General features: G+C 49.3%; 61 protein-coding genes, 2 riboswitches and 1 other annotated feature (2 of these 64 cut by a window edge). Of the genes, 40 read left to right on the forward strand and 21 right to left on the reverse strand.

From position 1 onward, the window contains the following. A protein-coding gene (gene queF / locus G3255_RS01470) for a preQ(1) synthase (protein WP_058382035.1) crosses the window boundary here: on the reverse strand, positions 1-358 show its 5' portion. It extends 137 nt beyond the left edge of the window; only the first 358 of its 495 coding nucleotides appear in the window; the start codon lies at positions 356-358; its stop codon lies off the left edge, out of view. Positions 359-454: 96 nt separating this feature from the next. Then, positions 455-502, reverse strand: a riboswitch (PreQ1 riboswitch). 974 nt (positions 503-1,476) lie between these two features. After that, positions 1,477-2,805: a cytochrome P450 gene (locus G3255_RS01475; protein WP_211652965.1), complete on the reverse strand. Its 1,329-nt coding sequence runs from the start codon at positions 2,803-2,805 to the stop codon at positions 1,477-1,479. Positions 2,806-3,001: 196 nt separating this feature from the next. Between G3255_RS01475 and G3255_RS01480 the strand changes: the two genes are divergently transcribed. The 4 genes from G3255_RS01480 to G3255_RS01495 all read left to right on the forward strand — a co-directional run bounded on the left by G3255_RS01480 (position 3,002) and on the right by G3255_RS01495 (position 5,434). Continuing rightward, positions 3,002-3,931, forward strand: a complete 930-nt coding sequence (locus G3255_RS01480) for a phosphotransferase family protein (protein ID WP_211652966.1) — start codon at positions 3,002-3,004, stop codon at positions 3,929-3,931. 77 nt (positions 3,932-4,008) lie between these two features. Continuing rightward, complete coding sequence (locus G3255_RS01485) at positions 4,009-4,560, forward strand: TraR/DksA C4-type zinc finger protein (RefSeq protein ID WP_211652967.1); 552 nt, start codon at positions 4,009-4,011, stop codon at positions 4,558-4,560. Between the two features lie 66 nt (positions 4,561-4,626). Further along, positions 4,627-4,992, forward strand: a complete 366-nt coding sequence (locus tag G3255_RS01490) for a nuclear transport factor 2 family protein (protein ID WP_211652968.1) — start codon at positions 4,627-4,629, stop codon at positions 4,990-4,992. Positions 4,993-5,032: 40 nt separating this feature from the next. After that, positions 5,033-5,434 (forward strand): thiol-disulfide oxidoreductase DCC family protein, encoded by a 402-nt coding sequence (locus G3255_RS01495; protein ID WP_058382030.1) that lies wholly within the window; start codon positions 5,033-5,035, stop codon positions 5,432-5,434. 70 nt (positions 5,435-5,504) lie between these two features. On the opposite strand, the gene G3255_RS01500 is transcribed toward G3255_RS01495, so the two are convergent. Then, complete coding sequence (locus G3255_RS01500; protein ID WP_211652969.1) at positions 5,505-6,698, reverse strand: hypothetical protein; 1,194 nt, start codon at positions 6,696-6,698, stop codon at positions 5,505-5,507. 187 nt (positions 6,699-6,885) lie between these two features. On the opposite strand from G3255_RS01500, the gene G3255_RS01505 reads away from it, so the two are divergent. Then, positions 6,886-7,737 carry an STAS domain-containing protein gene (locus G3255_RS01505; protein WP_249222037.1) on the forward strand — a complete coding sequence of 284 codons (852 nt, stop codon included), beginning with the start codon at positions 6,886-6,888 and terminating at the stop codon, positions 7,735-7,737. An 80-nt stretch (positions 7,738-7,817) separates the two neighbouring features. Here the strand turns inward: G3255_RS01505 and G3255_RS01510 are convergent, their stop codons facing one another. Next, complete coding sequence (locus G3255_RS01510; protein ID WP_211652970.1) at positions 7,818-8,318, reverse strand: metallophosphoesterase family protein; 501 nt, start codon at positions 8,316-8,318, stop codon at positions 7,818-7,820. A gap of 127 nt (positions 8,319-8,445) precedes the next feature. On the opposite strand from G3255_RS01510, the gene G3255_RS01515 reads away from it, so the two are divergent. The 3 genes from G3255_RS01515 (at position 8,446) to G3255_RS01525 (ending at position 10,167) form a co-directional block, all read left to right on the forward strand. Beyond that, entirely contained in the window at positions 8,446-8,721 is a 276-nt protein-coding gene (locus G3255_RS01515) for a hypothetical protein (protein WP_249222038.1), read from the forward strand. 55 nt (positions 8,722-8,776) lie between these two features. Next, positions 8,777-9,310 (forward strand): dihydrofolate reductase family protein, encoded by a 534-nt coding sequence (locus G3255_RS01520; RefSeq protein ID WP_211652971.1) that lies wholly within the window; start codon positions 8,777-8,779, stop codon positions 9,308-9,310. Between the two features lie 233 nt (positions 9,311-9,543). Next, complete coding sequence (locus tag G3255_RS01525) at positions 9,544-10,167, forward strand: cell wall hydrolase (RefSeq protein WP_211652972.1); 624 nt, start codon at positions 9,544-9,546, stop codon at positions 10,165-10,167. Between the two features lie 37 nt (positions 10,168-10,204). Here G3255_RS01525 and G3255_RS01530 read toward each other — a convergent pair whose 3' ends face one another. The 3 genes from G3255_RS01530 to G3255_RS01540 are packed head-to-tail and all read right to left on the reverse strand — an operon-like array spanning position 10,205 to position 13,173. Beyond that, positions 10,205-11,014, reverse strand: a complete 810-nt coding sequence (locus tag G3255_RS01530) for a carbohydrate ABC transporter permease (protein ID WP_211652973.1) — start codon at positions 11,012-11,014, stop codon at positions 10,205-10,207. 16 nt (positions 11,015-11,030) lie between these two features. After that, positions 11,031-11,906, reverse strand: coding sequence for a carbohydrate ABC transporter permease (locus tag G3255_RS01535; RefSeq protein ID WP_211652974.1), 876 nt, complete (start codon positions 11,904-11,906; stop codon positions 11,031-11,033). Positions 11,907-11,913: 7 nt separating this feature from the next. Next, entirely contained in the window at positions 11,914-13,173 is a 1,260-nt protein-coding gene (locus G3255_RS01540; protein WP_211652975.1) for an ABC transporter substrate-binding protein, read from the reverse strand. Between the two features lie 190 nt (positions 13,174-13,363). Next, positions 13,364-13,566: a binding site (T-box leader), on the forward strand. 78 nt (positions 13,567-13,644) lie between these two features. Between G3255_RS01540 and trpE the strand changes: the two genes are divergently transcribed. Together trpE and G3255_RS01550 are read left to right on the forward strand one after the other, a co-directional pair. Then, on the forward strand, positions 13,645-14,997 hold the full coding sequence (gene trpE, locus G3255_RS01545; protein ID WP_211652976.1) for an anthranilate synthase component I: 1,353 nt from the start codon (positions 13,645-13,647) through the stop codon (positions 14,995-14,997). Beyond that, positions 14,994-15,602, forward strand: coding sequence for an anthranilate synthase component II (locus tag G3255_RS01550; RefSeq protein WP_211652977.1), 609 nt, complete (start codon positions 14,994-14,996; stop codon positions 15,600-15,602). The genes trpE and G3255_RS01550 overlap by 4 nt, the downstream gene beginning before the upstream one ends. A gap of 50 nt (positions 15,603-15,652) precedes the next feature. Here the strand turns inward: G3255_RS01550 and G3255_RS01555 are convergent, their stop codons facing one another. The 3 genes from G3255_RS01555 to G3255_RS01565 form a co-directional block, all read right to left on the reverse strand. Continuing rightward, positions 15,653-16,507 carry a dimethylarginine dimethylaminohydrolase family protein gene (locus tag G3255_RS01555; RefSeq protein ID WP_211652978.1) on the reverse strand — a complete coding sequence of 285 codons (855 nt, stop codon included), beginning with the start codon at positions 16,505-16,507 and terminating at the stop codon, positions 15,653-15,655. 176 nt (positions 16,508-16,683) lie between these two features. After that, the gene (locus G3255_RS01560) at positions 16,684-17,061 is read right to left on the reverse strand and encodes a nucleotide excision repair endonuclease (RefSeq protein ID WP_211652979.1); all 378 of its coding nucleotides are present in this window, start codon (positions 17,059-17,061) and stop codon (positions 16,684-16,686) included. Between the two features lie 70 nt (positions 17,062-17,131). Continuing rightward, positions 17,132-17,779, reverse strand: coding sequence for an SDR family oxidoreductase (locus G3255_RS01565; protein ID WP_211652980.1), 648 nt, complete (start codon positions 17,777-17,779; stop codon positions 17,132-17,134). A 131-nt stretch (positions 17,780-17,910) separates the two neighbouring features. Here G3255_RS01565 and G3255_RS01570 point away from each other — a divergent pair, with 131 nt between their 5' ends. Further along, positions 17,911-18,195, forward strand: coding sequence for a DUF6509 family protein (locus G3255_RS01570; protein ID WP_211652981.1), 285 nt, complete (start codon positions 17,911-17,913; stop codon positions 18,193-18,195). A gap of 55 nt (positions 18,196-18,250) precedes the next feature. On the opposite strand, the gene G3255_RS01575 is transcribed toward G3255_RS01570, so the two are convergent. Next, entirely contained in the window at positions 18,251-19,012 is a 762-nt protein-coding gene (locus G3255_RS01575) for a SurA N-terminal domain-containing protein (protein WP_211652982.1), read from the reverse strand. Between the two features lie 229 nt (positions 19,013-19,241). Between G3255_RS01575 and hisC the strand changes: the two genes are divergently transcribed. The 7 genes from hisC (at position 19,242) to G3255_RS01610 (ending at position 24,123) form a co-directional block, all read left to right on the forward strand. Further along, a complete protein-coding gene (gene hisC / locus G3255_RS01580; protein WP_211652983.1) occupies positions 19,242-20,345 on the forward strand; it encodes a histidinol-phosphate transaminase in 1,104 nt (367 codons plus the stop codon). Between the two features lie 140 nt (positions 20,346-20,485). Further along, positions 20,486-21,394, forward strand: a complete 909-nt coding sequence (locus tag G3255_RS01585) for an NAD(P)/FAD-dependent oxidoreductase (protein ID WP_211652984.1) — start codon at positions 20,486-20,488, stop codon at positions 21,392-21,394. 70 nt (positions 21,395-21,464) lie between these two features. Further along, entirely contained in the window at positions 21,465-21,764 is a 300-nt protein-coding gene (locus tag G3255_RS01590) for a hypothetical protein (protein WP_211652985.1), read from the forward strand. A 61-nt stretch (positions 21,765-21,825) separates the two neighbouring features. Next, on the forward strand, positions 21,826-22,005 hold the full coding sequence (locus G3255_RS01595; RefSeq protein WP_211652986.1) for a hypothetical protein: 180 nt from the start codon (positions 21,826-21,828) through the stop codon (positions 22,003-22,005). Beyond that, on the forward strand, positions 21,995-22,366 hold the full coding sequence (locus G3255_RS01600) for a nuclear transport factor 2-like protein (protein ID WP_211652987.1): 372 nt from the start codon (positions 21,995-21,997) through the stop codon (positions 22,364-22,366). Before G3255_RS01595 ends, G3255_RS01600 begins: the two co-directional genes overlap by 11 nt. Before the next feature lie 279 nt (positions 22,367-22,645). Further along, a complete protein-coding gene (locus tag G3255_RS01605; RefSeq protein WP_211652988.1) occupies positions 22,646-23,377 on the forward strand; it encodes an ABC transporter ATP-binding protein in 732 nt (243 codons plus the stop codon). Then, on the forward strand, positions 23,374-24,123 hold the full coding sequence (locus G3255_RS01610) for an ABC transporter permease (protein WP_211652989.1): 750 nt from the start codon (positions 23,374-23,376) through the stop codon (positions 24,121-24,123). The genes G3255_RS01605 and G3255_RS01610 overlap by 4 nt, the downstream gene beginning before the upstream one ends. Before the next feature lie 31 nt (positions 24,124-24,154). Here G3255_RS01610 and G3255_RS01615 read toward each other — a convergent pair whose 3' ends face one another. Further along, positions 24,155-25,225 (reverse strand): saccharopine dehydrogenase family protein, encoded by a 1,071-nt coding sequence (locus G3255_RS01615; protein ID WP_211652990.1) that lies wholly within the window; start codon positions 25,223-25,225, stop codon positions 24,155-24,157. Between the two features lie 176 nt (positions 25,226-25,401). On the opposite strand from G3255_RS01615, the gene G3255_RS01620 reads away from it, so the two are divergent. After that, entirely contained in the window at positions 25,402-26,391 is a 990-nt protein-coding gene (locus G3255_RS01620; RefSeq protein WP_211652991.1) for a S8 family peptidase, read from the forward strand. A 50-nt stretch (positions 26,392-26,441) separates the two neighbouring features. Here the strand turns inward: G3255_RS01620 and G3255_RS01625 are convergent, their stop codons facing one another. After that, positions 26,442-26,648 carry a hypothetical protein gene (locus tag G3255_RS01625; RefSeq protein ID WP_211652992.1) on the reverse strand — a complete coding sequence of 69 codons (207 nt, stop codon included), beginning with the start codon at positions 26,646-26,648 and terminating at the stop codon, positions 26,442-26,444. Between the two features lie 250 nt (positions 26,649-26,898). Here G3255_RS01625 and coaW point away from each other — a divergent pair, with 250 nt between their 5' ends. After that, a complete protein-coding gene (coaW, locus tag G3255_RS01630) occupies positions 26,899-27,702 on the forward strand; it encodes a type II pantothenate kinase (protein ID WP_211652993.1) in 804 nt (267 codons plus the stop codon). Between the two features lie 34 nt (positions 27,703-27,736). Here the strand turns inward: coaW and G3255_RS01635 are convergent, their stop codons facing one another. Beyond that, positions 27,737-28,294 carry a nitroreductase family protein gene (locus tag G3255_RS01635; protein WP_211655724.1) on the reverse strand — a complete coding sequence of 186 codons (558 nt, stop codon included), beginning with the start codon at positions 28,292-28,294 and terminating at the stop codon, positions 27,737-27,739. 204 nt (positions 28,295-28,498) lie between these two features. Here G3255_RS01635 and G3255_RS01640 point away from each other — a divergent pair, with 204 nt between their 5' ends. Next, on the forward strand, positions 28,499-29,893 hold the full coding sequence (locus G3255_RS01640) for a protoporphyrinogen oxidase (RefSeq protein WP_211652994.1): 1,395 nt from the start codon (positions 28,499-28,501) through the stop codon (positions 29,891-29,893). Between the two features lie 65 nt (positions 29,894-29,958). Here the strand turns inward: G3255_RS01640 and G3255_RS01645 are convergent, their stop codons facing one another. Further along, the gene (locus G3255_RS01645) at positions 29,959-30,987 is read right to left on the reverse strand and encodes a C40 family peptidase (RefSeq protein WP_211652995.1); all 1,029 of its coding nucleotides are present in this window, start codon (positions 30,985-30,987) and stop codon (positions 29,959-29,961) included. Between the two features lie 298 nt (positions 30,988-31,285). On the opposite strand from G3255_RS01645, the gene G3255_RS01650 reads away from it, so the two are divergent. From G3255_RS01650 to G3255_RS01660, 3 genes are all read left to right on the forward strand, one after another. Beyond that, on the forward strand, positions 31,286-32,833 hold the full coding sequence (locus tag G3255_RS01650) for a fatty acid--CoA ligase (RefSeq protein WP_211652996.1): 1,548 nt from the start codon (positions 31,286-31,288) through the stop codon (positions 32,831-32,833). Positions 32,834-32,872: 39 nt separating this feature from the next. Further along, complete coding sequence (locus G3255_RS01655) at positions 32,873-33,271, forward strand: hotdog fold thioesterase (RefSeq protein ID WP_211655725.1); 399 nt, start codon at positions 32,873-32,875, stop codon at positions 33,269-33,271. A 142-nt stretch (positions 33,272-33,413) separates the two neighbouring features. After that, on the forward strand, positions 33,414-33,977 hold the full coding sequence (locus tag G3255_RS01660; RefSeq protein ID WP_249222040.1) for a TetR/AcrR family transcriptional regulator: 564 nt from the start codon (positions 33,414-33,416) through the stop codon (positions 33,975-33,977). A 31-nt stretch (positions 33,978-34,008) separates the two neighbouring features. Here G3255_RS01660 and G3255_RS01665 read toward each other — a convergent pair whose 3' ends face one another. After that, complete coding sequence (locus G3255_RS01665) at positions 34,009-34,512, reverse strand: methylated-DNA--[protein]-cysteine S-methyltransferase (protein ID WP_249222041.1); 504 nt, start codon at positions 34,510-34,512, stop codon at positions 34,009-34,011. A 126-nt stretch (positions 34,513-34,638) separates the two neighbouring features. On the opposite strand from G3255_RS01665, the gene G3255_RS01670 reads away from it, so the two are divergent. The 10 genes from G3255_RS01670 to G3255_RS01715 all read left to right on the forward strand — a co-directional run bounded on the left by G3255_RS01670 (position 34,639) and on the right by G3255_RS01715 (position 43,660). Further along, positions 34,639-34,782 (forward strand): hypothetical protein, encoded by a 144-nt coding sequence (locus tag G3255_RS01670; RefSeq protein WP_211652999.1) that lies wholly within the window; start codon positions 34,639-34,641, stop codon positions 34,780-34,782. Between the two features lie 114 nt (positions 34,783-34,896). After that, complete coding sequence (locus G3255_RS01675) at positions 34,897-35,838, forward strand: hypothetical protein (RefSeq protein ID WP_211653000.1); 942 nt, start codon at positions 34,897-34,899, stop codon at positions 35,836-35,838. 124 nt (positions 35,839-35,962) lie between these two features. Next, entirely contained in the window at positions 35,963-37,627 is a 1,665-nt protein-coding gene (locus G3255_RS01680) for a formate--tetrahydrofolate ligase (protein WP_211653001.1), read from the forward strand. Further along, entirely contained in the window at positions 37,627-37,848 is a 222-nt protein-coding gene (locus G3255_RS01685; protein ID WP_211653002.1) for a hypothetical protein, read from the forward strand. Before G3255_RS01680 ends, G3255_RS01685 begins: the two co-directional genes overlap by 1 nt. 134 nt (positions 37,849-37,982) lie before the next feature. Next, positions 37,983-39,275, forward strand: coding sequence for a DUF4139 domain-containing protein (locus tag G3255_RS01690; protein WP_211653003.1), 1,293 nt, complete (start codon positions 37,983-37,985; stop codon positions 39,273-39,275). 18 nt (positions 39,276-39,293) lie between these two features. Next, entirely contained in the window at positions 39,294-39,791 is a 498-nt protein-coding gene (locus G3255_RS01695) for a TspO/MBR family protein (RefSeq protein ID WP_211653004.1), read from the forward strand. A 216-nt stretch (positions 39,792-40,007) separates the two neighbouring features. Beyond that, positions 40,008-40,979 (forward strand): proline dehydrogenase family protein, encoded by a 972-nt coding sequence (locus G3255_RS01700; protein ID WP_211653005.1) that lies wholly within the window; start codon positions 40,008-40,010, stop codon positions 40,977-40,979. Between the two features lie 60 nt (positions 40,980-41,039). Next, positions 41,040-41,456 (forward strand): acyl-CoA thioesterase, encoded by a 417-nt coding sequence (locus G3255_RS01705; protein WP_211653006.1) that lies wholly within the window; start codon positions 41,040-41,042, stop codon positions 41,454-41,456. A gap of 56 nt (positions 41,457-41,512) precedes the next feature. Beyond that, a riboswitch (purine riboswitch) is annotated at positions 41,513-41,614 on the forward strand. 142 nt (positions 41,615-41,756) lie between these two features. Then, positions 41,757-42,341 carry a xanthine phosphoribosyltransferase gene (locus G3255_RS01710; RefSeq protein WP_211653007.1) on the forward strand — a complete coding sequence of 195 codons (585 nt, stop codon included), beginning with the start codon at positions 41,757-41,759 and terminating at the stop codon, positions 42,339-42,341. Continuing rightward, positions 42,341-43,660 carry a nucleobase:cation symporter-2 family protein gene (locus G3255_RS01715; RefSeq protein WP_211653008.1) on the forward strand — a complete coding sequence of 440 codons (1,320 nt, stop codon included), beginning with the start codon at positions 42,341-42,343 and terminating at the stop codon, positions 43,658-43,660. Before G3255_RS01710 ends, G3255_RS01715 begins: the two co-directional genes overlap by 1 nt. Positions 43,661-43,706: 46 nt before the next feature. Here G3255_RS01715 and G3255_RS01720 read toward each other — a convergent pair whose 3' ends face one another. Further along, positions 43,707-44,699: an alpha/beta hydrolase gene (locus tag G3255_RS01720; RefSeq protein ID WP_211653009.1), complete on the reverse strand. Its 993-nt coding sequence runs from the start codon at positions 44,697-44,699 to the stop codon at positions 43,707-43,709. Between the two features lie 203 nt (positions 44,700-44,902). On the opposite strand from G3255_RS01720, the gene G3255_RS01725 reads away from it, so the two are divergent. Further along, the gene (locus tag G3255_RS01725) at positions 44,903-45,640 is read left to right on the forward strand and encodes a hypothetical protein (protein WP_211653010.1); all 738 of its coding nucleotides are present in this window, start codon (positions 44,903-44,905) and stop codon (positions 45,638-45,640) included. A 65-nt stretch (positions 45,641-45,705) separates the two neighbouring features. Then, positions 45,706-46,644, forward strand: coding sequence for a ring-cleaving dioxygenase (locus G3255_RS01730; RefSeq protein ID WP_211653011.1), 939 nt, complete (start codon positions 45,706-45,708; stop codon positions 46,642-46,644). A gap of 45 nt (positions 46,645-46,689) precedes the next feature. Here G3255_RS01730 and G3255_RS01735 read toward each other — a convergent pair whose 3' ends face one another. Further along, positions 46,690-47,601 carry a proline dehydrogenase family protein gene (locus tag G3255_RS01735; RefSeq protein WP_211653012.1) on the reverse strand — a complete coding sequence of 304 codons (912 nt, stop codon included), beginning with the start codon at positions 47,599-47,601 and terminating at the stop codon, positions 46,690-46,692. A 371-nt stretch (positions 47,602-47,972) separates the two neighbouring features. Between G3255_RS01735 and G3255_RS01740 the strand changes: the two genes are divergently transcribed. After that, complete coding sequence (locus tag G3255_RS01740; protein WP_211653013.1) at positions 47,973-49,388, forward strand: hypothetical protein; 1,416 nt, start codon at positions 47,973-47,975, stop codon at positions 49,386-49,388. Positions 49,389-49,701: 313 nt separating this feature from the next. On the opposite strand, the gene G3255_RS01745 is transcribed toward G3255_RS01740, so the two are convergent. Next, positions 49,702-50,259: a shikimate kinase gene (locus tag G3255_RS01745; RefSeq protein WP_349291401.1), complete on the reverse strand. Its 558-nt coding sequence runs from the start codon at positions 50,257-50,259 to the stop codon at positions 49,702-49,704. 167 nt (positions 50,260-50,426) lie between these two features. Between G3255_RS01745 and G3255_RS01750 the strand changes: the two genes are divergently transcribed. Further along, the gene (locus G3255_RS01750; protein WP_211653014.1) at positions 50,427-51,461 is read left to right on the forward strand and encodes a lactonase family protein; all 1,035 of its coding nucleotides are present in this window, start codon (positions 50,427-50,429) and stop codon (positions 51,459-51,461) included. A gap of 28 nt (positions 51,462-51,489) precedes the next feature. On the opposite strand, the gene G3255_RS01755 is transcribed toward G3255_RS01750, so the two are convergent. Both G3255_RS01755 and G3255_RS01760 read right to left on the reverse strand, forming a co-directional pair. Then, on the reverse strand, positions 51,490-51,819 hold the full coding sequence (locus G3255_RS01755; RefSeq protein WP_211653015.1) for a hypothetical protein: 330 nt from the start codon (positions 51,817-51,819) through the stop codon (positions 51,490-51,492). Next, a complete protein-coding gene (locus G3255_RS01760) occupies positions 51,816-52,403 on the reverse strand; it encodes an SCO family protein (protein WP_249222042.1) in 588 nt (195 codons plus the stop codon). Before G3255_RS01760 ends, G3255_RS01755 begins: the two co-directional genes overlap by 4 nt. A 216-nt stretch (positions 52,404-52,619) precedes the next feature. Between G3255_RS01760 and glgB the strand changes: the two genes are divergently transcribed. Together glgB and G3255_RS01770 are read left to right on the forward strand one after the other, a co-directional pair. Continuing rightward, positions 52,620-54,503, forward strand: a complete 1,884-nt coding sequence (glgB, locus tag G3255_RS01765; protein WP_211653017.1) for a 1,4-alpha-glucan branching protein GlgB — start codon at positions 52,620-52,622, stop codon at positions 54,501-54,503. After that, positions 54,500-55,603, forward strand: partial view of a glucose-1-phosphate adenylyltransferase gene (locus tag G3255_RS01770; protein ID WP_211653018.1) — the 5' portion only. The gene runs 45 nt beyond the window's last position; the window shows 1,104 of its 1,149 coding nt (coding positions 1-1,104); its start codon is at positions 54,500-54,502; its stop codon lies beyond the right edge, outside the window. The genes glgB and G3255_RS01770 overlap by 4 nt, the downstream gene beginning before the upstream one ends.

The raw sequence follows: 55,603 nt of genomic DNA on the forward strand, positions 1-55,603 counted from the left end.
CCCATACTTCGATATAGCGCGGGTCGAGCAGCTCGATTAAGTCATTCATGATGATGTTGACGACATCTTCATGGAAATCGCCGTGGTTGCGGAAGCTGAACAAATACAGCTTCAATGCTTTGCTTTCGACGAGTTTCTTGTCGGGAATGAAGCTCAAGTAAATCGTCGCGAAATCCGGCTGGCCGGTTTGCGGGCACAGCGAAGTGAACTCCGGGCAATTGAATTTGACGAAGTAATCGCGCGTGTGGAGATTGTCGATCGCTTCTAGAATGCCTGGGTCGTATTCAAATTTGTAGCGCGTGTTCTGGTTGCCGAGCAAAGACAAATGCTCGAGTGTCTCTTCGTTTCTTCCTGCCATGTGTGTGGCCTCCTTATAATGGGCCGGCTGGGGGAGAGCTATAAAAAATTCGGACAAACGAAAAGCCGAATCGCATGTGGATTCGGCTTGATTTCAAAATCCATAGTTTTTTATAGAGGGTGGAATGCTATGAACCTCTCCCGTTGCCGGGTTATTTAATTTCCTGCCTTATCGTATAAGATAGGGGCGGTTCTGTCAATTGTTGGTTTGGGAATGAAAGGGGGTAGGCTTTTAATCTATAATTTGCGGTCGAACATTTAGACACATAGTAGAGAAGTGAGTAGAAAAGCTTCCGCCTTTCGACTGCGTTGCAGGGGCACGCTTGCCGGGGGGCGGGTGTTGAGCCAATGTGCCAAAGAGCGCGGCACAATTGTCTCGCCAGCCCGCTCAGTCCCCCAGGCGTCGGCCCCTTCCACTTCGTCTCTGTGTTTAGAGTGGAAGATCGTTTATTAAAACTAGTCGATAAAAAGTGTGGAAATGTGTCGGGCTTTGTAGCTCAAGTCATCTTGATCAATAAAGATGTAATTGTAAATTTTGTTCCAATTAAAAATTTTCTATTCAAGTATCTTAAACCTAGACACCAAGTCCCAGGAAGCGATTTCCCCACTAGCCGGTAACTGATTATAGAAGCAGATCTATTTAGTCATGCTCCACACATTGAAATCTCTAAGCCGCCAAGCGCCAAGGGTGAGCCGACGCAATAAGACAGGTGTTCTTCCTGGCTTATGGCAAGAGGCCAACCCGAAGCAGGGCGGCGACTACTAAACTGAAGCGCAAATAGAATTACGGGACAATGAGACAAGCAACCCCTCGCTATCTTCTCACACGCTTGATCTGGGAAGCGATTCCCCCACTAGCCGGCAACTTTGCAGAGAAGCAGATCAATTTAAACAGTCAATATACAATGAAATCTCTTAGCCGCCCAGCGCCACGGGTGAGCCGATGCCGTAAGACAGGCGTACTTCCTGGCTTATGGCAAGAGGCCAACCCAAAGCAGGGAGGCGACTACTAACATGAAGCTCAACTAATGAACGGGAATGATTCCACAAACAAACCCTCGCTATCTTCTTTTCCAGCAAATAAAAAAAGCTAGAGACAGAATCTCTAGCTTTTCATTATTAATGGAATGGGCACCCTGATTGCACAGTTGTGTTCTTCTGTTCGTGATAGAACACATTGTCTGGGCGGTTTTTCAGTTTTTGCACGTCTTTTAAGATTAAGCGGCTTTTTGGCATAGTTGGCATGCGGGACATGTCGTAGGACAAGTCTTGTTCAGGCACGCTGTATTTCAAGTTCTCCGCAAAATATTTGAAGATTGATTGCATATACATGACCGTCATCCATTCGCCTGCGCAGCGGTGTCCGGTATGGTGGTCGCCGCCGCCTTGAGGGACGAAGGAGAACGGGCTGCCGTTCCATGTACTGAAACGTTCTGGAATGAATTCATCGGCGTTGTCCCAAGAGTCCGGGTGATGGTTCGTGCCGTAAAGGTCCAGGATGACGCGCATGTCTTTTTTGAAATGGACGCCGTTCCAGTTGAAATCTTTTTTGGAGATCGCTGCCATAACCGGTGCGAACGGATAATAACGGCGCACTTCCTGGGCGAAATTGTGGCTGTAATTGTTTTCGTCTGCCTGCAGTTTGCCGCGCGTGACCGGATTTTCGTGCATCGCCATGACGCCGAAGACGATAAAATAAGCTGTAGCGATCATCGGGCGGTAGGCATTATTCAAATCGACAGCTGCCGTCTCGAGGTCGAGCAGCTTGCCGTTCGGTGACCGGTGATGGGCGACGATATACGCTGCCGTATAGGCCGGCGGATTGTATTCGCCTTTACGGATTTGCTTGATGATTTTTTTCAGCCAGTCTTCGTGCGCATTGCGCGCTTTCATGCCTTCAAGGTAGCGCCCTTCAGTGAGGCCGAATGAATCGACCATCGTCACGAGTTCCCATGTGCGCTGCTTGACTTCACTTTCTTTCATCGGAAGCCCTGCCCAGTGGATCATGGAGCGCGTGAAGATTTCTTCGATTTCATCCAATAGGACGACTTCGTCCATCTGCTCCCATTGTTCGGCCTTGGCATCGAGTTCTTGGATCATCATGCGTTTGGCATCTTCCAAACGCTCAGGTGTCATCATCGACAGGAACATGCGCTTTTGCTGGTGATGGTCTTCGCCGTCGCGGCCGTGGACCGCACCTCGTCCGAATAGCGTTTGCTCAAGCGGAAGCGGCGCTGCGCCGCTGCGTTTGAAATAATCATTATTGTAGAACAGTTCAGCCGCTTCTTCGCCGGCCATGCACACTACCTTTTTCCCCATCAAGCGGGTTTCGAAAATATCCGAGCCAAGTTCTTTGCGGCGGCCGGGCAGGAAATCGAATCCTTCGCCGAGAAGGGATAAGGTATTGTCCAATTCTTTTGCTTTCGGGATCGGGTGCTTCACTTTCATGTAACGTCAGCTCCTTCAGTATGTTCAATGCGGGGGATTCACCTGTTAAGTTGAATAGTCATTGTAGGAAACCATACCCTTCTGGCGCTTGGGTAAACGCCTCTCGAATTTCCGGATGGTGCATATCAAAAAGCTGGAGTAGGCGTTTTTTCATGGTACACTTAAAGCAAAAGATAGGCTGAAAGGAGCGGCAAGGATGACAAATGGATTCGGCGGCTTATCCCGCCAAGCACTCGAATGGGTCGAGTCGAAATGGCCGGGAGCAGTGCTAGAAGAAGCTGTTCCCTTGGAAGGCGGGACTTCTTCACTGCTTTATGAAATTCGCGCTAGCAAAGATGGAGAACAGCAAAGCGTCGTATTGCGGCTTCACCATAAAGGGGAGTGGCTCGACCAGGAACCTGATTTGGCAAAGCATGAAGCGATGAGCCTGGAGCTTGCAGAAAAAGCGGACATTCCGGCTCCGCATATTTTAGCGTTCGATGAAAGCGGCGAAGCATGCGGCATGCCAGCCGTATTGATGACGAAAGTTCCAGGAGCGGTCATCTTGCCGCCCGCCTACGATTCAGCCTGGCTTGATGGGCTTGCTGAAACGCTTGCTGAAATCCATCGCCATAAAGCGGAAAGCTTTCCTTATGAATATTTCGCCTATAATGATGCACGGCGCCTCGAGCGGCCGAAGTGGTCGCGTGTAGAAGGCGATTGGATGCGCGCATTTTATATCGTAGCCGCGGGTGGTCCGCCGGTTGAGTATTGCTTGATCCATCGCGATTATCACCCGGGAAATATTCTGTGGGAAGAGGGGCGCGTCAGCAGCGTTGTCGATTGGGTCAATACGTGCCGCGGGCCGGCGGGGGTCGATGTCGGGCATTGCCGCGTCAACTTGGCCCAGCTTTACGGCACACGGGTCGCAAATGAATTTTTGGATGCTTACGAACGCCATGCCGGTGAATCGTTTGCTTACGATCCGTATTGGGATTTGCTGTCGCTGATCGATACCTTGGATGGCAGCCCGGCAGTCTACCCTGGATGGAAGACGTTCGGCATGACCGGTTTGTCCGATGAATTGGTTCGTTACCGCTTGGATGAGTATTTGATGAGCTTGATGGACCGCTTCGATGATTTCTGAGCTGTGGGCCTGAGGTTTGATTTCTCCGAGAAAGGCAATATATATAGCACAAGCAAGTATTTGGAGGAGGAGTCATAATGACGGACGAACAGCAAAAGAACTTGAAGCAAGAACTCGAAGCGCAATTGAAATCGCTCGAGCAACGAATGGAACATACAGAGGAATTCGAAACTAGCGAATTATCCAATTACGATAATCACCCAGGCGATAACGCCACTGATTTGTATGACCAGGAACGCGGAATGGCGATGGAGCAGTTCAAGGAAGAAGAGCATGATGATGTAGTGGCTGCGCTTAAAGCCATTGAGGACGGTACGTATGGAAAATGTGCAGTATGCGGTAAAGACATTCCGTATGAGCGGCTTGAAGCCATTCCTACTGCACTGACTTGCATCGACCACGCCGACCATAGCTTGGATTTGGAAAGCCGCCCATCAGAAGAAGATGTCATCGGATCGTCAACAGACCGCCCGGCCAAAACGGAAGACAGTCGAATCCGTGATTACGACAACAGCTTTGAAGATGTCGAGAATTTCGGTTCCTCGGACGGCCCTCAAGACCAGCCAGGTGAAGACCAGGAAGATTTCTATAAAGACAACGAGGCAGAAGAAGACGAACAATTTAAATAAGCTAGTCCCGGCGCTTGCCGGGGCTTTTTTTCTTCCAAAAAAAAAATACAGGAAAGAGGCGTCTGGATGGAACACTTGCAGAAACAATTCTTGGCGTTGGAGAACAGCCATCTGGCACCGGTGGCCAGAGGATTGAACCGGAATATGGCCGACATCCTGGATGCTGAGTTTTTCGAATTTGGCATGTCGGGAGGAACTTGCCAGCGTTCCGACTTTAATGGGGACTATGATTTGCAAAAAGATGACTATCGCATTTCCCGCTTTGAAGCAAAGTCTCTCGGCCCGGAGTCGGTCCTGACAATATATGTATTGGAGAACCGGACGACAGGGATATGGAGCCACCGCAGCTCAGTATGGAAAAAACGCCAGGACGGCTGGAAGCTGTTCTTCCATCAAGGAACGAAGACAGATGGTTTCAAGAAATGGGAATAGGGAAAATGAAAGACAGGCATTAGTTAAAGGAGGATAATCTATGGAGCATGCGATTGTGTTATTCGATGGAGATTGCAATTTCTGCGATTCCAGTGTGCAGTTCATCATCAATCATGACCCGGCAGGTTATTTTCAATTCGCTTCCCTGCAAAGCGAAATCGGACAAGAGCTTTCCAAAAAGCACAATGTCCCGGACGACGTTGACAGCCTGGTGTTGATTGAAGGAGGCGAAGCGTACGTGAAGTCAGAAGGTGCGCTCAAGATTTCACACCATTTGACGGGCCTTTGGAAACTGGCGTATCATCTTCAGCCATTCCCGCGCGTACTTCGCGACGGCGCATACGACGTCATCGCAAAAAACCGCTATAAAGTATTCGGCAAGCTCGACAGCTGCATGCTGCCGCCTCCGCATATCCGCAAGCGTTTTTTGGATCAATTTTAAATACAGAAAGGGCGGTTCCAGTTTTTCTGGAACCGCCCTTTTTTATATGAAACTGTCTTATAGTTGTTCATTATAGGAAATTCGAAAAGCGCCAATAATGGGCCGCGATTGGATCGGCCATCCAGGCAAGCCCTTCGCTTTCGGTCTGGTGAAGCGGCTGCCATGTCCCACCGTCCCCAAGTTTCAAGTAAATCTCGTGATTCGGCGACTGGTCATGGACCCCGATGAAATCATATACGCCGTTTCGGTAAAATGTTGCCGATAGTTCATAATCGATATTCGGCGATGTCGTCAGCGGGTTTCCGACGCTGTGGGTGAGTAGGATTTCGGTTTTCAGTGGTGTTTCTTCCGATATTTTTGCATCGACGCCTTCACTCGAAGCGACATCCGCTTTACGGAATTTCTGGCGCCAATTATAAGCGATGCTGGTACCGATATCTTTGTCGAAATCGAATGTGCTGTGTTGTTGTGCCAGGTTGACGATGGAATTGGTGAGTGAGCGATAATGTTTGGATTCAGGGTCGAATGTGCGGTTATCGCCCTGGAAATAAGGGTTCGGTGATGTCAGGTTGGGATTTTTCAAAACATCATCGGGCAAAAAGGTTAGATAACGCAAATGCCATTTTAGCTCGGGAGGCTTGCCTTGGCCCTCCTTGAGCAATTGATTGAGCGGGGCGATTTTTTTCGACAGCCAGAATTTTTCTACGGCCGCCTGTTCTTGCGACGAACCCAGGTTCAATGCCCCGAATATATTAGCGGCGAGCGATTTGATTTTGCGTAATGGGCTTTCGGCCCGTTCGACTGGGCGCCTTGCGCGTACCCAATATATCACTTCACGGTCTTCCGGCACATTCCGGTCGGTGAATTGGGTCTTGTCGATTTTCGCTACTTGCTCGCCGTCGCGATAAATTTCGTATTCGTCGATGCCGTCGATTGCGCCCCAAGCGAGTGAGATCCGCTCACGTGAAACGATGGTCGATAAGACGATCTGTTCCAATTGATTGATGCAATCGGGATCGCGCTTTTCGGTGCCGGTCAAAAGTTTCAAGGCTGTAACCCAGCTGCCTTGTGCGGTTTGGCGTTCTATCGTGTAACAGAACAACTCGCCGGCACTCAAACCTTCATCGCGAAATGATGATTGTGTGCCTGTATAGACGATTTCTCCGTCTTTTTTGATCTGTGAAACTTCATCCGTCGGTGTCCAGGAAAAAGCAATCATGCTATCGGTTTGTTCCAATAATTCGATGTCCCATTCTTTGTTCATTGATGAGCCTCCTTTTCGCTTGTGATAAGGTATACCCGTTATTTGGAAATGATGAACATGTCAAAAAAACTCATTTTGTTACACAATTTAAACATTTCAGATAATAAAGAGCGTTATAATGAAGGTAGATGAAAGAGCTAGCGGAGTTTCGGTTTAAGACAAGTTGTTGGAGAGGGGAGATGGCTGAATGGTGAGGATGAATCTGGAAAAAATAAGGGATTTTAGTAATTTCGACGAAGCGGCTTCGTATATTCTCCAAATTCTCAGCAAACAAGCAGGCATGAATAGCTTCTATATTGCGAAGCAAGAGGCTGGCGTTTCAAAAATCATCAGGGTACATAACACGAAACATCATTTAATTGAAGAGGGGGCAGCATCCCCCCTGCCAAGCATGTTGTCGGCTTTGAGCGTCGAGCATGGGGCGCAGGCATTGATTATCGAACATATTGGAGAACATGAATTGACACGTTCTCTGGGAATTGCGGATGGATTCGAAACAGGGTGTTTTATCGGTGTGCCGATTTTTTATGAAGACGGTTCAAGCTATGGCACTGTCTGCGGCCTTGACGATGGGCCATGCGAGCTGCCGGCGGATTTGCCGTTCATCTTTGAAACGCTCGCCACTTTATTGACGTATGTCTTAGAGCTCGAACGGGCATACGGGGAAATTGAATCGCTGGCTGCGCCGCTGGTTCCCATTGTCGGGAAAGTAGCGATTTTGCCGATCATCGGCGAAGTCAGGGCATTGAGGGCACAGGCCATCATCGACCATGTCATGCATGGTTGTGCAGAAAAAGGCATCGAAGTGCTGGTGATCGATGTCTCCGGTGTATCACAGATCAATTCACAGGTCGGTGAATATTTATTGAAACTTGTGAAGGTTTTAAGGTTGATCGGCGTCCGACCAGTAGTGACAGGCATTCAGCCTTATATGGCGATGAAAGTCCCTCATTTCGCCGAGGCATTAAAAGGGACGATAATCGAGGCGAATCTCGAGACAGCGCTCAAGCGACTCGGTTTCAGCTTTCAAATAGATTAAAACACGTCGATTTTGCCGATGCGGCTTATCTTCGGTCTGTTCAAAAGGCCATTTCCTTTAAAATAGGAAATGGCCTTTTGTTAATCTTCTTTATCGAAAAAAATGTGTTTGAGCTCCCAACTATCATTAATTTCAAGCAGCCCGAATGAGTATTGCGGTTCGCGACGTTTATCGGTCGGTGAGCCGGGATTGAATAAAGTCAGGCCGTCCGTTTCACGCATGAGCGGCTGATGGGAATGGCCAAAAACAATGATGTCGACTTTTTCGCCTTCAAAACTATCCAGAGCCCGCTGTTCGGTCGTTTTGCGTATGCCGTCTCCGTGGACAACGCCGATTTTCAAGTCGCCGAACGTGAAAATCTTTTTGCGTCCGAAACGGTCCACGATGTCCCAAGGGTCGACATTGCCTGCCACGCCGTCCGTTTCAGCATAAGCTGATAATTCGTGGTAAACATCGAGTACCTGCCAGTCGCCGGCATGGATGATGAAGTCGGCTCCATCACAGGCGTCGACAAGCGGCTGAGGGAGTTTTTTTCCGCGGTTCGGAATATGCGTATCAGATACGATAACTATTTTCTTCATCAAATCGCCTCCAGAATCATTTTGTTCCACTTTACCAAACTCTGGGGCATACGTCTAAAAGTGGCAAAGGTTAAGGCTGTTGAAAAAGGGGAAGATAAGGTAGAAAGAATAAGTTGGAGGGATCGTTATGGGCATCGACATGAAAAAATTCATCGCATCAGGCGCGGCACTCGGCGCAGGATTGGTCTTGCTAAAGGCTTATAATGGGAAAAAGCGCAATATTTGGGTATACGAAGACAGCGATATGCACAATAGCTACGAAATCGACCATGAGGAAAGTGTTAACGCTCCTTATGACCGTGCGGAAGAGGGGCTAACCCAATTGGATTCGGCTTATCGTTCGGAATGGCAAGCGAATGCTTTCCCGCAAACAAAGAAGCAATTGGAAGAACTCGAATCCTGATTGGGTGAACGACGAAGAAAGCGGCAATAACCAAGGGCTGAAGGAGGCAATTGCGATGGCTGAACGGAAAGTCATTTGTTATATCGCACAAAGTTTGGACGGTTATATCGCCGATCCCGAAGAGACACTGGACTGGCTATTGGATGTGGAAATGGATGGGGATGCGGGGTATCAGCAATTCATCGAAACGGTCGATACCATTTTGCTCGGCAGGCGCACCTATGAATGGGTGGTCTCCCAGGAAAGCGGAGAATTTCCTTATGTCGATCAGCGCTCCTATGTATTCACAAGCCATCCGAAAGAGGACGAAGGCCAGATCAGCTTTACATCGGAAGACCCCGCCAGCATCGTGAGAAAGTTGAAGCAGCAACCCGGGGGCACCATCTGGCCAGTCGGCGGCAGCTTATTGCTGGAGAGTTTATTGCAAGAAGACCTGGTCGATGAATTTATCATTTCCATCGCGCCGGTAACGCTTGGGGACGGCATCCCATTATTTCAAAAAGCGCAGCGGCAATTTGATTTCACATTGAAAAGCGTGGGCCAAGATGGTCAAATCGCACAATTGCATTATACAAGACGAAGAAAGTGAATCGATATATTTTGAGAGAAGGCGGGCGCATAGCTCGTCTTTTTTCGGTTCTGCGCTGGTGGAAGCGAAGTTTTGTAGGTCTAAAGAATCCACTGAACATAGAAAGGCCTACGAGTAGATAGAAAAATTCGAAAACAAAGTAACTCCGTCATATTGTGTTTAATATTTGCCAAAGATATACTTTAAAAGGAATCAATTGTCGATTCTTGTCAAAAAGGAAAAGGAGAGGAAGCATGAAAACACTTAAAGTGCTCTTATTCAGTTTAGCAGCAATTTTCTTTCTAACATTTTCACATTCTGCAGTTTCCGCTCATGCGCCCGATTTACACGAAGGCGTTTCCGGAAGCGAAGTTACAGAGCTCCAAGCCAAACTTCAAAAACTCGGCTATTTTCACGTTGCGCCGACTGGGTATTACGGATCGATCACGAAAGATGCCGTAGTCCAATTCCAACGCGATTTCGGCGTGAAAGCAACCGGCTTTACCGGACCGATGACACGCGAAAAGATGAAGCAAGTCGACATGATGGCACGCACTGTTCACGGTGAAGCCCGCGGGGAAATCTTTGAAGGAAAAGTTGCGGTAGCGGCAGTCATTATGAACCGTGTGCAATCCGGCGCCTTCCCAAGCAGCACATATGGCGTCATTTTCCAGCGCAACGCTTTTACGGCAGTGAATGATGGGCAGTATTGGCTGACGCCAAACGCTTCCGCTTACCGTGCTGTACGGGAAGCGGCGATAGGCTGGGATCCATCTTCCGGCGCGACATACTATTACAACCCGGTCACGGCAACTGATCAGTGGATCTTCACTCGTTCGACCATCAAGAAAATCGGCAAGCATGTCTTTGCCAGATAATAAGAAAAGCCTCCGGAAAAATTCCGGAGGCTTTTTGTTATCCTTTGACCGCACCGGCTGTGATGCCTGCGACGAAGTAGCGCTGCAGGAAGACATAGGCGATGACCATCGGTGCTGAGGCGATGATAACGCCAGTGAACAGCATCGGATAATTGGTGGAATATTGTCCTTGAAACTCAAGTAGTGCGAGCGGCAAGGTTTTGTAGGCGTTGTCCGTGATGAACAGAAGCGGGTACAAAAGGTCATTCCAGTGCATGACGAACAGGAAAATTGCTGTAGCCGAGATGGAGGGCAAGGATAACGGAATCGCCACTTTCGTGAACATCTTCCAATTGCCGGCCCCGTCGATGGTGGACGCTTCGAACAATTCTTTCGGTAAAGTTTTCATAAAGCCGGTCAAGATGAAAACGGCTATCGGCAAAGTCGAGGAAATGTTGACGAGAATCAGCCCAATGAGACTATTCGTCAGCCCCAAATCCAGCATGAGCGAATACAGCGGCACCATGATGACTTGTGCCGGTACCATCATGCCGAGCGTGAACACAGCGAACAGCACATTGCCGATCCAATTATTCATGCGCGTAATGCCGAATGCGACCATCGCGGCGAGCAGCAGAGTGAACGACACCGAGAACAAGGTAACGATGGTGCTATTGAGAAAATAGCCCGCCATCGTTTGTTCCTGGAAAATCGCGACATAATTATCGAACTTAAAGCCGCCGTCAGGCAAGCCGAGCGGGTCGCGGAATGTTTCCTGAAGTGTTTTAACGGACGTCAACAGGACGACCACTAATGGAATCAGGATCAGCAGCGCATAGATGAGCAGTGAGAATTTCCTGAACAGCAAAGTTGCCGCCCCCTTTCTAGTAAGATACGCGGTCTGAGCGCAAGGCTTTGAACTGTAGATACGTAATCAACGCAATGATAACCATGAAAATGATGGAAATCGCAGAAGCGTAGCCGAATTGATAGCTCTTGAATGCAACGTCGTAAATATAAGTCGCGATGATTTCAGTGGAGTTGTTCGGCCCGCCGCCGGTCATGGCGAACACCAAATCGAATGCTTTAAACGATTGGATGGTCGTGTAGGCGACGACGATGGTGGCGGACGGTGCAAGCAGCGGCCAAGTGACGCTTTTGAATGTCTGCCACTTGCTGGCGCCTTCGATTTTTGCCACTTCATACAGTTCCTCTGGAATGGCTTGAAGCCCCGCGACAAAGATGATCAGCATCTGTCCCGCATGGAACCACACTTGCGTGATGGCCAGCGAGTAAATCGCGATATTGGAATTACCGAGCCAGTTTTGTGCAAGGAAATCAAGGCCGATGAGCTCGAGCATTTGATTCAGGATGCCCATCGACGGATCGTAGATGAACGCCCAGATGAACGCGACCGATACCGAAGAAAGGATGGTCGGGAAAAAGTAAAGCGCACGGAGAAATACGTTCGTTTTCGTATTCTTGATGACGATTAGCGCAAAAGCAAGCGCGACAAGCGTCTGGAACACGACGACCGTCAGCATGAACTTCAAGTTATTGCCGATCGTTTTCTGGAAAATCGAATCGCCCGTAAATGCGCGGGTGTAATTGTCGATGCCGACAAACTGGAAGGCGGTACTTAAGCCATCCCAGTCAGTAAAGGAATAAAACAGGGCGCTGATGGTTGGATACAAAAAGAACAAGCTGTAAAGGACAAGCCCCGGAAGAAAGAACAGGTAGATGGATTTGGAGATTCTCATGGACTGGTTATTCCCTGTTTTCTTCTACAATTTGCTGGGCTGCTTCAGCCGCCGCCATTGGATCTTCGCCCCCAAGAACATTTTCAATTGAACTGAGGACTGCATCTTCAATTTGGGCGTTAGTGATCAAAAAGCGCGGCTGGAAGCGCGTATTGCGCTCGTCGATCCAATACGAGGTGTTCTGTAAGGCTTCGGACTCGTATTCGACGTCGTTGACAGTCAAATGCTGCCCCGTTTCATTGGCGTATTTGGAAGCCACTTCCGGCTGGCTCAAATAGTCGATGAACGCTTTTGCCTGGTCTTTCTTATCGGAATTGCTGTTGACGGCCAGCATGAACGTAGCCGTATTGATGCCTTCGTAAGTGGCTTCGCTTTCTTCCACTGTAATTGGCGCGAGCAAGTCGAGTTCAAGGTCCGGGTTCAAGTCGAGCAGGGAATTCATATGGTAAGAACCGGTCGCAAGCATGGCTGCTTCCTCGTTTGCTACCATCGCCATGGCGGAATCCTGGTTGGTGCCGAGGGCATCGTCCTGGATATAGCCTTTGTCCGCGAGAAGTTTAAAGTCTTCCAGCGTCTTGACCCACCATTCATTCGTCAAGGACTCTTCGCCGTTCTGAAGTTTTTGGAAAACCTCTTCATCCGGCGCATTGTTCATCATCATGCTGTTCATAAATTGGTTCGGCCCGATGTCAGCGCCTGGGAAAGCGATCGGCGTGATGTCGTTTTCAAGTAGGGTATCGGCCATTTCCTGGAATTCTGTCCAGCTTTTCGGCACTTCTAGCCCAAGTTCGTCAAACATGCCTTTGTTATAGACGGGCATATTGAAGACCAATTGATAAGGCAAGGCATACTGCGCGTCGTCTTTCTGGCCGACAGCGATCAGGCTTTCGTCAAAATTCGAGACGAATTCTTCTCCGCTCAAGTCTTCAAAAAAGCCGGCGCTTTGGATCGATTCAAATTGTGCGCCTGGGAAAGAAGTGAAAACGTCTCCTGTCGAACCTTCCTGCAGCATGCGTTGTGCCGTTGCCTGGTATTGGTCGGACGGATAGATGTTCTGCTCTACGCGAATATCAGGGTTCGCTTCTTCGAAATCGGCAATGATTTCATCGAGCACGGCTTTGTCTTCTCCGCGCCAGTGCATAAAGCTGATCTGTGTCGCGTCGCCGCTCTCAGAAGAAGTGTCCTCGCCTCCGCTTTCGCCTGCACAAGCGCCGAGTATAAGCCCGAGTCCTACTGTTCCTGTTGCCAGCCAAAGTTTGTTTTTCATTTTCTGATACCCCCTTCGATTTTAAAAACATTCTTCTACTATATTTATAACCCAAATCTTCTTATAAATACAGAATTATCTAAATTAAGCGTTTGCTTTCAGTTGACAGACGGCTCCGAATTCCATAAGATGGTCACAAGCTTTTAATTGCGCGGCAACTTTACAGGACTGCGGAAACAAAGCGCCACATAACAAAACGTTGAATAAGAAAAGTAGCGCATGGATAACTTCTGACAGAGAGCCGGGGACAGCTGGAAACCGGTGGGGCACATGCGTGAATGGACTTATGAGTGGCCATCTGAAAAGAAGGCCCGTCTGCCCCGCGTTACTGGGGTTCAAGTGGAAGCTGAGAGCTTCAAGATGAGGTGGCACCGCGGTCGATCCGTCCTCTGTACGAAATGATCATATTTCGTGCAGGGGGCTTTTTGTATTGAACCGGCGGTGCCCGAAAGAAAGAGGAGTTGAGCCGAGATGAGAAGAGATGTACAGATCAAGAGAGTAGAAGGAGACAGCTTGACGCCGATTATGGTGTTCAACCGCTTGCAAGGGCCATACAAATGCCTGCTGGAAAGCTCGCTGAAAACAAGCGCAAGCGGCCGCTATTCATTTATTGCGGCGGATCCGTCAAAAGCATTTATCGGATTGAAGGACCAGTTGGAAGTGGTCGATTACCGCAGCGGCGAGCGTTCAACAGAACAAGGGCGCCCGCTCGAGCGGATCAAGGAATTGATGCCGAAAGACGATCGCGATATCGAAGGCTTGCCGTTTACCGGTGGAGCAATCGGCTATATCGGCTATGATGCCATCGCGGCGTATGAACCCGTTGAGAGCGCCCGTAAAGATAGCCTGAACATGCCGGATATCCATTTGCAGCTATACGAAACAATCGTCGTGTTCGACCATGTCCGCCATGATGTGACGGTCATCTCGTTTGAAGGGCGTGCAAATGAGATCGCAGAACAGCTTGAGCGGACAGCGGAGAAAGAAATGGGCGACCAGTCGGAAACCTTAAATTTTCATTCTACAACGACGGCTGAACGGTTCCGCGAACAAGTCGAACTGGCCAAACAGGAAATCCGTAAAGGGGAAGTGTTCCAGTTGGTATTGTCGCAGCGTTTGTCTGCGGATTACCAGGGTGATGCTTTCACCTTATATCGGAAACTGCGCAAGCAAAATCCGTCGCCTTACCAATTTTATATCGACTTTGGCGACTATGCCGTCGTTGGCGCTTCGCCTGAAAGCCTATTGACGATCCGTGGCGGCGAGATGGTTACCAATCCCATCGCCGGCACAAGAAAACGTGGCAAGACCGAAGCGGAAGATACAGCGCTTGAGAATGAATTGCTGGGGGATGAAAAAGAGCGCGCAGAGCACCAAATGCTCGTTGACCTCAGCCGCAATGACGTCGGCCGCGTCGCAAAAGTCGGTACGGTCGCGATCCCGAAATACATGGTCATCGAGAAATACCAGCACGTCATGCACATCGTGTCGGAAGTGACCGGTGAACTAGAAGGCGCGATGCACCCGTTAGATGCGCTTGTTTCCTGCCTGCCGGCTGGCACGGTATCCGGCGCCCCGAAAGTGCGTGCGCTGCAGCTCATTCAACAGTTTGAAGAAGAGCGGCGCGGTGTCTACGGCGGCGCTGTCGGTTACCTCGGCTTCAACGGCAATCTCGATGTGGCGCTCGCCATCCGGACATTCGTTGTCAAAGACGGCACTGTCCACGTCCAGGCGGGAGCGGGCATCGTCTTCGATTCCGAACCGCAAGCCGAATATGAGGAAACGCTCCATAAAGCGCGTTCGTTGACGGAGGTGTTCGGATGATTCTATTAATCGATCATTACGATTCATTCACATATAATATCTATCAAGCGATTGCAGGTCTCGGTGAAGAAGTGGAAGTCGTGCGTTACGGTCAGTTGAGCCTGGATGAAATCCGCGGCAAACAAGCGCAAGCAATCGTTCTGTCTCCAGGGCCCGGCCATCCGAGAGATGTACCCGAATCGATCGAGTTGATCCGAGCGCTTCACCGCGATGTGCCGATCCTAGGCATCTGCCTCGGCCAGCAATTGCTCGGGGAAGCATTCGGAGGGCGTGTGACCGAAGCTCCGGTCATTCGTCACGGCAAAGTTTCCGAGCTGTCCCATAGCGGAACGGATTTGTTCGACGGCATGGAAGAGCACGTCCCGGTCATGCGCTATCATTCGCTGGCCATCGAAAAAGCATCCATGCCGGATTGTTTTGACGTGCAGGCGGAAGCGCTGGATGACGGCACCGTCATGGCAATCAAACTTAAAGAGTATCCGGTCTACGGACTGCAGTTCCATCCGGAATCGATCGGGACGCCGGAAGGCACCGATATGATGGCAAGATTTGTGGAACTTGCACGTGAAAGCCGGCTGCACACGCAACAAGCCGATCGTGATTAAACATATGGACATAATAACAGCTGCCCGCTAATGCGGGCAGCTGTTTCTGTTTAGCCTCTAGCAACAGGCATCGTGCAGCAGCGGAAAGCGCCGCCGGATTTGATGATTTCTGAAAAATCGCTTTCGATCACGCGGAAGCCGTGGTCGCGCAGCTGCCGATTGACCTTGGTGTTTTGCGGCTGGCTGAAGACGCGGCGGTCGCCGATTGACAGCACATTCGTGCCGAGTTTGAATTGTTCGTCGGTTTCGACAGCAATCAGCGTATAACGTTCACTTAGCATGTCAATGGACGCTTGCTCCAGCGCTTCCGGATAAATAAGCGCTTCGGTCGGCGATAAAATATTGAAAACGCAATCGAGGTGCAAGTATTTTTCGTTGAGCTGGATAGGGACGATGCGGAAATCGGGCATATGCCGCTGCAATTCTTCAATCGCTTGTTCGGAAGTCCGGCTGCTGATGCCGATAAATACTGTATCCTGATCGACCATGACATCCCCGCCTTCGATGCGGTGGCCTGGCAAATGCTTGAAGCGGACGCCTTTTTCAGCGAGCCAGTTCTGCAGCACCTGTTCTTCTCCTTGGCGGACATTCGCGGCCATCTCGCTGATGAAGACCGTGTCGCCGATCGTAAAGCCAATATCACGTGTAAATACCTGCTCCGGATATTCTTCAGAGGCTTCCAAAAAAGCAGTGTCGACGCCTTCTGCAGCTAGTGCGTCGACAAAGGCAGTATGCTGTCGTAAGGCTTCCGTTACGTCAATGTTTTCATCTTTGTATCGCTTCTGTACATCATTAATAACGTCGCGAATTTCCATGAAACGTGGTGGGCATAGGAGCACGTGGCGCAATGTGTCATATTCGCTGCGGCAATCGGCCGCTGGGACTGGCTTGGCATGTGTAGACATAGTGAGTTCCTCCAAAGAACGTGATTTTACAGTACTATTCCTTTTTCAGACTCTCATAAAACCTGGAAAAAAATTTATTTGAATGTCACTGCAGCCAGTTTTCAGGGAAGTGCTGTTTTTAAAATAGAAAGATCCCCAATAAAAAACGGGCGCTCTATTCAGAGCGCCCGTTAGTCTTAGTCGCGATAAAATACTTTATCAACGTTGTATTTCGCTTTTCCTGTATTGATCAGGTAAGTCTCATAAATTTCGCGTTCCATCGGGTCTTCCACGATGGAAACCGCAATGCGATGGACTTCATCGCGATGGTTTTTCAATGGCGAGACATTATCTTCAAAATGCTTTTTCACGCGCTGGCGCAATTTGCGGGCTTTGCCGACAAACAGCAACTCGCCGCTGTGGTTGAAGAATTGGATAATGCCGCCTTTGTCGCGCGGGATTTCATGCAAGTCAATAAACCCGTATAGCGGTTTAATGACTGCTTCATCGTCTTGAATCTCTTGTTTGCGCTGAGTGATGGTAATGTCAGCTTTCGGTGCTTGAATATTAATCATGTTATCACGTCCTCTATTATCGTAAAGCTAGTCTACCATAGAAATGCCGTGAACGCCATCCGCCTAAGGCTTACAGGCGGTCGAGTTCCTGGGCGATTTCAGCTTCGCCTTGAAGGATCTCAAAGACTTTTCCGTAGGTATTTTTACGATCAACCACTTCAGCGAGTGTGCGTGCTACATCTGCGCGTGGAATCGAGCGGCCTTCAAAGGATTTAAAGCCTTCAGAAGAAGCTTCGATATGATTTGTCTTATCTTCATCAGATAATGGGCCTGGGCGTACAATGGTATAGTCAAGACCGCTCTGTTCAAGAAGGTCGTCCGCTGTGCGCTTAGCTACCAGGTAAGGTTTCATTTCCTCGCCGCCAGCATCCGGGTCATCAGATCCGACTGAGCCGAGCTGAACGAAGCGTTTGACGCCTTTTTGCTTCGCATAGTCAGCTGCTTTGACAGAGCCCCACAGATCGATAGTCAATGTTTTGTCAGCACCTGTTTTCGGGCCTGAACCTGCTGCGAAAATGACTGCATCGACATCATCGAATGCATGGCTGAAGTCTTTTTCCAAGTCGCCAAGGACGATTTTCTTCGCGCCGCGTTTTTCCATTTCTTCGCGCTGCTCTTCTTTGCGAATCATCGCGACCGCGTCATGGCCTTTTTCATTTAGTTCTTCTACAATATTGCGGCCCACTTGGCCATTTGCTCCGATAACTAATACGTTCATCAAAATCCACTCCTAATTTTTTATGTCTGTTCCGTGTTTTCCCGTATCTAGTGCACTTAAACGCCAAAGCTTCCCGCCAAGCTATTCAAATGGCCAGATGAAAGCTAAAATAGAGCAATGGAGGTGCAATAATGGAAATCATTAATTACGAAGTGGAAAAATTGCAAGACCCGACCGGCATCCTAAAAGGTGAACGTTATGAGTATACGATGGCGATCAAAGTGGACGAGGAAGACGAACTATATCGCCCGGGCGGACTTGATTTGCGCCTGATCCTGGCGGTAGAAGACGGCAATGCGCGCATCGCTGATTATCATTTTATCGATAATGACAGTGAGAAGCCGCTTGATTTTGCGTTGGATGAAGAGGAAGAACAGGAAGTTTTGGCTTTTTGCAAAGAGCGTCTCGCTGAATAGATAACGGCTGTAAGACCGAAAAACCCCTACCGATTATGGTAGGGGTTTTTGAAAATTAAAGTTTTACTTCGACTTCAGCTTCTTCACGCAATTCCTCTACACGCGCGAAAGTAGCTTCCTGGTCTTTTTGCTCTTGCAATGATTGGCGGATGGTCGGTTCCATCTCTTCAAAAGCCGGTGCTTCTTCTTCCGAGCTTTCAACGAATTGGTCATAAGCCGCCTGGACTTCTTCATCCGTTACTTCAGGTGAATCGATTTCTTCTTCCATATAGCTTTCGTAGACAAGCTGTTCACGCAATTGCTCTTCCATTTCTTCAAGAGTAAAGCCCGTTTCAGCGAGTGCCTCGTTCATGGCTTCTTCATCCTCGAAGTTAGCTTTCAATTCTTCCATGCGTTCTTCTACGACAGCATCATCGGCTTCGTGGCCTTTTTCCTTGGCATCCTGCAATAGAACAGCGTTTCCAATGACGACAGACATCGCTTCGTCTTCGATCAATTGAAGGTTCTCTTCAGTTGACGGATCCTGTCCTTGTGAAGCCAATGTCGATTCGAACTGGCGGGCGACGCTATTGTACACTTTGCCTTGGATTTCTTCGCCGTTGACAACTGCTACGACGGCGTCTTCTTCAGGAAGGTCAAGTGCCGATTCAGCAGGTGCTGCTTCCTCGGTTCCCGCTGCTTCCTCAGTGCCTTCAGCCTGTTCGGTCTCTGGAGCCGCTGCTTCTTCGTTTGCGGTAGATTCTTCATTATCAGAACATGCGCCGAGCACTAAAGCGAGGGCGAATGGGGCAAAAACAAATGTCATTTTTTTAATCATGTGAAAACTCCTCTTTCGTCAGTCTCGTTAAAGTAAACCACATTTAGGTGAGGGTTTCAAATTGTAGGCCGTGCCCCTTTCAGGAAACGGATTTTTCTGCAATAATAGAGACTATTATTTTGCTTTAACTAAGGTGGATATGCAGGAAATCCAGCTTTAATGGTATCATTATTGATGGCAATACATATTCATTCATTACTATTAAAAATAGATGACGGAGGCGTACATAATGGCGAATTTGGAGAATATCAAAGCACGCAAAACCTTGGATCAAATCCAGCCTTACTCACCAGGCAAGCCGATTTGGGAAGTGCAGGAAGAACTGGGCTTGGAGCGCGTCATTAAGTTGGCGTCCAATGAAAACCCGCTTGGCCCGTCGAAAAAAGCTGTCGCGGCCATCGAACAAGGCGTTCTTGGCTTGAACCGCTACCCGGATGCGGATGCCAGTGATCTGAAAATGGCAATCGCCGAAGAACATGGCGTCGAAAAGAACCAAGTCATTCCGACAAACGGTGCGGACGAGTTGATCACGCTCATCTCGGAAGCGTTTCTCGAACAGGGCGATGAAATCATCGTACCGGATCCATCATTCAGCGAATACGATTTTGGCGCGCATATCATGGGCGCGAAAGTCGTAAAAGTGCCGTTTGCACAAGGCTTCTCATTTGATGTCGATGCCATGATCGCGGCAGTGACCGACAAGACGAAAATTATTTACATCTGCTCGCCAAACAATCCGACCGGCACTTATATGAAGAAACAGCATGTCCAGAAATTATTGGACGCTGTGGGAGACATATTGGTGGTCTTTGACGCGGCGTATAGCCATTACGCGGATGCGGACGATTACACGGACGGCACCGAATTCATTCGCCAAGGCTATCCGTTGTTGACTCTGAAAACCTTCTCGAAAATCTATGGCATCGCCGGAGTGCGCGTCGGTTTCGGCATTGCGGCGGATTCGATCATCACATCGATCCTGAAAGTGAAAGAGCCCTTCAATGTCAATACGCTGGCACAACTCGCTGCGACGGCGGCAGTGACAGACCACGAACACGTGACGCAATCCCGCGAGGCGAATAGCCGCGGGCGCGAGTATCTATATGAAGCATTTGAAGAACTTGGCCTCCCGTATACAAAGAGCATGGCGAACTTTGTATTGGTCAAATTGGGCGATGAAGGAGAAGCGCTTTACCAAGACCTCATGAAAAAAGGTGTTATCGTCCGCTACGGAAAAGGCTGGGGCCTTCCGGAATACGTCAGGGTTTCAGTCGGCACAGAAGAAGAAAACGAATTCTTCGTCCAAGCATTGCGTGAATTGATCCAAAAATAAAGCGTATGGCACGAAGTCTGTGTTTAAAAACCGATTGTCCGGGAGACCTGGGCAATCGGTTTTTTTAGACTTCATCGCTGTTTAATGCAGAGGCGAAGGGGGAAGAGGGGAGGAAACGAACTTAGAAAAGGATGAACGCTATGCTATACGATTGTGCCATTATTGGCGGAGGGCCAGCGGGTTTAAATGCTGCGCTGGTGCTTGGCCGTTCGAGAAAGAATGCAGTATTATTTGATGATGACAATGGGCGCAATTTGGTGACCCGTGAAGCGCATGGGTTCATTACAAGAGACGGCATTTGCCCGGAAGAACTCAAGCGGCTCGGGCATGAGGAGATCCGCAAATACGGAAGCGTCAAAACGGAAAACGAGCGCGTCGTCAATATAGACCGCATTTCCGAGACACATTACGAATTGACGACCAAAAGCGGAAAGGTTTTTCATAGCATCAAAATCATCATCGCGGCGGGATTGAAAGAAGAACTGCCGAATGTGCCGGATATCGAGAAGTTTTACGGCACGACTCTATTCAGCTGCCCCTATTGTGATGGATGGGAAATGCGCGACCAGCCGCTTGCGGTCATTGCCGATAAAAAAGTATTTACTTTAGCGAAGGAAGTCTACACTTGGAGCCGGGACTTGGCGGTCTTCACGAACGGTGAAGGGCGTCTGGAAGAAGAGGAAAAGCAGAAATTGCTTGCCAAGGGAATCAAAGTTTATGAAGATACGATTTCCGGCCTGGAAGGGGAGAACGGCAAGCTGAAAAGCGTCCGGCTGGAAGATGGGACCTTGATCGACCGCAGTGCCGGTTTCGTTACGCCTTTATGGAGCCACGCCACCAATTTCGCCACAGAGCTCGGCTGCAAGCAAAACGAGCACGGCGGGATCTTGACAGATGATTACGGGCGCACGAATGTGTGGAATGTTTATGCGGCAGGAGACGCTTCACTGATCGTTCCGTCGCAGCTCGTCATCGCAGCGGGCGAAGGCAGTGCCGCAGCCATCGGGGTATGCGGGGATTTGATAAACGAATATTTCGATGAAATGTAGGCGCCGTATCAGTTGCATAGTCGCGCGCAGGTGCAGTAGACTTTAGGAAAACAGCCGGGAGGCGAACCGAATGGATCCGAAAAGTTTGCTGTCTTCCATTACGTATGTCGACACGGAACGCTCGATCGTAGCCGGCCAGATGAAAATCATCCACACCGAATACGAAATTCATTTATATGAAGATAAATTGATTGCCTCAACCAAAGAGTTTAATTTGATGCATGTCTGGGATATTTCTTACAAGACCTTCTCCGACGATGCCAATTTATTGTATTTACACACGCACCGCGGCGTCTTGACTTATAAAGTGCCAAGAGACCCCGACCGTTTCGTCAAGACTTTCAAAAAACTGAAAAACGCCAATTATTGAGAAGCCGGAATTTCTGGCTTCTTTTTTTTTCGAGTAGAATGGGAAAAAAGGGGGAATGGATATGGGAAACGAATACGCAGTTGGATGGGGAACACTTGCGCTGATCAATGCAGGTCTGGCTCAAGGCAAAAATCGGAGCGGCCTCATGTGGTTTCTGGCGTCGCTCCTTTTGGGCCCCATTGCAACATTAGCACTGGTGATACTTGAAAAATTACCGGAAGGGAGCACACATGATGATTAAACCGATCAAGCTCGCTGAACGCTTTACCGATTACGTCAATGAACAGAATGTCGACGGGGTTCTTTCCGTCACGGACCATAATGTTGAATTGATCAGTCCCGGAAAATCAGCCGCAGGCCACGAAATGCTTGCCGAATGGGTGAAAGGGTCTGGCATGCAGTTGGAGACGCTCAACAAATTCGCCAAAGGCAATCGGGTCATCTTCGAACAGCTCGCCAAAAAACAAGGCGAGCCGGGAGAATCCCACATCTTCCATTATTTTGAGATGGACGATAATAAAATCCATCGCATTGGGCGCTTTGATGAACGGGATGAAGCTTTCGGGGAAAGCGGGTTGAACGAGAGCGATCAAGTGAAGTGAAAAGAAGTTTTGAGTGCAATAATTCGGATGTATACGAAAAGTAGCCAAGGCCCTCCCACCGGTTCCTGTTGGAATTTAGGGGAGGGTCTTCTTATTGGTTTTATTATTATTAATGATAATAATTATCGTTTAAGAAGCCTGTGAAAACGCATTAATTGATATGTATTCTCAATTAAAAATAGTTATTCTCAATTACTTGGTTCGGCTGTAAAGTTATGCTATGATATCTACATTAGAATAATTATAAATAAGAAACTTGAGAATTTGGGAGGTGTGGGCATGAGCACCCAGTACAAACCTGCGATCCACTTTCAGCACGTGGATTATCGCATTGGAGACATAGAAATCTTAAACGATATTACCGGTTCATTTCCACAAGGCCGCATCACCACTCTAGTGGGGCCTTCTGGCGCCGGGAAGTCGACGCTGCTGAAATTATGCAATGGCCTTATATCGCCGGCGAACGGAGAAATTTTCGTGAAAGATAAAGCGATTGGCGAATACGATCCGGTGGAACTGCGCCGGATGGTCGGGATGGCGTTGCAGAGCGCGCCGATGATTAGGGGCACTGTCTACGAGAACTTGAATTTGCCTTTGGAATTGCAAGGGCAGCAATTGGCGAAAGAACAGGCTGTTGAATTGCTCGAGGATGTCGGTTTGAAAGGTGATTTGCTGGACCGTAAAGTAAAAGAGCTGTCAGGTGGGCAGCGCCAGAAAGTTTCCATCGCGAGAACGCTTGTCAACAAGCCGGAGATTCTCTTGATGGATGAAATCACTTCTTCGCTCGACCGCGCTTCAAAGCTTGAAGTGGAGGAATTAATCAGCAAAATCAACCGGAAATACAACACGACAATCATTTGGATTACCCATAATCTCCAGCAGGCACTCGAAATCGGTGATTACACATGGGTCATGATGGATGGCCAAGTGGTAGAAACCGGCGAGAGTTCACTGCTTGAAGATCCGCAAAATGGCCGTGTTGAAGAGTTCGTGAAAGGGGTGGTGTCATGAGTTATTGGGCTTTATCACTGACGCTCATTTTTGTCCTCATCCCGCTATTATTATCGAAAACCTTAAATTTGGGGCTCGGCCGCGATATGACGGTCGCAACAATCCGTTCGATCATCCAGCTGCTCGCTGTCGGATATGTCTTGAAATTTGTCTTCGACTCCGAAAGCCTGCTTTACATCTTCTTGATGGTGGCACTGATGATCGTTGCAGCCACCCATAACGCACAGAAAAAAGGCGCAGCCATCCAGGGGATTACGTGGAAAATTGCTGTTACCTTGATCTTTGTGGAAGTATTGACGCAAGGAATCCTGATCGGCTTTAATATTACACCGGCTACGGCGCAATACATCATTCCCATCAGCGGCATGGTGGTCGGGAACTCGATGGTGCTGTCGATTCTCTTCTTAAACCGTTTCACCGCGGAAGTCGAAGACCATCAAGATCAGACCGAATTGATCCTATCGCTCGGTGGAACGCCGAAACAGGCCATTCACCGCCAATTGATCAATTCGATCAAGGCAAGCATGATTCCGACGATCGAAAGCCAGAAAACGGTCGGACTCGTCCAACTGCCAGGCATGATGAGCGGGCAGATCATCGCCGGGGCAGACCCGATACAAGCTGTGCAATTCCAGTTGCTCATTATGTTCCTGTTATTGACGACAGCTGCAGTAACGAGCGTTTTCCTCGGATACTTATCCTATCCAACCTTGTTCAATAAACGCATGCAATTATTAAAAGGCTGACGCTATGTCAGCCTTTTTATCGTGTGCAAATTCAGTTGGCGGTGCCCGGATAAAAGCTGTCGATTTCAAAGCGTCCCGAGCCGGGCAGGCTTTCGAGCAGATCCGGGCCAAACAATGCGGCTGGCGTCCAACTGCCGCCTGGGTAGTCGCCTGACAGTAAGCGTTGTGTCACTTCGAGCGCTCCGTAAACGGTCAGATCATAGACGTTTGCGGTATCGATCCGGCACGTTTTAACCACGCCGTCTGCATTTGTAGCTTGTCCCCAAATGTGCGCAGCGCTTCCGGCACGCTCTTGCTGGTCTGGCCCTTTCACGGTGCGATCAATCCATTTTAACAACGCTTGCTTCACTTTTTCAGAAGACAGTACTGGGCTCGCCATATTCAAGAGCCGTGCCGCTTTGGCAGCGGGTTTCGGTGTCGGAATCCACGCCGTGATATTGGGGATGCCGGTGGTGTAATAAGCAGTAGCCACATCACCCCAGGGAATCGCCATGGCGGATTTTTGGCCGCGTCCGAAATCGATCATCCGCTGGTGTTTGCCGATCGCGACAGCGGTCAGCTGCCCATCTTTGCGGATGATATTGCCTCCGCCGAGCCCTTCGACCATCGTCTTCATCGTGCCGGGAGAGATGCCAGAATCCGAATCGAAACCAAGTGAGAGCTCGACGGCATCGGGCAACGCTTGTTTCAGCTTTAAGGCAGTGCAGTCAGTCGGGATGACGTCAAAGCCTACGCCAGAACATAAAATGATATTTTTCTTTTGCGCTTCTTCGTGCAAAGAGTGGGTATGTTCGAACACACTTATCTCCCCAGTGATGTCGAGATAATGGGCATCGGCTTCCAAGCAGGCGTGGATCATCGGTTTGCTGGTCTTCTCGAAAGGTCCTGCGCAATGCAAGACGAGATCGATGCCCTCCAAATGTCTAGCTGTTTGATTATTCAATTCGAAAATGCGGAATTCCAAGCCAAGTTCTTTGGCAATCGGCTGTACTTTTTCCTTGCTGCGCCCAGCCAAGACAGGCCGCAATCCGCGTTCGACTGCTTCTTGTGCAATCAATTTTCCTGTATAGCCTGTCGCTCCATACAATAGCCATGTAGTCATTGTTTTGGTCTCCTCGTTATTTGGCGTCTTTCTTGTGTTCTTCAATAAGCAGGAAATTCCTGTCTCTTTCTTGAAACTAATAAGAACAACTTTCCATTTTAAATGCGAACAAATGTTTGATTTTAGCAGCGGCAGTCAGGTAAAATGAAGGAAACGAGCTGAAGGAGGAATTTTCGATGAAAAGTATTCATTTGATTCCATACCGCGTTGAACAAGTGACGGCCGCGCCGCCGCGTATTCCGGAAGGCGTGCGCATGATCCAGGCACCTGAAGTATGGGAGAGCGCCGAACATGGCAAAGGCAATGTAGTGGCCGTATTGGATACAGGCTGCCAGACCGATCATCCTGATTTGGCAGAACGCATCGTGGACGGCCGCAACTTCACGCATGATGATGGAGGGGATCCTGAACGATTCGAGGATTATAACGGGCATGGCACCCACGTCGCCGGGACGGTCGCCGCTTCTTTAAGAGCCGAAGAAGGAGTAGTCGGCGTAGCGCCGCTCGCAGATCTGCTCGTTGTCAAAGTGCTCGATAAACAAGGCAGTGGCAGCTATGAAGGCATCATTGCGGGCATTCATTATGCCATCGATTGGCGCGGTCCGGAAGGGCAAAAGACGACGGTCATTTCGATGTCGCTTGGCGGACCTGAAGATCATCCCGAATTGTACGAAGCCGTGAAACGGGCGGTTGATGCCGGAATTCCGGTCATCTGTGCAGCTGGCAATGAAGGAGACGATGCTCACGATACCGATGAATTCGCCTATCCGGGCGCGTACGGCGAAGTCATTCAAGTCGGCGCTGTCGATTTCGACCGGCGCATCGCCCCGTTCAGTAATACCAATAACGAAATCGACTTGGTGGCGCCGGGCATCAATATCTATTCGACCTACTTGGAAGGGAAATATGCAAGTTTATCCGGCACTTCGATGGCAACGCCGCATGTGTCGGGAGCCTTGGCATTAATCCGCAACATTTCCGAGCGCGAGTTCGACCGGGAGCTGACAGAGGCGGAATTGTATGCGCAGCTTGTCCGGCGCACCGTTCCGATCGGCTATCCGAAGACGGCGGAAGGCAATGGCTTGCTGGCGCTCGATATCCTCAATAAATTCGAGCAATTATTCAAGATTCTCAGCAATTCTTACGGCAATGGCTTGGAGCGATAACTACAAGCATTCAAAAACCCCCAGACAAAAAGTCTGGGGGTTTCTTGCAGTTAATCCGTCATTAATTTATCCGTTTTCCGCTGCTCTTCAATCCACCAATCAATATGGTTTTCGTCGAACAGGATCATATCGCCATAAGGCCGGGCATGCGGAATTGTTCGTTTCGACAGGAGTTGCTGAATCTGCTCCTCTGTCATGGGGCAACTTCGCTGCTCCAGATATTCGAGCAATTTCGGTATTCCCTGGATCTTCCCCATTTAATCACCTCCCACAAAATCCTCCTTGCAGAAGCAAAGAAAATTCAGTACGAGTTATTAAACGGTTTGCTGAAGATTCTATTCCCATATTTTCTAGAGGTTAATCCTAAAAACTGAAAAACTTTTAAAGCGCAAAGTGGAACGCGGGCAAACTCCTCCCGCTCGAAGCGCGAATATGTTAGAATTTCCCCATATGTTAAAAACTATGTAAGGCAGTAAAAGTGCTTTTAAGAAGAGAAGGTGCAGATAGATGAAAGTCGGAATAGATGCGGGCGGGACGCTGATCAAAGTGGCCTATACCGATGGGGGCCCGATTCATTTTGCGAAATACCCGATTGCTGAAATCGGTTTGGTAGCGGAGTGGATCAACGGGCTTTCGGCTAGTGAAGTATGTGTGACCGGCGGCAAATCAGGTGTGCTTGCATCTTTGCTGGACAACTCTGTCCAGGAAATGGTGGAATTTGAAGCGACTCATTTGGGCGTCCAAGTCTTGCTTGAACGCATGGGGCTCCACGAGGAAGCTTATTTGGTCACCAATGTCGGAACCGGCACGTCGATCCATTGTGTGCAGGACAATACACAGGAGCGTCTCGGCGGCACGGGAATCGGGGGCGGTACGCTGGTCGGTCTCAGCCATTTATTGACGGGGATCACCAGCTTCGATGAAATCGTTGAACACGCCAAGCGAGGATCGCGTGAACGCATCGATTTAAAAGTGAAGCATATCTATGAGGGCAAAGAGCCGCCGATTTCGGGTGAGTTGACTGCCAGTAATTTTGGGCAGGATCTGTTTTCCATTTCAAATGAGTTGTCGAAAGAAGAATTGCTTGCGACAGTTATCGGCCTGGTCGGGGAGACGGTCAGTACGATCAGTGTTCATGCAGCGCGCCAATGCCGCAGCTCGACGATTGTCTATATCGGGTCTTCCTTCAGCGACAACGCCCTGTTGAAAGAAGTTGTCACCAGCTACACCATTCTGCGCGGCTCGACGCCGTTGTTCCCGGATAACGGCGAATATTCCGGCGCAGTCGGTGCTTTATCTGTTTTGGAATAAAAAAGAGCATCAGCCTTGATGCTCTTTTTCTTCGTTATCGATCGATGATTTCCAGCTTTTCGCGAATGTCGGTGCGCGCTTGTTTTTCCGGCACGTGGGCAGGGTAACCCATCATCATGGTCGCGACGATTTTTTCGCCTGGTTCGACCCCGATGGCCTCACGGAAGACGGGGTTGTAAATCCAGTCGTTCGAGCGCCAAATCATGCCGATGCCGCGCTGCCAAGCAGCTAGTTGGAAATTTTGCAGCATGGAACTAAGCGCGCCGTAATCTTCGTCGAAGCGTCGTTGCCGCGGGTCGACTGGCATGATGGCGACCAAATGGAGCGGGATGTCGCGGAAGTACTGGGCTTTATTGAGCGCTTTCTGCGGAATGTCGCCGTCCGGTGTTTTCATCGAATCGAGAAATGCCTGGACGAATTTTTCTTTGCCAGCGCCGGCATACAGCTGAAAGCGCCAAGGTTCATTCACTTTATGGTTAGGTGCCCATTTGGCGATATTCAGCAAGTCGATGATTTCTTCGATGTCGACAGCGTCTGGTTTGAATTTTTTGATCGATCTTCTTTCCATGATCAATTGATCAATCGGATTCATCAAGTTGAACCTCTCCTATCCTTTAAATGCTTTCGGTTAAATCCTACCACGAATGGCTAAAATCGTGTTGAAAATGACATATTGACCGCCTAGAATTGTGCAGCTTCTTGATAAAATGTAAATAGAAGCAATAGGCTGATTAAATTAATTACGATTATTACTATATTGGAAAACAGGGAATTATATAAGCAAGGAGTGATTCGAATGAAGAAAGCCGTGGTTATCGGCGGAGGGATTACAGGCCTTTCCGCCATGCATTATTTAGAGCGGATGAAAAAGCAGCACGGGCTCGAGTTGGAATTGGAACTGGTTGAAAAACAGGAGGAACTGGGCGGCAAAATTCGCACTGTGAAGCAAGAGGGCTTTACGATGGAGGTAGGGGCGGATTCCATCGTCGCGAGACATGCCAGCGTATTGCCGCTTGTTGAAGAGCTTGGGCTCGAAGAACAGATGGTCTACAATGGGACCGGCATTTCTTATTTGTATACTGACAATCAATTGCATGCCATCCCGAAAGATACAGTATTCGGCATCCCGATGGACCGTGGAGCGCTGTTCAGTTCAACGCTCGTGTCGGAACAGGGGAAAGAACGGGCGATGGAAGACTTTGAAACCGTAAACGACCGTTTTACGAAAGATAGCTCAATTGGCGAATTCCTGGAAGCGTTTCTCGGCAAAGAATTAGTGGAACGCCAGATTGCGCCTGTCTTATCGGGCGTCTATTCGGGTTCATTGCGTGAACTCACCTTAGCTTCAACCTTGCCGTATTTAATCGATTATAAAAATGATTACGGCAGCATCATCAAAGGGTTCGAAGCGCATAAGGAAACATTCCAAGGGGCAGCGAACAAGAAATTCATTTCATTCGACGGGGGGATGGCGGCCTTGATCGACCGTCTCGAAGAACAGTTGGAAACGGCGCTTGTCCGAAAAGGCGTCGAGACGAACTCGTTGGAGAAGCGAGACGGGCGCTATAAGCTGGGCTTCTCGGATGGCACATCAAGCGAGGCGGATTTCATCGTGCTGGCGATTCCACATCAGCAAGCCCAAGCATTGGTGAAGGACGACACGCTTGATGAGGAATTTGGCCAATTGATCAACTCGTCGTTGATCAGCGTTTATCTGGGCTATGATTTACCGGACGAACAATTACCGGCGGATGGCACTGGTTTTATCGTGTCGGAAGGCAGCGACCTGGCGTGCAATGCTTGCACTTGGACGAGCCGCAAATGGCCACATACCTCGGCGCAGCAAAAATTATTGGTGCGTTTGTTCTATAAGAGCACAAACCCGGTATTTGCTGAACTGCAAAACAGCTCCGAAGAACAGATCGCAGCTATAGCGAAAGCGGATATCCAAAAAAGCCTGGGCATCCAGCAGCAGCCTGCTGTCATCGGCATTACGCCGTGGAATGAGCTCATGCCGAATTACCATATGGGGCATAAAACCGCGGTTCTATCCCTTGAAGCGCGGCTATCCGGCGCTTATCCGGGCGTCTATCTGGCCGGCTCTTCCTATTACGGTGTCGGCATCGGCGCCTGCATCCAAAACGGCAAAGACTTGGCGCAGAAAATTACACAAGCGATGAGTGAAAGATAGAAAAACAATCTTATTAACACGCAAAAAAGCTCCGGAAAAATTCCGGAGCTTTTTTATATACTGCATTATTTCATGGCGTTAAGGCGTTTGTAGCTGTCGAAATGCTTGCCCCAATAACTGTCGTTGAGGCTGGTAATTTGGACACGGTCCCCGCCGGCATGGATGAAGCTATTGTTGCCGACATAGATGCCGACATGGGAAATTCCTGGACGGTACGTATTTTTAAAGAATACCAGGTCTCCAAGTTGTGGCGAACTGACCGTAAACGAACTTGCGTAATAGCCGATCGTGTTCGTGCGCGGGATCGTGATGCCTGCGCGGTTATAGACGTAGTACAAATAGCCGCTGCAGTCGAAGCCGCTTGAAGTCGCGCCGCCCCATACATAAGGCACCCCAAGTTGTGTGCGTGCGATCGAGAGCACTTGGTCCACTTTTGAAGAGGAAACCGGATTGGAAACTTGGACAGGCGAAGTGACAGGTGCCGTGCCTCCTTGGATTTTCAGCGTTTGGCCGACGTGGATCGTGGAGTTGCTCAAATTGTTCCAACTCATCAATTGTGTAACGGAGACGTTATAGCTTCTGGAAATTTTACTGAGCGTGTCGCCTGAGACAACCCGGTATGTAGAGGTGTTCACTTGTGCTGGCGGTGCGGCTGGAGCAGGTTTAGGCGAAGCGACGACTGCTGATGCCGTGCCGCTGACTTTCAGCTTCTGGCCGATATGGATGGTAGAGTTGCTCAAATTGTTCAATTGCTGGATTTTTACGACAGACGTGGAATGTGCATTGGCAACTTTATAAAGAGTATCACCGGCTTTGACGGTATAAGTGCTGGTTTTAGTGGCAGCTGGTGCGACCGGTGCCGGAGTGCTCACTGTAGCTGGTGACGTCAAGCGCAGCACTTGATTTGGATAGATGGCATCCGTGCTCAGGCGGTTCCATGATTTCAAGTTGGCGACAGATACATCATTGCTTGAAGCCACTTTCCATAATGTATCGCCTGGTTTAATTTTATACGAACTTGCTTCTGTATCCGCAGCCCCAAGTGCTAAAGATAGGACTCCTGCCGTGATTGCCATGCCGATCAGCTTCTTCATGCTCATTCCCCTTTTGGTTTCCGCAACGTAACTTGCGTACGCAATTTTCTTTAAGTGTATTCAGTTTCACGAATATAGGCAATAAGTTTTATATTACATTTGTGTTACAAAAATCTAAAGGCTTAATTTACAGTTTTATTTTCCCTATAAAAATAATAATGGTAAAAATTTCTTCTGGTCTATTAGATGTGAATCATAACAGCAGATTCCCAAAACAATTGTTGAAATATTTGTTCTAATCTGACATTATGGAAGTAGTTTGTTGGTGAATCACCATTCAGCAGAGGGAGGAAAAATAATGTATGCGACACTCGGAAGTATATTTGACCATACGGTTTCCCTGCACCCGGAACGTGAAGCGTTTGTCGATTTAAGAAGAAATAAGCGCTGGACGTATGCGCAGTGGCGGGATGACGTACACCGCTTGGCGAATGCGCTGACGGCAGCTGGGGTCGCTAAAGGAGATCGCGTTTCCACGTATCTTTTCAATAATCAAGAGCTGGCGACTGCATTATTTGCCTGCGCCAAAATCGGCGCAATTTTCAACCCGATCAACTTCCGTCTAAAAGCGGAAGAACTGGCATTTATCTTAGAAGATGCCAAGCCTGAAGTGGTGCTGTTCGAAGAGGTGCTAGAAGGCGTCGTACAGACCATAGCGCCGCAGTTTCCGGCGGTTCAGTTCTGGACGATCGACGATAAGACGCCATCGTTTGCAAAAAATTATCACGAACAGATCGCAGGAGCATCGACGGAAGATCCGGGTGTGGAAATGCATGAATCGGATACATACGCCATTATGTATACGAGCGGAACGACAGGGCGTCCAAAAGGCGTCATCCACCGGCACCGCAGCATGGCCGAACAGAGCATGATGTGCATTGCGATGCTCAAGACGACCAAAAACGATGTCGGTTTGGTCGCGGCACCGATGTTCCATTGCGCGGAGCTGCATTGCAATATCATTCCGCGCGTCCAGGCGGGCGCATCGAGCATTATCATGCACCAATTTGATCCGTTTTTGGCGCTGGACACAATTGAGAAAGAGCGGGTTACAGTAATGTTTGCGGTGCCGACGATGTGGAGCATGATTGCCGAAATCGATGGCGCGCAACAGAAAGTGAAGAGCTTGACGCGCGGTCTTTACGGCGCTGCCCCGATGGCACCTGTGCTGGTGAAACGCGTCAAAGAGGTACTGGGCATCGATTTGATCCAAGCTTATGGACAGACGGAAATGGGCCCGGCCATCACCTTTTTGTCGGAAGAAGACCAGCTGACGAAAGCCGGCTCCGCCGGACAGCCTGCTTATAATCACGAAATCCGCGTCGTGCGGCCGAATGAAGACGGCCCGTCGGAACCGGAAGATGTGCTCGCGCCGTTTGAAGTCGGAGAAATTATCGTACGCGGGCCGAGTATGATGGAAGGGTATTTCCAACGTGAAGACGCGACAGAAAAAGCGCTTTATAAAGGCTGGTATCACTCGAGTGACTTGGGTTATATGGATGAACAAGGTTATTTATACGTCGCTGACCGCGTCGATGATATGATTATCAGCGGCGGAGAGAATATCTATCCCCGTGAAGTGGAAGATGCGCTTCATGGCCATGACAAAGTACATGATGTGGCAGTGCTTGGCGTTCCGGACGAGAAATGGGGCGAATCGGTGTTGGCTTTTGTCGTCTCGAAAGATTCATCGCTGACTGAACAGGATCTGGAAGAATACTGTGTCAGTCACGAAAATCTCGCGCGCTACAAGCGGCCGCGCTCGTACCGTTTTGTCGAGGAACTGCCGCGCAATGCCAGCGGGAAGATCCAGAAATTCCTGCTGCGCGAACAATATCGAGAATGATCGTCTTGGATAGGCGGCAAGAAAAGAGGGGCAAATATGGTGAAGATGAAGCCGGTGGAAGAAACGATCATGGGAGTGCTTGGCATCGAACTGACGGAGCAGTCCGCTGAACGGATTGTCGCGACAATGCCTGTGCATGCAGCGACGCACCAGCCATTCGGCTTATTGCACGGCGGAGCGTCTGTGGTTCTTGCGGAGACGGTGGCAAGTTTCGGGACCTGGCATGCGATTGACCAGCAAAACGAAATTGCGGTCGGTCTGGAAATCAACGCCAACCATATACGCGGGAAGAAAGAAGGCGTCGTGACAGCTATCGGCACGCCGCTTCACAAAGGACGTACGACGATGATTTGGGATATTAAAATCGTGGATGAAGAAGAGCGGCTCATTTGCGTGTCGCGCTGCACGGTAGCGATTGTCCAAAAACCAACTGAATGATGGCAAAAGGCCGGACCTCGTGCTGAGGCTCCGGCCTTTTTAGCCGCTCTAGGCATTAAGTCAACAAGGCGGCCATGATATAATGGAATAACAAGGAATCCGGGGTTCGGAAAGGCAGTGACAGGTTTTGAAGAGAGAAATTATGCAACAGAGCATTGCGCTATTTGTCGACAAAGGCTATAGCGCCACTTCGATACAGGATATTGTAGATGCGCTCGGCGTGACAAAAGGCTCTTTCTACTATCATTACAAAAGCAAAGACGCATTGTTGATGGACATCCATCAGCAATACATCGATGAATTGCTCGCCAGGCAGGAATCGATCCTGCAGGGCGCGGCGCCGGCAACAGATAAACTGGCAGCGATTGTCTGCTTATTAATTGGCGACATGGAAAAGCAAGGGCCGATCGCCAATGTCTATTTCCGTGAACTCCGTCATTTAAAAGAAGAAAACGCCAAAACGATCCGTGCAAAACGGGCGGAATTCCGTGAACAGATCGAGTCGGTCCTGCTGGAGGGAATCGAAAGCGGTGAGTTCCGCAAAGAGTTGAATCCCAAGATGACCGCTTTCGCCGTGCTCGGCGTGACCAATTGGAGTTATCAATGGTTCCAGCCGGGCGGTGAACTGGCTACTGATGAGCTGGCCCAACTTTACACCGATTTCATCCTTCACGGCATTATGCCAGCGCAATCTAAAAAGCCGTGATCGGTACACCCGGATCACGGCTTTTGAATGCTTAATCTTGTTCCGTCTTCAGTAAATGGTGTTTCAGTTCCATGCCGCCCCGAAAGCCTGTCACATCGCCATTTTTCCGGATTACCCGGTGGCACGGGATAAAAAGGAGCAAGGGGTTTGCGCCCACTGCAGAAGCGGCTGCACGGACAGCTTGCGGTTTGCCAATGCGCTCAGCCAATTCAGAATAAGAAATGGTTTGTCCGTAAGAAATTTCCTGCAAGGCTTGCCAGATGGAGCGTTGAAATTCAGTGCCTGCCACATCAAGAGGCAGCGAAGATGCTTCGCGGGAACCTGAGAGCCAAGCTTCGATTGCATATTGATATTCCTTTAGCTCTTGTTGGTCTTGGATGAAATCGGCGCTTGGAAATCGTTTTGCGCAATGCTGCTGCATTTCAACAAGGCCTTCGCCCGGCGAGCCGACATAACAAAGGCCTTTGTCGCTTTTGGCGAGAAGCAGCCGAAATCCGCGATGCTCGGCGTAAGCCCAGCGGATGGTCTGTGCCATAGCCATCATCCTTCCATATTTTAGTTTCAGTATACGCTCCATACAGCCATTTTTCAGCAAGCAGATTTCCTGTTTGAGCTTATGAAGAAAGGGAATACGAGGGATAAGACATAAGGAGGGATCTACATGGCAAGAGACAAAAACAAAGAAAGACTGGAAGAAGAGCGCCGCGAGCAAGAGTTGCGTGAAGAACAACAGGCTTTTAAGGACAGTGCCAGAAACCTCGACGAACAGAACCAAATGACCGATACACAGAATCAGCAAAAATAAGGCATTCATTAAAACCAGCCCGTGCATCGGATAATCCGGTGGGCGGGCTTTTTTCACTATTCGGGCAAGCGTGGTAGTATGGTACATAATACTTTTTAGGAAAGAGTGGTTTTCATGTTTGACACCCTTGAACAATTGATGGAAGAAAAAGGAATAAACAGCAAGCGTTCGGTCGCATGGAAGAAAATCAGTGAAGAAGAACAGCTATCGGAAAGATTTCTCGCTGATAATGCGCGCAATCTTCATTGGCAGCTGGTTTCCAAGCATCAACCACTGTCCGAAGGGTTTATCCGCCAATACAGCGGCTTTCTTTACTGGGATGAAATCCTCCGCCACCAGCAAGCTTCGGAGCGTTTTCTGGAGGAGTTTTCGGTGTCTGAGAAATGGCAGCCTGAAGAAGGCCAGTTATCTCCAAAGCAGTTAAAAACTTTGGAAGCGCATAACCAGCCTTTTGATGAACAGGAATACTGGAAGCTCGTATCCGCAAAACGCTTATCGCCGATGTTTATTGAAAAGCACCAGGACCGGGTCGATTGGCAGATACTGAGCGACCAGCAGGCATTGCCGATGACCTTGATCGGCCGCCATGCAGATAAAGTCGACTGGCTCGCCGTGACGCGCGGCCAGAAATTGACGGAACGGTTTATCGAAAAACACAAAGGCCAAGTGGAATGGGAAACGCTATCGTTCCATCAGGCGTTGTCGGAGCGGTTCATCAATCGGCATAGCGATAAGATGGCGGCGATTTCTGCAGAACAGCCACGCTCAGAAGCTTTTCTCTATATGCATCTGGAAAAGATGGACCCGGAGACAATTCTGGCGTTTCAACAGATTGGCCAGGCAGTGGAATACGAAAGCTTTAAAGTCTATAGCATTTCCCGTAATAGCCGTAAAAAATACATTGTGGAGTTCTATCATTACGATGAACCGGATTCTCCGCGTTTTCTAAAACTGGACGATGAAGGCTTTTATGATTTGCTGGAAGAGTACGAGTTGCAGGACCATATTGAAGCGGATTTCCCGGAACTTTTGGTCATCGAAGAAATGCGCTTTTGATCAAACGCACCCAATTGCGGGTGCGTTTTTTTTATTGGTTGAGAATTTTCCTGGCCGCTGGCAGGCTTGTGTTTTCCGGCATCCCGTTTATAATGGGAAGAAAAATTGAAAGTTGGGAATATGCATGGCGATGACCGATTTGACGATTGCAAAAGAAGCGGCTATCCGGCCGATCCAGGAAATTGCACAGCAAGCTGGGATTGCGGAAGACGCTTTGGAATTATACGGGAAATACAAAGCGAAAATCGATGTGAATAAATTGCCGAAAACCACGAAGGACGGAAAAGTCGTGCTTGTCACGGCAATCAGCCCGACACCGGCAGGCGAAGGAAAATCGACGGTGACAGTGGGACTTGCGGATGCATTAAAACAAAGCGGCGAGTCAGTCATGGTGGCGCTTCGCGAGCCTTCTCTCGGGCCGGTCATGGGTGTTAAAGGCGGCGCGACAGGCGGCGGTTTTGCGCAAGTATTGCCGATGGAAGACATCAATCTTCATTTCACGGGCGATATCCACGCTATCACGTCGGCGAACAACGCGCTCGCTGCCTTGATCGATAACCATTTACACCAGGGGAATGCGCTTCGCATCGATCCGCGGCGCATCACATGGAAGCGCGCACTGGACATGAACGACCGGGCGCTGCGCCACGTGACGATTGGTCTCGGCGGCCCTGCGCAAGGCGTGCCGCGTGAAGACGGCTTTGATATTACGGTTGCATCGGAAATCATGGCGGTGCTGTGCCTCGCCACTTCACGCGAAGACTTGAAAGAACGCTTGGCCCGTATGGTCATCGGCTATACGTATGACCGCGAGCCGGTCACAGTACGAGATTTGGAGGCACAAGGTGCGCTTGCGCTTCTGTTGAAAGAAGCATTCAAGCCGAACTTGGTACAGACGATCGAAGGGACACCGGCAATCATTCACGGCGGCCCATTCGCGAACATCGCCCATGGCTGCAATTCCTTGATGGCGACGAACACAGCGAGAAGACTGGCGGATGTCGTGGTCACAGAAGCAGGCTTCGGGGCGGACCTTGGCGCCGAGAAATTCATGCACATCAAATCACGCAAAGGCGGCTTCCATCCGGATGCGGTCGTCATCGTTGCGACGGTGCGTGCGCTGAAAATGCACGGCGGCGTGGATAAGAAAGAGCTTGGCGCTAAAGATGCGGATGCGGTGCGCCGCGGCATCGTCAATTTGGCGAAACACGTGGAGACGATCCGTCAGTTCGGCATCGAGCCGGTCGTAGCACTTAATCGCTTCACCGGAGACAGTGATGCGGAACTTGCGCAAGTGATGGACTGGGCGGAAGCGGAAGGAGTCGCGATTGCCCTGACGGAAGTATGGGGCAAAGGCGGTGCTGGCGGGCTTGACCTTGCGGCACTTGTCAAACGCCAACTCGATAATGGCGCTGATTTCACTTATCTGTACGCAGAAGAAGATGCCGTCGAAGAAAAGCTGCGGACGATCGTGCAAAAAGTATACGGCGGTGCGGATGTCCAGTTGACCGATAAAGCGCAGAAGCAATTGGCCGAACTGAAGAAATACGGCTGGGACGCGTTGCCGATCTGCATGGCAAAGACTCAGTATTCCTTGTCGGACCAGCCGAAACTGCTCGGACGCCCGGAAGGCTTCACGGTGACGATCCGCGAATTGATCCCGAAACTCGGGGCAGGCTTCATCGTCTGCCTGACAGGAGATATCATGACCATGCCAGGCCTGCCGAAATCGCCTGCTGCACTCAATATGGATGTGGCGGAAGACGGGCAAGCGCTCGGATTGTTCTGATGACAGCCAGCGTGCAAATTGTGGATTATGTCGAACAAGGCCAATCCCTTTATATTCAATTGAAAGTAGTGGATGCAGAGACTGGAACGGCAGTTGAAGGCGAGGTCCGTTTTCTTGGGGAGCTGCTTTACGGGGAATTGATCCACGAAAAAAAGTCGCCGCTGACGGACGCGGCGCGGATTGAAACGATCGCTTATTTGAAAACCCACTTCGGAAGATGATTTCCGGGGAGGGTTTTTCTTTTGTTATTTCGACTGAATATTCAATTATTAATGGTTGGTTTCATGGCGATTGTGCTAAGGTGAAAGAAATGAATAGCCTGAATGAATAATCGATTCAAAAAGGAGCGGTTGCCATGAAACTGCAGTCTACACGAAGCCAGCAAAAACATTTATCGGTGGCGGTGTATAACGGGGGATTTGCGCTTGTGCGGGAGATGCGTTATTTAAAATCAGACGGACCAGTAGAGGAAGTGCAATTTTTGGACGTTGCCGAACGGGTGGAGACCGATTCGATTATTGTGAAAGGGCTCGATATCCTGGAGCAGAATTACGATTATGACCTGGTCAGCAAAGGGAAATTATTGGAACGCTATATCAACCGCAATGTCCATGTGCGGAACAGTGACACCGGGGAAGAGTGGGAGATGCGCCTGCTCAGCGTGTCGGAATGCATCATCGGCGAACGGGCCGATACGAAAGAAATCGTTATCGATCCGGCGGGGGAACTGATTCTCCCGGCATTGCCGGAAGGCTTATTGCTGAAGCCGGCACTGGTGTGGAAAATAGCGCCAGCAGCGGTGGACCAGGAAATCAGGGTATCGTATTTGACAAAAAGCCTGGAATGGCATGCCCATTACACATTGGAAATCAAAGACGACGGGTTCCAATTTGACGGCTGGATAAAAATTTTGAATCACAGCGGCGCGCATTACGAAAAGGCAGAGCTCGCTTTGGTGGCTGGGCATGTCCACCGGGAACAGGAAATGAAGAATGGTGATTCACCGATTTTGTATTCGCGTATGCAAGAGTCATTGATTACAGCGGAAGCTTTGCCAGACCGCCTCGTTTACAGGATCAACCGGCCGGTCACCGTCATGAACGAACAGCTCAAGCAATTATTACTATTCTCGGCGCACGGCGCACAATTCAAGCGGGCTTATCAAGTGAGGTCAGGCGATACCCATGCCGATATCCAACTCGAATTTCCCAACTCTAGCGAAAACGGGCTCGGCATGCCGCTGCCGGAGGGGGTGGTGAAAGTATACGAAGCCGGGGATTCGGGTGAAACGTTTTTCACGGGCGAAGGTCGAATCGAACACACAGCGCCTGGGAAAAACCTGCGCGTCTATATCGGAAAAGCGACGGACATCACGAGCGACAGCCATGAAAAATTGCGTGAAAAGCATGGCGTCCATGAATACATCACTTATGTGTACAAACTCGAAAATGAAAAGACAGAAAGCATCCGTTTACTGGTCGAACACGTTATAGTTGAGCCCATTTGGGAAATGGAATCGTCCAGCCACGATTATGAACGGAAAAGCAGTTCGAAAGTGGAATTTGTCCTCCGGATCCAGCCTGAGACCACGGTTGAATTGGAGTTCACGTACAAAGTCGACAAACGGCGAGAAGAGCGAGGCTATTAGAAAAAGGAGGAGAACAATATGGAAGTCGCATCAGTCAATGGGCGCATACATGTCAGAAACTTAGCTACAAGCATACTCGTTCCGGTCGTCGGCGGGTCGATTGTCGGAGCGCTTGCCAATAGAGGCACCCGCGAGCAATACGAGCGGCTAAAAAACCCTTCGTTTGCGCCGCCGGGTTGGGTGTTCCCGGTCGTCTGGACAGCGCTATACAAAATGATGGGCGTCGCCAAATACCGTGCGCAAGAAACGGCCAAACCGCTTGGGCGGGAGCGGCAGGTGCTGGCCCCGTATGAACTTCAGCTCGGCTTGAATTTCCTGTGGTCGTTCTTGTTCTTCAAATGGGGATTACGGGGAACGGCGCTCGTTGAAATGGCGGCATTACTCGGTACAATCATCTGGGCAGCGTATGAATTCTATCAAGTCGACAAGCTGGCCGGAGGTTTAATGGTACCCTATATTGCCTGGGTGGCGTTTGCGCTTGGGTTGAATTATTCATTCTGGCAGTTGAATAAATGATCGTCCGAAGTGTCGGAATCCTCAGCGGTTTCGGCACTTTTGTCTATTTTTTGACCTGCTTTTAAAAAAGTATTTCAAACACTGCAAACTGTTAAAAAATTATGATGCATAGTGATAGAAAAACGACTACAATGAAGGAAGTTGACAACGTTCGAGGCATGGCCTTTTTGGGACTGTTGAAATCAACGCAGTTGAATGGTATCAGGAGGGAAATCAATGTTAAAAGATGTGTTTATCGGCTTGTCTCAAAACCGTCTCCTTACGGCTGCGGCCAAAAAGTACGGCTTGAAATTGGGGGCCCAAACTGTAGTGGCTGGGACCAATATCGAAGAGACCATTAAAAGTATCCGCAGTTTGAATGCGCAGGGAATCAGCGCTACTGTCGATAACCTGGGTGAATTCGTTTTCGAAAAGGAAGCAGCGCTCGAAGCGAAAGAGAATATCATGGATATGATTGAAGCAATCCATAAGAATAAAGTCGATGCCCATATTTCCTTGAAACCGACACAGCTCGGTTTGGATATCGATTATGATTTCTGCCTGGAAAACTTGAAAGACATTGTCGCACTTGCCCATAATTACCATATGCACATCAATATCGATATGGAAGATTATGGACACGTCCAGCCTTCTTACGATCTTTTGAATGCGCTTTCGAAAGACTACGATAATATCGGAACGGTGATCCAAGCCTACTTCTTCCGTGCCATGGACGATTTGCAGGAACATAAAGACTTCCGCCTGCGCATCGTCAAAGGCGCTTACAAAGAGCCGGCGGATGTGGCTTACCAGACGCGTGAAGAAATCGATGAAAACTTCATCAAGCTGATCGAGTACCATTTGCTGAACGGCAAATTTACGTCGATTGCGACACACGACCATAACATCATCAATCATGTTGAGGCTTTCATCAAAGAACATGATATTTCATATGATAAATTCGAATTCCAGATGCTTTACGGATTCCGCAAAGAATTGCAGCGCGAGCTCGCGAATAAAGGCTACAACTTCTGCACATACGTGCCATTCGGCGATGACTGGTATGCCTATTTCATGCGCCGGTTGGCAGAGCGCCCGCAAAACTTGAATCTGGTATTCAAGCAAGTGTTCACGAAAAAGAACAATATTGCCATCGGGGCTCTTGCCGGGGCATTCGTGCTCGGCCGCGCTACCAAAAAACGCAAGTAAACAAAAGCGTCTCTTCAGGAGGCGCTTTTTTCAATTCCTAAAATCTGGAGGTGTGTAGGCATGTACAAAACGACCATTACGCCGCGTGTCTCTGAGACTGATGCGGTGGGACATATCAACAATACGAGTTTGCCTGTCTGGTTCGAAGCCGGCCGCAATCCGCTCTTTGAATTGTTTACGCCGGACCACGATTTCGCCAAGTGGAAAATGGTCATTGTCAAAACGACACTCGACTTTACCGGGCAAGTATATTTCGGAAAAGACGCCGAAGTCCATACGTGGATCGAGCGCATCGGCAACAGCAGCCTCGAGCTGTACGAGGAGCTGTATCAGGAAGGACGCTTATGCGCAAAAAACCGCGCCGTCTATGTCAACTTCAATCTGGCACAGCAGCACAGTGAGCCGATTCCAGACCAGATCCGCGCTGAATTGAGCAAGCATCTGCGTGAGACGAACGAAAGCAACGAGGGATTCTGAATAGTTTTTTAATTAATGCGGCTCTTGAAAGGCCATTTGGACATGCTATAATAAGTCCATTCAAAAGAATATTCACTCATATAATAGCGGGGATATGGCCCGCAAGTTTCTACCGGTCCGCCGTAAACGGACTGACTATGAGAAGCAATGGAACGAAAAGAAACCGCCTATTTCGACAGGCGGCTTCCTTTTGCGTTTCCTTTCGGGAAAGCCCGGAGGACCTTGCTCCACTCATGGTTATGAATGGATGCGTGTCCTCCGGGCTTTTTTGCGGGGGATGCGGGAAAAGGAGCGGAAAACATGAAGCAGTTGGAAGAAAAGATTCTAGCGGACGGACGGGTTTTGTCCGAAGCCGTATTGAAAGTTGATTCGTTTTTGAACCATCAAATCGACCCGGCCTTGATGAAAGCGATTGGGGAAGAGTTCGCTTCCCGTTTTAAAGCAGCGGGAGTCACAAAGATTTTGACGATCGAATCGTCAGGCATTGCGCCTGCAGTTATGGCCGGCCTATCGCTCGGCGTGCCGGTCGTTTTCGCGAGAAAGCGTAAATCGCTGACCTTGACGGATGGTTTGTACACAGCTCCTGTCCATTCCTTTACCAAGAATGAAACAAACGATATCTCCGTGTCTCATGACTTTCTTGCCGAAGGTGATGTCGTGATGATCATTGATGATTTCCTGGCAAATGGCCAAGCGGCACTGGGCTTGCTCGATATCGTCGAGCAGGCTGGCGCCGAATGTGCAGGCATCGGCATCGTCATTGAAAAAGGATTCCAGCCAGGCGGGAAATTGCTGCGCGATAAAGGCATACGCGTAGAGACCTTGGCAAACATCAAACGGATGGAACCTGGCCACGTGGAATTTTACGGGGAGGTGCCGAACTGATGAAAAAAGCATTCGGGGAAGCGGCACTCGGCCTTCAACATGTCCTGGCGATGTATGCCGGAGCGATTCTCGTTCCTTTGATTGTCGGGGCAGCGCTTGGATTGACTTCTGAACAATTGACTTATCTTGTATCGATCGATATTTTGCTGTGCGGTGTTGCGACGCTGCTGCAAGTGTTCAATTCCCGCTATTTTGGCATCGGCTTACCGGTTGTGCTCGGCTGTACCTTCACGGCGGTCGGCCCGATGATTGCCATTGGCGGCCAATATGGCATTTCGGCAATCTATGGCTCGATTCTCGTTTCCGGTCTATTTGTCATTCTCGTTTCCGGATTTTTCGGCAGCCTCGTGCGCTTTTTTCCGCCGGTCGTCACTGGTTCAGTGGTCACCATCATCGGCATCACGCTCATTCCGGTCGCTATCAATAATATGGGTGGCGGGCAGGGGGCGGCAGATTTCGGTTCACTCTCCAATATCGCATTAGCGTTCGGTACCTTAGGCTTTATCATTTTTCTATATAAATTCTCGCGCGGATTTATGCGCGCCGTATCGATACTTCTAGGTTTAATTGCCGGAACGGTGGCAGCCGGGTTTATGGGCAAAGTCGATTTCACACCAATCGCAGAAGCGTCGTACTTCCATATGGTCCAGCCATTTTATTTCGGGATGCCAACGTTTGAGTGGTCTGCAATCCTGACGATGATCCTGGTAGCGCTGGTATCGCTCGTCGAATCGACAGGGGTCTATTTCGCGCTCAGCGACATCACGAAAAAAGAAATCCAAGAAAAAGATTTGGCGAAAGGCTACCGTTCTGAAGGATTGGCGATTTTCCTTGGCGGGATTTTCAATGCGTTCCCGTATACGGCTTACTCGCAAAACGTCGGGTTGATCCAAATGTCCGGCGTGAAGTCCCGCAGGATCATCTTCATCGCGGCAATCATGTTGATCGTCCTCGGGTTTGTTCCAAAAATCGGCGCCATGACGACGATCATCCCGACGCCGGTTCTTGGCGGGGCGATGATCGCGATGTTCGGCATGGTTATCGCACAAGGCATCAAAATGTTGAGTGGCGTCATCTCAGAATCGCAAGAAAACTCCATGATTGTCGCTTGTTCAGTCGGCATCGGGCTTGGCGTGACGGTCGTTCCGGAATTGTTTGCGTTATTGCCTGCAGGCGTCCAAATCTTGACGAGCAACGGCATCGTTGCCGGAAGCTTGACGGCGATTGGGTTGAATATCGTATTCCATATGATTCCTTCCCGCAAAAGAAAGCGCGAGGCGCAAGCGGTACAATCCAATCAAGCGGTCACACCCCATTAATTAATAGAAAAAAGCTGTCCCTTCGCTTAAAGCGATGAGACAGCTTTTATTTTTGCGCCTGGCTTTTTTCGAGCAGAAATTCCAATGTCTTCTGGAGAGTTTCCTGTCCATCGTTCGTATCCAAGGCGTATTGATATTCATGCTTCAGGTTCTTATCGGTACCGCGAAAGAAGACATCGGTGACATCGACGCCTTTGATGCGCAGGCTATCAGCTAGTGCAACCGATTGCGGCTCAAGCGGGTCGGCATCGCCCGCTGAAATGAAGACGTCCGGATAAGCTGGCGTCACGTGCTGGACGGTCGACATTTCGTGGATATTGCCGAACGTTTCAAAACTCTCTGCGCCCGTATAGGCGTTCAAAAAGGAATCGATATTCGGAAAGCCGGATTCGCGGACCGTCTCCATGTCATATAACCCGCAAAATAATAATGCTCCTCGCAGTTGGGCAGAGGAAACAGCTGGTGATAGGCCCATCGTTTCAGCAAGGTTCGGATTAGTCTGCAGGGCAGCCAGCTGGCTGGCGATCTGCGCGCCGGCGGAATCACCGCCCACAAAAATCCGTTCCATATCGCCGCCATACTGGGCAGCGGATCCACTCAAAAACTTCAAGGCCTCATTTGCCTGGATAACGGGCCCCGGATACAACTGGACTGGCGCCAGTGCATAGTCGATATTGGCGACCAAATAGCCGGCGTTCGCCAGCGTCATGCCATAATCCTGGCGGCTGTCTTTTGATCCGCCGATAAAGCCGCCGCCGTGGATCCATAAAATAACCGGCAAGGGGCCGGTAGCATCCGTCGGATAATAGAGGTCCATGGATGCGTTATCGGACTCATGGTAGGGGATGTCTTTGACCACATTCACATGGGAAGTGATTTCCGCGATGTTTGGAGGCGGGCTATATATGGCCGATCCGATAATCGGCGCAGCTATTTGTTCTTCCGTCAAATGGTTGGCCAGCACAAATCCGGCAGAGGCTAAAAACACCGCTGCAAGAAGTGCCAATATTTTTTTGGAAATGAATCGTTTGCGTTTCATAGGTTCCATCCTCTATGTGGCGAATTCACCGAAATTTCAATCAAGCTTACTGTCATCCTATCATGTGCCGTGCAGCTCCTCAAAAGATTAACTGTCATGAAATTGAAACGGAACTGTAAGGTTTTGGAGGTTCGCCGACGGCCAAATCGGGTATTTAGATGAAAGGCCGATGGGTCATTTCAAGAGTTGAAGGAGGGGTTTTCATGTTCGGATTGAGCGATTTGATAGCACTGGTCATATCTGCATTTATTATTTTGCCAGTCGTTGTCTTTATCCGAGAAGCGGGCTATTTGATCGTCAGTGCCTTGCTTGGCGCGCAGAATCCGCGTTTAACAATCGGTTCAGGTCCCCGAGTCTTCAAGATCGGTATGTTCGACGTGAGAAAATATTATCATTTATATAGTTGGTTTGCCTATGATGATTTAAAGAGGCAAAGCAAATTCGCATATATCATGCTATATGCCGGGCCGATTTTAGCGAATGTGATTGTGGCATTCGTTGTCAATGCACTAGTCGCCAATGGGGTTTTGGACCAATACGAGACTTTCTGGAACCGGTTTGTGTTCTACGGATTCTATTTTGTGCTGTTTGATGCAGTGCCGATGAAAACGGCGAATGGCATGCCAAACAACGGCATGATCATCTATGAAATGCTGCGTTACGGAAAACGCACCGATTTTAACGACGAGCCGTTCTTGCCATCGACAACCGAAGTCGAAGAGCAGTATGAAGAGGAAATGGAAAAGGTAGAAGAGATGAAGGAAAACCAAAAAGACATTATTGAAGATGACGAAGATTACTCAGCAGAACAGCAAGAAAAAGAACGTCGCGAGAAAGAGGATCTTGAAGAAAGCAAGGAGAGGCAGAAAGAGGAATTGAAAAAAGCGAAGAAATTAACGATTAAACAGCGTCACGAAGCAAAAAAAGAGCGCACTGATTGATGGCCGCATGCAATAAGGCTTGTCATGGTATGATAATCATGTCGAAAAAGAGGGAGTGAACGTATATGGGTGAAAGAACGAAAGGAATTCATCATATTACTGCGATCGTCGGAGAAGCACAGGAAAACACCGATTTTTATGCAAGGGTGCTCGGTATGCGCCTCGTCAAGAAAACAGTGAATTTCGACGATCCGGGTACGTACCATTTGTATTTCGGGAATGACCAGGGCTCACCTGGCACCATCATGACTTTTTTCCCTTGGGGCAAAGCCTATCAAGGGAAGGTGGGAGATGGCCAAGTCGGCGTTACGGCTTTCGCTGTTCCTGAAGGCGCTCTTGCATTTTGGCGCAGCCGTCTCGAAAGCTATAAGGTTGCATTCGAAGAGCATCAGCGTTTCAGCGAATCCTATTTGAAGTTTGAAGATCCCCATGGGCTTCAGCTAGAACTGGTTGAGCGTGGGATAGGCGAGGCGAGCGGATGGGTCGGAAGCGGCATTACGCAAGAAAATGCTGTCAAAGGCTTTGCCGGGGCTGTATTGTATACGGCCAACGCCGCCAAAACCGCCGAGTTATTGGAAGAAGTGATCGGCTTCACGCGCAAAGAAGAGCAAGATGATTATGTCCGTTTTGTCTCGGACGGCGAGCTTGGGAACATATTGGATATCAAGCAAACCCGTGTCGGAACTGGCCAGATGGGTGTCGGCACCGTCCATCACATCGCATTTCGTGCGGATGACGACGTCGATCAACTGGAATGGAAAAACCGTGTCGAAGCTTATGGTCTCGGTGTCACGCCTGTCCAGGACCGCAATTATTTCCGGTCGATTTATTTCAGGGAATATGGCGATCTGCTATTTGAAATTGCGACCGACCCGCCAGGCTTTACGATCGATGAAAGTCCAGACGCGCTCGGTGAGGAACTGCAATTGCCGAAGCAATACGAGCAGTACCGAAAACGCTTATTGGCGGAACTGCCGCCAGTGTACGCGCGACCGCTTGAATAGATATAAAAAAGCAGCCCGGGTTTCGATCCGAGCTGCTTTTTGGTTTCATGAAGATTTGGAGAGAGCGCCTTTTAACACCAATTGGATGTTCTGCGGCCTTTCGGCAAGTCGCCTCATGAAATAGCCGTACCAGTCTTTGCCGAACGGCACATAAGACGTCACCTGATACTCTTCAGATAGCTCCTTCAATAAATCCGTACGGAAGCCGTAAAGCATTTGAAATTCAAAACGGTCTTTTGGGATGCCTTGTTCTTTTATATAGTCAATTGCTGCATTGATAATATGGTGGTCATGCGTAGCGATTGAGGTGAACACCGGCTGGTCAAGCCGCAGCTTGATGAGCTTGAGAAAATTGGCATCCACTTCCTCAGCGGATTGATACGCCACTTGTTCACTTTCCTGGTAGGCCCCTTTTACAAGCCGCAGCCTGACGTTTTGAAGTGCTTCCAGGTCTTGTTCCGAGCGGAAAAGATAAGCCTGGATAACGGTTCCGACACTGTCGAATTCTTTTCTTAAAGTATGCAATATATCGAGTGTTGGTTGAAGATGCTCGTAATTTTCCATGTCCAGGTTGATGTATATGCTTCGCTGTTCTGCTTCAGCTGCAATTTCACGGATGTTTTCCAAGCAAAATTGTTTATCGATATCGAGCCCGATTTGTGTCAATTTGACGGATAGATGAGCGTCTACGCCCGCTTCTGTGATAGCTTCAGCCGTCTGGATGATCTCGTTTTTTGCTTGTGTGGCTTCTTCGCGGCTGGTGACGAATTCCCCTAGCCGGTCAATTGTGGCTGAAATGCCATCCTCGTTCAATTCGCGAACAGATGCCATCATGTCCGGAATATCGGTTCCGGCAACGACTTTTGCAGCACCCAGCTGAAAGCCCCATTTTTTGGCTCCGCTGTTCAATAGCCGATTGTTGGACAAAGCGATAAAAAAACTCCTCGTGATTCCCATTACTAGCCCTCCAGTAAAATAAAATATCAATGGCAATCCGCCCGTTGACAACAGCGGATCTAAGCGTGAATTAACCCAGTAGAACCAGCGGGTGCTGAGCTTCTGCAAGGGGCCGTTCTCCGTGTGGCTAGAGCATATCATATAAATGACTGAAAATAAAAACAACTATTGAAATAATTATATTTCTTATTGTGTACCTTCCACTTATTGGGTTTTCATAAACAAATTATTCAAAAAAGTTTTTCTAGAAAATGAAAATCATGTTCTTTAGAGGAAAAGAAAGCCTTTGTAGCCGCAGTTGGAAGGCAAAAGGTGTAAAATAGTCGGTATGTGTTTAAAACTATTTGCATATGCGGAAGGAGGGCTTGCAGATGAGGCCAATAGCAAAAAAAGGATTCACTTTATCTGTGCTTATTTATGCCGTTCTTCATTTCATTCACTATTTTCATGCCAACTCATGGACGGAAGCATTATTGCCGATTGCCGGCTTATTCAGTTTAGTGTTTGCGTTCGGCGTGTTGCCGCTTCGCAAGTTGCAGCTGCAGACATTCCTCGCGGTTACCGCGATCGGTGTGCTGGCGGCGACGAGCCAGAATTTCTGGCAGGATCTGGCGTCAGCGTTCGTCCAGATGAAAAGCCTGATCGCCTTATTGTTGATCGTTCCGATGATCAGCTGGGTGCTCAGGGAAGAGCCTTACATAGAAGAGATCATGAGCTTCGGCAATAAATGGTTGAACAAGAGCCAGACCTTTTACGCAGGGCTGATGGGCATGACGCAGATCATCTCACATTTCCTGTTGTTCGGAGTCGTGCCGATGATGTACAGGTTCATCGATTCATTTTTGAAAGATCATAAGGACGAAGCATGGGAAAATTACAAGGGGACGGCAATTTTACGCGGCTTCGCCTTGTCGACCATGTGGGTCATCAGCATTCCGAGCTTCATCTTCGCGGTTGGGGCGATGGATGCGGTGTTATGGAAGTCGATGCTGCTCGGCCTCGGCGCAGCTATTGCCGGGACTTTGCTGTCGGTTGCCTTTGCGACGGCGGATGAGAAACGCTACGGCAAGGATTTCTCGGCCGTGCTGACGAATGAAATCGATAAAGCGGTGGCGAACTCCCGAAATGCGGGCAGATGGAATAGAGACGTTGCGGAATTCGTTTTCCTGTTCATCTCGCTATTCGGCACGATCTTCATTCTCCACGAATGGACGGGGGCTGACTTTCTTGTCGTCATCCCGCTTGTCATTCTCGTCTGGACCTTCCTGTACTTCCTGCTCAAAAGACGCACAGGAAGCTATGCGCGGGAAGCGGCGATTTATTACAGAGAAGGCGTATCAAAACAAGCCCAACAGTTCAGCATTCTGCTTGCTGCAGGCTTGCTCATCTATGCGCTCAATCAATCGGCAGTCGGCGATTACGTCATCGGGGCAATGAATTATCTGACCGGCCATGTGCCGTTTTTGAACTTGCTGTTCCTGATCCCGTTTATTGTCATCTTCCTGGGCTTTATCGGGCTCGGGCCGCTGCCGGTCATCGTTCTGGTGACGGGGGTATTGGAATCGGCCGTATTGCCATTTCCGCCTGAACTGATCGTCCTTGCAGTGACATCAGGAAGCGTCATTTCCATCATCTTGTCGCCGTTTGTTATGCCGGTGATTATTTTAAGCAGCGTCAACGGCTTGAGCGGCATCCGTAATGGACTGCGCTTCAATTTAAAATTTGCCATTGCTTTCTATATCATGATTCAAATATTTGTCCAGACTTTATTGTATTTCTGGAGTTGAAAAAATGCCCGAAGAGCCTAACGGTTCTTCGGGCATTTTTGGGTCTTCATTGAAAGTAGAGTTATTTTGTCATATAATTTAGAAAATATAGAAAAGGGAGGCTGTCCAGTATCAGAAAGTGCCAGTAATGCTTTTTGGGTCAACTGTTATGCCATTGGAAGGGCTAGCCGTCATTCCAGCGTAGTTGCCTTGATTGATCTTGGCGCAGGAAAGCTATTTGAAAAAAGCGGGCTTATTCGACCTTGCGAAAGCGCAATATGGATAATAGAAAACCCGCCATTCAAGTGCTGAATGGCGGGTTTTTGTGCATCTGTTAAGCTTGCGGCGCATGGATGTCCCACGATAACTTCAACGAGTCAGCCAAATACTCGGCAGCTTCCATGGCTTCAAAATCATCGACTTGGAAGTGGGAGTGATTGGCTGCATAAATCGATTGGCGCTCGCGGAAAAGCTGTTCCATCTCTTGAAGGGTCTTATCTTTAAGGAGCGGCCGTGTTTCCGTCAGCACGTGAATGCGTTCTTTCCAGGAATCCCAGGAAATATCAAAATACAAAACTGTGCAATTTGCCAGGCAATTGCGGCGGTTTTCTTCCTGGAGAAAAGCGCCTCCCCCGACAGAAATCACGAGCAAAGGCTGGCTGCCGAAAGCCTTGATCAATTCCCGCTCCTTGTTGCGGAATACGTTTTCCCCGTAAGTTTTAAAAATTTCCGGGATCGGCAAGCCGAATGCCTTTTCGATTTCTTCGTCGATGTCAATAAAATCGCGGTAAAGCCGGCGTGCCAATAATTTGCCGACTGTCGTTTTTCCGGCTCCCATAAAACCTGTGCAGACGATGCTTTTTTCACGGACGGACAAAGGGAAATTCAACACGACCACTCTCTTTCTATTTTGGATAATCTCAGTTTTCACTTCACCACTTTACCGCACTGCATCAGCGAATTGGAAGGGGGAAGTGAAAATATAAAGAACTTTACATCGCAGCTTGATGGATCATTGGCAGGAGATACAGGGTAAAGAGAAAAAAAAGGAGGGATAGGATGAGCAGCACATACATATTGAGCGGATCCTATGCGACCGCTGAACAGGCGGGTATCACGCTTTGGGAATTAGAGCCCGCTACAGGAAAATTGACAAAACAGGCAGAAGTGGGGGGAGTGGAGCGCCCTTCATTCCTGGCGGCCCATCCAAACGGCACCAGCTTTGTGGCTGTCAGTGAAACAGGCGACGGGGAAGTGGTCGCCTATTGGCTGAACCCCCAAAAAGGCATGATCCAAGAACTGAACCGCCAAAATGCTGGGGGCGACCATCCAGCCCACATCACGATCGACGAAGACGGGCAATGGGCGGTTTCTGTCACCTATTCCGGAGCACATGTTACGGTTCATCCGCTTTCTGCGGACGGGTCAATCGGTGAAATGACCGATTCCAAGCGCCATAAAGGAAGCGGGGCAAATCCAGATCGGCAAGATGCTGCACATCCGCACTCGGCTTTTCAATTACCGGGAACGAATCGCTTCTTCGTCTCCGATCTCGGAATGGACGCAATTGTCCGTTACCGCCTCGACCTGCATTCAGGAACGCTTGAACAGGAAGCCGTGACCAAGACGGCACCAGGCGCAGGGCCGCGTCATCTTGCGTTTCATCCATCCGAAGATTTCGCTTACGGGGTGAATGAACTCGATTCGACCGTTTCCGTTTATGCGCTGGAAGGCAAGGGCTTGAAAGCGGTACAGAACATTTCAGCATTGCCGGAGCATTTCACGGGGAACAATACTGCTGCTGAAATTGCCGTATCGGGAGACGGGCGCTTTGTCTATGCTTCAAACCGAGGCCACGACAGCATAGCGGTGTTCCGGGTGGCACAAGGTTTATTGGAATCGGTTGGCCATGCAGATGCTGGCGGAGCGGGGCCGCGCCACTTCACGCTGGTGCCGAACAGCCCGTGGATCGTTATTGCTCATGAAGAGTCGGGAACGATCGCCGTCAAGAAAATTGGCGAAGACGGGATGCCAGGTGAGACAGCCGACATGGTCGATACGGTCGCTCCCGTCTGCGTACGCTTGCTGAAATAGCAAAAGGCAGAGCCGAAGCCCTGCCCATTCACCAATCGGTTTGCGTTTTTTCCATCAGCCCAAGTTCTTTCAATAACCGGACTGCCGGGCTGTCTTGATTGCTCTCGAACGCTTTTTCCGTACATTCGGAATGCGGCGGGTAATTCAATTCTTGTGCCTGGCCGAGCATCGATTCTTCGAGGAAATTCGTCGGGTCGGATTCTTCGAAGCAAGACGGTGCGATAAACGTGCGATGCGTATGTTCGAGCACAATGCGGCTTTGTGCGGAAGGTTCGTTTTCCTGGGGCATGAAAAACCAGGCAGCCGCAGCAGCGACGAGCACGCATGCGGCAGCGATGATTAGCGGTTTGCGTTTCATCCTTGCGCCTCCTCGACGAGGATTTCCGCATCGCGGACGATATCTTCAACAGGTGGGTTCAGGCCGTCATAGTCTTTCATGATGACGCCTTCGTGGTCGATCAAATAAAACGAAGTGCCATGGATCACTTGTGTGTCATCTTGTGGCTTCTGGGCAATCGTCTTGAAGTTCTCAAGCGCAAATTCGGCGATTTCTTCCTGGGAGTAGCCGGTCAGCAGATGCCAGCTGGTCAAATCGACATCGTAGCTTTCCGCATACGATTTCAAGGTTTCCGGTGTGTCGACGGTTGGGTCTACGCTGAATGAAACGATTTCGACGTCAAGCCCTTGCGCCTGAAGTTCTTCTTGGACGCCTTTCATGTTGGCCATCATCGGCAGACAGACAGTCGTGCAACTGGTGAAGACAAAATCAGCCAGCCAGACTTTTCCTTCGAGGTCGCTGGATCCGAAATCTTCATTATTATGGTCAGTGAATGTGAATTCTTCTGTTTCCCAATTCAATGGGTCGTCAATGCCTTGGCCGCAGGCAGCCAAAAACAAGATGCCAATCAGTAAGAGGCTCAGTAAATAAGTTTGGGCTCGCAAAAATTTCGCGTCCTTTCTATGTTGAAGCTTGTCTGTCTTTAGCCTATTCCAAACCGCGCCTGACGACAAGCCGTTAGATCGGGAAAAATATGAAGACATTGCGACATTCCAGCCGTTTGTGGAATTTCTTGGCAGTCATCGGCATCTTAACAAGGACTTTACATTTCAAATGTAGAATAGAAACTAAACTTGGTTTTGGCCAAAAGGAGGCGCTGCATGGAATTTTTGTTAAACACATGGACGAAAGAACGGCTGCAAGCTTTTCATGAAGGACAGATGGTCGATGGCTATTTGTATTTCGGCGCACATGCATTTGGGGAAGAAACGACATTTTCGGTTTGGGCTCCTGACATTGAAGGCATCGATGTTGTCTGCGTGAACTCTGAGACGGAAGACACCTCCACTTATCCATTAGAGCGGCATCCGCAGGACGAGAGCATATGGGGGGTGAGTATCCCGGAAAATTTGGAAGGCTGGCTCTATGAATATGCGCTTCGGACGCCAAGAGGCGAAGTGCTGTGGAAATCGGATCCGTACGCGCGGCAAAGCGAGAAACGGCCGTTCACCAAATCCATCGTCTCGGGTCCGGAGGAATACGCTTGGCCGCTAGAGGTCCTGAAGCTCAAGCAAACGATCAACGACAAGCATCTGGAACGCGCCATGGCCATTTACGAAGTGCATATCGGCACTTGGCGGCGCAAGGAAAACGGGGAATTCTATACGTACCGCGAAATTGCAGATCAGCTGATTCCGTATGTCATCGACATGGGCTTCACGCATATCCAGATTTTGCCGATTACCGAGCATCCACTCGATGAATCTTGGGGCTACCAGACAACGGGATACTTTTCGCCGACAGGACGCTACGGAACGGCCGAAGACTTAAAGTATTTCGTCACGGCATGCGCAGAACACGGCCTTGGCTTGTTCTTGGACTGGGTCCCTGGCCATTTTTGTGTGGACCAGCACGGATTGGCGAATTTCAATGGCCAGCTGCTTTACGAAGAAGCGCGGGAAGAGCGCCGCATGAATCCGGATTGGGGCACGTTGAACTTTGACATCAATAAGGGCGAAGTCGTGAGTTTCATTTTGTCGAGTGCCCATTATTGGCTGGAGGAATTCAAGTTCGACGGCTACCGGATGGATGCGCTCGTCAATCTATTGTTTATCCCGAACATCAAGGAGCGTCCGCACAACACGGAAGGAGCGGATTTCCTCAGAAAGCTGACGGCTAGCTTGAAGCTCCATTATCCGGAGAAATTGCTGATTGCAGAAGATGCCTGGCATTATCCGAAAGTGACGCATCCGGTCGAATCCGGCGGTGTCGGCTTCGACTATAAATGGAACTTCGGCTGGATGCACGACACCCTTGAGTATATGAAAACGCCGCCGGCAGAACGGTCGAAAGCCCATAGCAAAATGAATTTTTCGATGGTGTATCAATACGAAGAGCGTTACCAAGTGATTTTTTCCCATGACACTGTAGCGGATGGGCGGAAATCCTTGCTCAACAAGCTGCCGGGCACAAAGGAGGAGCGGTTCCTCCAATTGCGCTTGCTGTTCGGGTTTTGGATGGCGCATCCCGGCAAGAAATTATTGTTCATGGGCCAGGAGTTTGGCCATTTCGAGGAATGGGAATTCCAGCCGGAACTCGATTGGGCATCGCTTGAAGATCCCCAACATAAAGGGATCGCTGAATTCATGAAAGAATTACTGGCATTCTACCGGAGCGAAAGAGCGTTTTTTGAACTCGATGATGAACGCGACGGTTTTATGTGGCTCGATGCCGATAATCACGAACAGAGCGTAGCGACCTTTATCCGCAGAGGATTTTTGCCGGAAGATGAGTGCCTTGTGCTGTGCAATTTCTCTGAACATCATTATGAAAAATTTCATGTCGGGGCACCGCGAAAAGGCTCTTATGAAGAAATCTTCTCCACCAATTCAGCAAAGTTTGGCGGTACGGCTGTAGATTTGCAGCGTTCGGCAGAAACACTCGATGTTTCGTGCGACAATCAGGATTTCTCATTGAAGCTTGACTTGCCGCCGTTCACGATGAGCATCTGGAAAAAAAGAAAAGATGGGAGTGATTTATTGTGAATGAAAAAGTTGTTGCCATGCTTCTCGCAGGCGGGCAAGGAAGCCGTTTAAAATCATTGACATACGATATTGCCAAGCCAGCCATTCCATACGGTGGAAAATACCGGATCATTGATTTTCCTTTATCGAATTGCACCAATTCGGGCATTACCACGGTCGGTGTGCTGACCCAGTATCAACCGCATGCACTTCACCGCTATATCGGGCTCGGCACCCCTTGGGACCTTGACCGCCATAAAGGCGGGGTGACGATGCTGCCGCCATACGCCGAAATCGACGGCATCAAATGGTATGCCGGAACGGCTAGCGCAATTTACCAGAACATCAATTTCTTGACCAGCTGCGAACCTGATTACGTCTTGATTCTATCGGGCGACCATATTTATAAGATGGATTATGAAAAGTTAATTGAATATCATAAAGAAAAACAGGCGGATGTCACGATTTCTGTCTTAGAAGTTCCTTGGGAAGATGCGAGCCGCTTCGGCCTTGTTGATACGGATGATGACATGAACGTCATTGAATTCAGTGAAAAGCCGGAAAATCCGAAAAGCAATCTTGCTTCTATGGGCGTTTATGTCTTTGATTGGAAAAAGCTGGAGTCTTATTTAGAAGATGATAACAATATAGAAGAGTCGACCCATGATTTCGGAAAAGATATTCTGCCAAAAATGCTGTCCGATCACAAGAAAATGGTGGCATATCCATTTAAGGGCTATTGGAAAGATGTTGGGACAGTAGATAGTTTGTGGGAGGCGAATATGGATCTTCTCAATCCATCGGCAGGGCTCGTATTGCACGATCCTGCCTGGCGGATCTATTCATCGAACCCTCAGTTGCCGCCGCAAGTGATCACCGACTCGGGGCGTGTGCAAGGCTCGATGGTCAATGAAGGCTGTGTGATCAGCGGGACGGTCAGGCATTCAGTGATTTTCCAAAATGTCCTCATCGAAAAAGATGCGGTCGTCGAAGACAGTGTCGTCATGAGTGGCACGAAAATCGGGCGAGGAGCCCATTTGAGCCGAGTCATCGTTCCACCAGACATTACAGTTCCGGAAAATTACCGGCTGCTTGAGCCTGCAAAGGGCATTACGCTGCTA

Source organism: Planococcus sp. MSAK28401 (assembly GCF_018283455.1).
Taxonomy (GTDB): Bacteria; Bacillota; Bacilli; order Bacillales_A; family Planococcaceae; genus Planococcus; species Planococcus alpniumensis.

Coding starts and splice junctions, on each gene's coding strand:
- G3255_RS01475 (WP_211652965.1), bottom strand. CDS start 2,805: ATGAAAGTGAAGCACCCGATCCCGAAAGCAAAAGAATTGGACAATACC.
- G3255_RS01480 (WP_211652966.1), top strand. CDS start 3,002: ATGACAAATGGATTCGGCGGCTTATCCCGCCAAGCACTCGAATGGGTC.
- G3255_RS01485 (WP_211652967.1), top strand. CDS start 4,009: ATGACGGACGAACAGCAAAAGAACTTGAAGCAAGAACTCGAAGCGCAA.
- G3255_RS01490 (WP_211652968.1), top strand. CDS start 4,627: ATGGAACACTTGCAGAAACAATTCTTGGCGTTGGAGAACAGCCATCTG.
- G3255_RS01495 (WP_058382030.1), top strand. CDS start 5,033: ATGGAGCATGCGATTGTGTTATTCGATGGAGATTGCAATTTCTGCGAT.
- G3255_RS01500 (WP_211652969.1), bottom strand. CDS start 6,698: ATGAACAAAGAATGGGACATCGAATTATTGGAACAAACCGATAGCATG.
- G3255_RS01505 (WP_249222037.1), top strand. CDS start 6,886: ATGGTGAGGATGAATCTGGAAAAAATAAGGGATTTTAGTAATTTCGAC.
- G3255_RS01510 (WP_211652970.1), bottom strand. CDS start 8,318: ATGAAGAAAATAGTTATCGTATCTGATACGCATATTCCGAACCGCGGA.
- G3255_RS01515 (WP_249222038.1), top strand. CDS start 8,446: ATGGGCATCGACATGAAAAAATTCATCGCATCAGGCGCGGCACTCGGC.
- G3255_RS01520 (WP_211652971.1), top strand. CDS start 8,777: ATGGCTGAACGGAAAGTCATTTGTTATATCGCACAAAGTTTGGACGGT.
- G3255_RS01525 (WP_211652972.1), top strand. CDS start 9,544: ATGAAAACACTTAAAGTGCTCTTATTCAGTTTAGCAGCAATTTTCTTT.
- G3255_RS01535 (WP_211652974.1), bottom strand. CDS start 11,906: ATGAGAATCTCCAAATCCATCTACCTGTTCTTTCTTCCGGGGCTTGTC.
- G3255_RS01540 (WP_211652975.1), bottom strand. CDS start 13,173: ATGAAAAACAAACTTTGGCTGGCAACAGGAACAGTAGGACTCGGGCTT.
- trpE (WP_211652976.1), top strand. CDS start 13,645: ATGAGAAGAGATGTACAGATCAAGAGAGTAGAAGGAGACAGCTTGACG.
- G3255_RS01550 (WP_211652977.1), top strand. CDS start 14,994: ATGATTCTATTAATCGATCATTACGATTCATTCACATATAATATCTAT.
- G3255_RS01555 (WP_211652978.1), bottom strand. CDS start 16,507: ATGTCTACACATGCCAAGCCAGTCCCAGCGGCCGATTGCCGCAGCGAA.
- G3255_RS01560 (WP_211652979.1), bottom strand. CDS start 17,061: ATGATTAATATTCAAGCACCGAAAGCTGACATTACCATCACTCAGCGC.
- G3255_RS01565 (WP_211652980.1), bottom strand. CDS start 17,779: ATGAACGTATTAGTTATCGGAGCAAATGGCCAAGTGGGCCGCAATATT.
- G3255_RS01570 (WP_211652981.1), top strand. CDS start 17,911: ATGGAAATCATTAATTACGAAGTGGAAAAATTGCAAGACCCGACCGGC.
- G3255_RS01575 (WP_211652982.1), bottom strand. CDS start 19,012: ATGATTAAAAAAATGACATTTGTTTTTGCCCCATTCGCCCTCGCTTTA.
- hisC (WP_211652983.1), top strand. CDS start 19,242: ATGGCGAATTTGGAGAATATCAAAGCACGCAAAACCTTGGATCAAATC.
- G3255_RS01585 (WP_211652984.1), top strand. CDS start 20,486: ATGCTATACGATTGTGCCATTATTGGCGGAGGGCCAGCGGGTTTAAAT.
- G3255_RS01590 (WP_211652985.1), top strand. CDS start 21,465: ATGGATCCGAAAAGTTTGCTGTCTTCCATTACGTATGTCGACACGGAA.
- G3255_RS01595 (WP_211652986.1), top strand. CDS start 21,826: ATGGGAAACGAATACGCAGTTGGATGGGGAACACTTGCGCTGATCAAT.
- G3255_RS01600 (WP_211652987.1), top strand. CDS start 21,995: ATGATGATTAAACCGATCAAGCTCGCTGAACGCTTTACCGATTACGTC.
- G3255_RS01605 (WP_211652988.1), top strand. CDS start 22,646: ATGAGCACCCAGTACAAACCTGCGATCCACTTTCAGCACGTGGATTAT.
- G3255_RS01610 (WP_211652989.1), top strand. CDS start 23,374: ATGAGTTATTGGGCTTTATCACTGACGCTCATTTTTGTCCTCATCCCG.
- G3255_RS01615 (WP_211652990.1), bottom strand. CDS start 25,225: ATGACTACATGGCTATTGTATGGAGCGACAGGCTATACAGGAAAATTG.
- G3255_RS01620 (WP_211652991.1), top strand. CDS start 25,402: ATGAAAAGTATTCATTTGATTCCATACCGCGTTGAACAAGTGACGGCC.
- G3255_RS01625 (WP_211652992.1), bottom strand. CDS start 26,648: ATGGGGAAGATCCAGGGAATACCGAAATTGCTCGAATATCTGGAGCAG.
- coaW (WP_211652993.1), top strand. CDS start 26,899: ATGAAAGTCGGAATAGATGCGGGCGGGACGCTGATCAAAGTGGCCTAT.
- G3255_RS01635 (WP_211655724.1), bottom strand. CDS start 28,294: ATGAATCCGATTGATCAATTGATCATGGAAAGAAGATCGATCAAAAAA.
- G3255_RS01640 (WP_211652994.1), top strand. CDS start 28,499: ATGAAGAAAGCCGTGGTTATCGGCGGAGGGATTACAGGCCTTTCCGCC.
- G3255_RS01645 (WP_211652995.1), bottom strand. CDS start 30,987: ATGAAGAAGCTGATCGGCATGGCAATCACGGCAGGAGTCCTATCTTTA.
- G3255_RS01650 (WP_211652996.1), top strand. CDS start 31,286: ATGTATGCGACACTCGGAAGTATATTTGACCATACGGTTTCCCTGCAC.
- G3255_RS01660 (WP_249222040.1), top strand. CDS start 33,414: ATGCAACAGAGCATTGCGCTATTTGTCGACAAAGGCTATAGCGCCACT.
- G3255_RS01665 (WP_249222041.1), bottom strand. CDS start 34,512: ATGGCACAGACCATCCGCTGGGCTTACGCCGAGCATCGCGGATTTCGG.
- G3255_RS01670 (WP_211652999.1), top strand. CDS start 34,639: ATGGCAAGAGACAAAAACAAAGAAAGACTGGAAGAAGAGCGCCGCGAG.
- G3255_RS01675 (WP_211653000.1), top strand. CDS start 34,897: ATGTTTGACACCCTTGAACAATTGATGGAAGAAAAAGGAATAAACAGC.
- G3255_RS01680 (WP_211653001.1), top strand. CDS start 35,963: ATGGCGATGACCGATTTGACGATTGCAAAAGAAGCGGCTATCCGGCCG.
- G3255_RS01685 (WP_211653002.1), top strand. CDS start 37,627: ATGACAGCCAGCGTGCAAATTGTGGATTATGTCGAACAAGGCCAATCC.
- G3255_RS01690 (WP_211653003.1), top strand. CDS start 37,983: ATGAAACTGCAGTCTACACGAAGCCAGCAAAAACATTTATCGGTGGCG.
- G3255_RS01695 (WP_211653004.1), top strand. CDS start 39,294: ATGGAAGTCGCATCAGTCAATGGGCGCATACATGTCAGAAACTTAGCT.
- G3255_RS01700 (WP_211653005.1), top strand. CDS start 40,008: ATGTTAAAAGATGTGTTTATCGGCTTGTCTCAAAACCGTCTCCTTACG.
- G3255_RS01705 (WP_211653006.1), top strand. CDS start 41,040: ATGTACAAAACGACCATTACGCCGCGTGTCTCTGAGACTGATGCGGTG.
- G3255_RS01710 (WP_211653007.1), top strand. CDS start 41,757: ATGAAGCAGTTGGAAGAAAAGATTCTAGCGGACGGACGGGTTTTGTCC.
- G3255_RS01715 (WP_211653008.1), top strand. CDS start 42,341: ATGAAAAAAGCATTCGGGGAAGCGGCACTCGGCCTTCAACATGTCCTG.
- G3255_RS01720 (WP_211653009.1), bottom strand. CDS start 44,699: ATGAAACGCAAACGATTCATTTCCAAAAAAATATTGGCACTTCTTGCA.
- G3255_RS01725 (WP_211653010.1), top strand. CDS start 44,903: ATGTTCGGATTGAGCGATTTGATAGCACTGGTCATATCTGCATTTATT.
- G3255_RS01730 (WP_211653011.1), top strand. CDS start 45,706: ATGGGTGAAAGAACGAAAGGAATTCATCATATTACTGCGATCGTCGGA.
- G3255_RS01735 (WP_211653012.1), bottom strand. CDS start 47,601: ATGGGAATCACGAGGAGTTTTTTTATCGCTTTGTCCAACAATCGGCTA.
- G3255_RS01740 (WP_211653013.1), top strand. CDS start 47,973: ATGAGGCCAATAGCAAAAAAAGGATTCACTTTATCTGTGCTTATTTAT.
- G3255_RS01750 (WP_211653014.1), top strand. CDS start 50,427: ATGAGCAGCACATACATATTGAGCGGATCCTATGCGACCGCTGAACAG.
- G3255_RS01755 (WP_211653015.1), bottom strand. CDS start 51,819: ATGAAACGCAAACCGCTAATCATCGCTGCCGCATGCGTGCTCGTCGCT.
- glgB (WP_211653017.1), top strand. CDS start 52,620: ATGGAATTTTTGTTAAACACATGGACGAAAGAACGGCTGCAAGCTTTT.